Annotated in this window: 46 protein-coding genes (1 of these 46 running past the window's edge); 23 read left to right on the forward strand and 23 right to left on the reverse strand. The window is 43.2% G+C overall.

The window, feature by feature from the left end:
* From B5X76_RS19505 to B5X76_RS19530, 6 genes are all read right to left on the reverse strand, one after another.
* A partial coding sequence (locus tag B5X76_RS19505) for an ATP-binding protein (RefSeq protein ID WP_176141138.1) occupies positions 1-364 on the reverse strand: 364 nt, incomplete at its 3' end.
* A 45-nt stretch (positions 365-409) separates the two neighbouring features.
* Complete coding sequence (istA, locus tag B5X76_RS19510; protein WP_245801088.1) at positions 410-1,984, reverse strand: IS21 family transposase; 1,575 nt, start codon at positions 1,982-1,984, stop codon at positions 410-412.
* A gap of 182 nt (positions 1,985-2,166) precedes the next feature.
* A complete protein-coding gene (locus tag B5X76_RS19515; protein ID WP_139375408.1) occupies positions 2,167-2,559 on the reverse strand; it encodes a hypothetical protein in 393 nt (130 codons plus the stop codon).
* A 439-nt stretch (positions 2,560-2,998) separates the two neighbouring features.
* Positions 2,999-3,781 (reverse strand): hypothetical protein, encoded by a 783-nt coding sequence (locus B5X76_RS19520; protein WP_079645608.1) that lies wholly within the window; start codon positions 3,779-3,781, stop codon positions 2,999-3,001.
* A complete protein-coding gene (locus tag B5X76_RS19525) occupies positions 3,774-4,802 on the reverse strand; it encodes a hypothetical protein (RefSeq protein WP_079645609.1) in 1,029 nt (342 codons plus the stop codon). The genes B5X76_RS19520 and B5X76_RS19525 overlap by 8 nt, the downstream gene beginning before the upstream one ends.
* A 109-nt stretch (positions 4,803-4,911) precedes the next feature.
* A complete protein-coding gene (locus B5X76_RS19530; RefSeq protein ID WP_139375409.1) occupies positions 4,912-5,388 on the reverse strand; it encodes a hypothetical protein in 477 nt (158 codons plus the stop codon).
* A 601-nt stretch (positions 5,389-5,989) separates the two neighbouring features.
* Between B5X76_RS19530 and B5X76_RS19540 the strand changes: the two genes are divergently transcribed.
* The 3 genes from B5X76_RS19540 to B5X76_RS19550 are packed head-to-tail and all read left to right on the forward strand — an operon-like array spanning position 5,990 to position 12,027.
* Positions 5,990-9,409, forward strand: a complete 3,420-nt coding sequence (locus B5X76_RS19540; protein WP_079645612.1) for a SusC/RagA family TonB-linked outer membrane protein — start codon at positions 5,990-5,992, stop codon at positions 9,407-9,409.
* Positions 9,410-9,420: 11 nt separating this feature from the next.
* The gene (locus tag B5X76_RS19545) at positions 9,421-10,779 is read left to right on the forward strand and encodes a RagB/SusD family nutrient uptake outer membrane protein (RefSeq protein ID WP_079645613.1); all 1,359 of its coding nucleotides are present in this window, start codon (positions 9,421-9,423) and stop codon (positions 10,777-10,779) included.
* 3 nt (positions 10,780-10,782) lie between these two features.
* Complete coding sequence (locus tag B5X76_RS19550; RefSeq protein ID WP_079645614.1) at positions 10,783-12,027, forward strand: TlpA family protein disulfide reductase; 1,245 nt, start codon at positions 10,783-10,785, stop codon at positions 12,025-12,027.
* A gap of 112 nt (positions 12,028-12,139) precedes the next feature.
* Here B5X76_RS19550 and B5X76_RS19555 read toward each other — a convergent pair whose 3' ends face one another.
* The 4 genes from B5X76_RS19555 to B5X76_RS19565 all read right to left on the reverse strand — a co-directional run bounded on the left by B5X76_RS19555 (position 12,140) and on the right by B5X76_RS19565 (position 14,414).
* The gene (locus B5X76_RS19555; RefSeq protein ID WP_079645615.1) at positions 12,140-12,364 is read right to left on the reverse strand and encodes a hypothetical protein; all 225 of its coding nucleotides are present in this window, start codon (positions 12,362-12,364) and stop codon (positions 12,140-12,142) included.
* 210 nt (positions 12,365-12,574) lie between these two features.
* On the reverse strand, positions 12,575-12,775 hold the full coding sequence (locus tag B5X76_RS21805) for a hypothetical protein (protein WP_139375410.1): 201 nt from the start codon (positions 12,773-12,775) through the stop codon (positions 12,575-12,577).
* 192 nt (positions 12,776-12,967) lie between these two features.
* The gene (locus B5X76_RS19560) at positions 12,968-13,849 is read right to left on the reverse strand and encodes a helix-turn-helix domain-containing protein (RefSeq protein WP_176141139.1); all 882 of its coding nucleotides are present in this window, start codon (positions 13,847-13,849) and stop codon (positions 12,968-12,970) included.
* 169 nt (positions 13,850-14,018) lie between these two features.
* Positions 14,019-14,414: a hypothetical protein gene (locus B5X76_RS19565; protein ID WP_079645617.1), complete on the reverse strand. Its 396-nt coding sequence runs from the start codon at positions 14,412-14,414 to the stop codon at positions 14,019-14,021.
* A gap of 261 nt (positions 14,415-14,675) precedes the next feature.
* On the opposite strand from B5X76_RS19565, the gene B5X76_RS19570 reads away from it, so the two are divergent.
* Together B5X76_RS19570 and B5X76_RS22170 are read left to right on the forward strand one after the other, a co-directional pair.
* On the forward strand, positions 14,676-15,656 hold the full coding sequence (locus B5X76_RS19570; protein WP_139375411.1) for a hypothetical protein: 981 nt from the start codon (positions 14,676-14,678) through the stop codon (positions 15,654-15,656).
* 106 nt (positions 15,657-15,762) lie between these two features.
* Complete coding sequence (locus tag B5X76_RS22170; RefSeq protein ID WP_079645619.1) at positions 15,763-16,077, forward strand: helix-turn-helix transcriptional regulator; 315 nt, start codon at positions 15,763-15,765, stop codon at positions 16,075-16,077.
* Here B5X76_RS22170 and B5X76_RS19580 read toward each other — a convergent pair.
* From B5X76_RS19580 to B5X76_RS19610, 7 genes are all read right to left on the reverse strand, one after another.
* On the reverse strand, positions 16,074-16,364 hold the full coding sequence (locus tag B5X76_RS19580) for a hypothetical protein (RefSeq protein WP_139375412.1): 291 nt from the start codon (positions 16,362-16,364) through the stop codon (positions 16,074-16,076). The genes B5X76_RS22170 and B5X76_RS19580 overlap by 4 nt on opposite strands.
* A 22-nt stretch (positions 16,365-16,386) precedes the next feature.
* Positions 16,387-17,535, reverse strand: coding sequence for a thioredoxin family protein (locus tag B5X76_RS19585; protein WP_176141140.1), 1,149 nt, complete (start codon positions 17,533-17,535; stop codon positions 16,387-16,389).
* A gap of 10 nt (positions 17,536-17,545) precedes the next feature.
* Entirely contained in the window at positions 17,546-18,313 is a 768-nt protein-coding gene (locus tag B5X76_RS19590; RefSeq protein ID WP_079645622.1) for a DUF4465 domain-containing protein, read from the reverse strand.
* Between the two features lie 2 nt (positions 18,314-18,315).
* Positions 18,316-19,758, reverse strand: a complete 1,443-nt coding sequence (locus B5X76_RS19595) for a RagB/SusD family nutrient uptake outer membrane protein (RefSeq protein ID WP_079645623.1) — start codon at positions 19,756-19,758, stop codon at positions 18,316-18,318.
* An 8-nt stretch (positions 19,759-19,766) separates the two neighbouring features.
* Positions 19,767-23,147: a SusC/RagA family TonB-linked outer membrane protein gene (locus B5X76_RS19600; RefSeq protein ID WP_176141141.1), complete on the reverse strand. Its 3,381-nt coding sequence runs from the start codon at positions 23,145-23,147 to the stop codon at positions 19,767-19,769.
* A 160-nt stretch (positions 23,148-23,307) separates the two neighbouring features.
* The gene (locus B5X76_RS19605; RefSeq protein WP_079645625.1) at positions 23,308-24,420 is read right to left on the reverse strand and encodes a FecR family protein; all 1,113 of its coding nucleotides are present in this window, start codon (positions 24,418-24,420) and stop codon (positions 23,308-23,310) included.
* 54 nt (positions 24,421-24,474) lie between these two features.
* Positions 24,475-25,038, reverse strand: a complete 564-nt coding sequence (locus tag B5X76_RS19610; protein WP_079645626.1) for an RNA polymerase sigma factor — start codon at positions 25,036-25,038, stop codon at positions 24,475-24,477.
* A 368-nt stretch (positions 25,039-25,406) separates the two neighbouring features.
* On the opposite strand from B5X76_RS19610, the gene B5X76_RS19615 reads away from it, so the two are divergent.
* The 4 genes from B5X76_RS19615 to B5X76_RS19630 all read left to right on the forward strand — a co-directional run bounded on the left by B5X76_RS19615 (position 25,407) and on the right by B5X76_RS19630 (position 27,434).
* Positions 25,407-26,048, forward strand: coding sequence for a DUF6266 family protein (locus tag B5X76_RS19615; protein ID WP_079645627.1), 642 nt, complete (start codon positions 25,407-25,409; stop codon positions 26,046-26,048).
* Between the two features lie 389 nt (positions 26,049-26,437).
* Positions 26,438-26,629, forward strand: a complete 192-nt coding sequence (locus B5X76_RS19620) for a hypothetical protein (RefSeq protein ID WP_079645628.1) — start codon at positions 26,438-26,440, stop codon at positions 26,627-26,629.
* The gene (locus tag B5X76_RS19625) at positions 26,626-27,069 is read left to right on the forward strand and encodes a DUF5675 family protein (protein WP_079645629.1); all 444 of its coding nucleotides are present in this window, start codon (positions 26,626-26,628) and stop codon (positions 27,067-27,069) included. Before B5X76_RS19620 ends, B5X76_RS19625 begins: the two co-directional genes overlap by 4 nt.
* Before the next feature lie 158 nt (positions 27,070-27,227).
* Positions 27,228-27,434: a hypothetical protein gene (locus B5X76_RS19630; protein WP_139375413.1), complete on the forward strand. Its 207-nt coding sequence runs from the start codon at positions 27,228-27,230 to the stop codon at positions 27,432-27,434.
* Between the two features lie 126 nt (positions 27,435-27,560).
* Here the strand turns inward: B5X76_RS19630 and B5X76_RS19635 are convergent, their stop codons facing one another.
* Positions 27,561-28,556: a Fic family protein gene (locus tag B5X76_RS19635; protein WP_245801098.1), complete on the reverse strand. Its 996-nt coding sequence runs from the start codon at positions 28,554-28,556 to the stop codon at positions 27,561-27,563.
* A gap of 55 nt (positions 28,557-28,611) precedes the next feature.
* Positions 28,612-28,902 (reverse strand): hypothetical protein, encoded by a 291-nt coding sequence (locus B5X76_RS19640; protein ID WP_079645632.1) that lies wholly within the window; start codon positions 28,900-28,902, stop codon positions 28,612-28,614.
* A gap of 304 nt (positions 28,903-29,206) precedes the next feature.
* Here B5X76_RS19640 and B5X76_RS19645 point away from each other — a divergent pair, with 304 nt between their 5' ends.
* The 14 genes from B5X76_RS19645 to B5X76_RS19710 all read left to right on the forward strand — a co-directional run bounded on the left by B5X76_RS19645 (position 29,207) and on the right by B5X76_RS19710 (position 52,148).
* Positions 29,207-31,153, forward strand: a complete 1,947-nt coding sequence (locus B5X76_RS19645) for a fasciclin domain-containing protein (protein WP_079645633.1) — start codon at positions 29,207-29,209, stop codon at positions 31,151-31,153.
* An 18-nt stretch (positions 31,154-31,171) separates the two neighbouring features.
* Positions 31,172-34,393, forward strand: coding sequence for a SusC/RagA family TonB-linked outer membrane protein (locus B5X76_RS19650; protein ID WP_079645634.1), 3,222 nt, complete (start codon positions 31,172-31,174; stop codon positions 34,391-34,393).
* 19 nt (positions 34,394-34,412) lie between these two features.
* Entirely contained in the window at positions 34,413-35,939 is a 1,527-nt protein-coding gene (locus B5X76_RS19655) for a RagB/SusD family nutrient uptake outer membrane protein (RefSeq protein WP_079645635.1), read from the forward strand.
* 22 nt (positions 35,940-35,961) lie between these two features.
* A complete protein-coding gene (locus tag B5X76_RS19660) occupies positions 35,962-37,410 on the forward strand; it encodes a fasciclin domain-containing protein (protein WP_139375414.1) in 1,449 nt (482 codons plus the stop codon).
* Positions 37,411-37,428: 18 nt separating this feature from the next.
* Positions 37,429-40,179, forward strand: coding sequence for a SusC/RagA family TonB-linked outer membrane protein (locus tag B5X76_RS19665; RefSeq protein WP_079645637.1), 2,751 nt, complete (start codon positions 37,429-37,431; stop codon positions 40,177-40,179).
* Between the two features lie 35 nt (positions 40,180-40,214).
* Positions 40,215-41,732: a RagB/SusD family nutrient uptake outer membrane protein gene (locus tag B5X76_RS19670; RefSeq protein ID WP_079645638.1), complete on the forward strand. Its 1,518-nt coding sequence runs from the start codon at positions 40,215-40,217 to the stop codon at positions 41,730-41,732.
* 37 nt (positions 41,733-41,769) lie between these two features.
* The gene (locus tag B5X76_RS19675) at positions 41,770-43,665 is read left to right on the forward strand and encodes a sialidase family protein (protein ID WP_176141142.1); all 1,896 of its coding nucleotides are present in this window, start codon (positions 41,770-41,772) and stop codon (positions 43,663-43,665) included.
* Between the two features lie 12 nt (positions 43,666-43,677).
* Positions 43,678-44,955 (forward strand): sialidase family protein, encoded by a 1,278-nt coding sequence (locus tag B5X76_RS19680; RefSeq protein WP_079645640.1) that lies wholly within the window; start codon positions 43,678-43,680, stop codon positions 44,953-44,955.
* Between the two features lie 111 nt (positions 44,956-45,066).
* Positions 45,067-45,759, forward strand: a complete 693-nt coding sequence (locus tag B5X76_RS19685) for a FadR/GntR family transcriptional regulator (protein ID WP_079645641.1) — start codon at positions 45,067-45,069, stop codon at positions 45,757-45,759.
* Positions 45,760-45,859: 100 nt separating this feature from the next.
* Entirely contained in the window at positions 45,860-47,500 is a 1,641-nt protein-coding gene (locus B5X76_RS19690) for a sialidase family protein (RefSeq protein ID WP_217699697.1), read from the forward strand.
* Positions 47,501-47,516: 16 nt separating this feature from the next.
* Positions 47,517-48,428 (forward strand): dihydrodipicolinate synthase family protein, encoded by a 912-nt coding sequence (locus B5X76_RS19695; RefSeq protein WP_079645643.1) that lies wholly within the window; start codon positions 47,517-47,519, stop codon positions 48,426-48,428.
* A gap of 34 nt (positions 48,429-48,462) precedes the next feature.
* Positions 48,463-49,509: a galactose oxidase gene (locus tag B5X76_RS19700; protein WP_139375415.1), complete on the forward strand. Its 1,047-nt coding sequence runs from the start codon at positions 48,463-48,465 to the stop codon at positions 49,507-49,509.
* A gap of 2 nt (positions 49,510-49,511) precedes the next feature.
* The gene (locus B5X76_RS19705) at positions 49,512-50,738 is read left to right on the forward strand and encodes an MFS transporter (protein WP_079645661.1); all 1,227 of its coding nucleotides are present in this window, start codon (positions 49,512-49,514) and stop codon (positions 50,736-50,738) included.
* Positions 50,739-50,741: 3 nt separating this feature from the next.
* Positions 50,742-52,148, forward strand: a complete 1,407-nt coding sequence (locus B5X76_RS19710) for a sialate O-acetylesterase (RefSeq protein WP_079645645.1) — start codon at positions 50,742-50,744, stop codon at positions 52,146-52,148.
* A gap of 272 nt (positions 52,149-52,420) precedes the next feature.
* Here B5X76_RS19710 and B5X76_RS19715 read toward each other — a convergent pair whose 3' ends face one another.
* The 4 genes in view from B5X76_RS19715 to B5X76_RS19730 are tightly spaced (at most 13 nt apart) and all read right to left on the reverse strand, a layout consistent with a single transcriptional unit that may run on beyond the window.
* The gene (locus B5X76_RS19715; RefSeq protein WP_079645646.1) at positions 52,421-53,572 is read right to left on the reverse strand and encodes a TlpA family protein disulfide reductase; all 1,152 of its coding nucleotides are present in this window, start codon (positions 53,570-53,572) and stop codon (positions 52,421-52,423) included.
* 12 nt (positions 53,573-53,584) lie between these two features.
* The gene (locus tag B5X76_RS19720; RefSeq protein ID WP_176141143.1) at positions 53,585-55,525 is read right to left on the reverse strand and encodes a protein-disulfide reductase DsbD N-terminal domain-containing protein; all 1,941 of its coding nucleotides are present in this window, start codon (positions 55,523-55,525) and stop codon (positions 53,585-53,587) included.
* 13 nt (positions 55,526-55,538) lie between these two features.
* Positions 55,539-57,002, reverse strand: a complete 1,464-nt coding sequence (locus B5X76_RS19725) for a RagB/SusD family nutrient uptake outer membrane protein (protein WP_079645648.1) — start codon at positions 57,000-57,002, stop codon at positions 55,539-55,541.
* A 12-nt stretch (positions 57,003-57,014) separates the two neighbouring features.
* Positions 57,015-57,671 carry the 3' portion of a SusC/RagA family TonB-linked outer membrane protein gene (locus B5X76_RS19730; RefSeq protein ID WP_176141144.1) on the reverse strand. Its footprint extends 2,859 nt past the window's final position, so the window shows 657 of its 3,516 coding nt (coding positions 2,860-3,516); the start codon falls outside the window, past its right edge; it ends in the stop codon at positions 57,015-57,017.

A 57,671-nucleotide genomic window follows, 5' to 3' on the forward strand; every position in this document is an offset into this window, starting at 1 on the left:
CACAGGCATGATGACCTAAGGCTGAAGAGAGAAAGCTCTTTCCGCAGCCCGTAGCGCCGCTGATCAGTATCGGTTCTCCTTTTTTGATGTATTCACCGGTAGCCAATGTAGTTATCATTCCTTTGTCCAGCCCTCTGGTAGCTACCATGTTTATTTCTTCTATCGAAGCCTGGTAACGGAACCCCGCATTCTGTTTAAGTCGGTCAAACCGTTTTTCATCCCGTTCATCAGCTTCTGCCTGTAGCAGTAAGGCCAATCCTTCGGAAAAAGTGAGTTCTGTACTACGACGTGTTTCATTCAGTGCTTTCCAGTTGCGTTCCATTCCATGTAAACGCAACGATCTCATTTGTGTTTCAATGTTCATTTTTTATTATTGTTTTTGTTATTCTGTTCAGGCCGTACCTGTTTATTATATTCGTGTCCCATCGTTTGGCTGATCAAAGAGTTTGGGTTGACTACTTGCGTAATAGGCTCTACCTCTGATATTGGCATGCTCAGGTAAGGAGCGTTTCACAGCGTCCTCTTCCTGATTGTTAGCTGTACCGTTTTCGAGCACATTTCTAAAGTAGTAGTAGGTATATAGCTTGTTTTTTAGAACGTACTTACATGCTTTGTCAAACTCTTCTGTCGGGAAGTCCCTCTTTAACCTGAACAGCCCGTCACAGGTACGGAATAACTGTTCGGGATAGCGCGCCCGCTCAAAAAGAGCTTCGAGAAGTTCAAGGAACTCCGGAGAGTGTGCTCTTGCCCTTGTTAGATAAGTTTCATGAGATCGGTCTTTATGCGCCCGATGTTCGGATTTTAAGTGTTCCGCAACAGTTGTATAAGTGTTTTCCTGATAACTGCGTATATGTGTAGCAATCTGCTTACCCTGGCAATAGATCGATACCATACTACGCGTGTAAACGATTTTGACTTTTGTTCCGATATAGGTAAACGGCACGCTGTAATAATGCTTGTTGCGCTGGAGGTAGATATGTCCATTATTTCCTACTTTGAGCTCTGCGTAGTACTTTAACTCGAAGCGTTTGCCCGGTAGTTCATTCAACGTCGATTTTTCAGCACTTAAGAACCGTTCCTCACGACAGTATGGCTTTTGCTGCATCCGCGTCTGGTTATGCTTTAGCATACAGGATCTGATGGCATCATTGAGCGAATGGATGTCGAAGAACTGCCTGTTTCTCAGCGGAGCAAAAACACGGGTATAGATCATTTTTACCTGGTTCTCTACCAGTGATTTGTCTTTGGGCCTTCCTGCACGGGCCGGTACTACAACTGTACCGTAATGGTTGGCGAAGTCTTCCATGGACTGGTTTAAGATCGGTTCGTATTTATCGGCTTTGATTACTGCTGCTTTCAGATTATCAGGAACAATGGCCTTAGGCACACCTCCCAGAGCTTCTAGACAGCAGCTTAGGGCATACAAGAAGTCTGGAGTCTGCTGAGAAGGTACAGCTATGGCAAATGCATAGTCTGAAAAAGGCAGGCAGGCGACAAATACTTCACAGGCAATCAGCTCCCCTGTGGATCGGTCGATATAATGGAGCTTTTTGCCTGAGAAATCAATATACAGTTTGTCGCCGGCGATGTGTTCCATCACCATGCTGCCTTTTCGGGAGACAAGCTGTTGTCTTAAATGATAATTAAACTGCGGATAGCTATAGCCGGTCGGGTCACTCTCGATATACTCTTGCCAGAGCAACAGTTTAGTGACGCCCGTACGTTTAAGTTCTCTTTCATAATAATCGAGACGACTTTTTAGGTATTCAAACTTATCTGCTTTATAAGCAGGGTTACCGGCATGAAAAGATTTTTCCAGTAAAGGATCTTCCTGTTTAAGAAGTTCTTCTGTGTTGAATCCGCCATCGGCCATCTTTTTGAGATAAGACCTCACCGTATTCTTACTCATCCCAAGAATGCGGGCAATTGTTTTTATTCCACTGCCGCCCTGGTACAATCTAATTAATTGCTTTATCTGACTCATTTGTTTTGGTTTTCCAGCCATCAGTGATCCAAATTGTTTGGTCACTAAGTAACAAAAACTACTCGCAAAGGGGTCAGCTTGCTCCAGCGCAATGAACTAATAAATGTATTTAGGGGGTCAACATCAGCCAGTATGGCAGTTGAATATGGGCTTTAAACGCAATATGCCTCCCTAAAACTAATTCAATTTTGAGGGGTCACCTTGCTCCAGTATATCCACTTATCTACATTCCGTTTAGCCAGTTTGTAGATAAAGCTCTTACTATCATATTTTTTATTGCTTGAGTATAGCAATCTAAATGATGTATGTTGGTTGATCTTTTCTAAATTACACCATATTTCAAATGTTTTCCAAAGATTAACATTCTTATCACTAAAGGGGTTTGAAGCGCTTATAGAGTGTTTGTCCTGTTCAAATATTTTAGATATAGGATTATTTTCTAAAGCAACAACTACATCATCTTCAGTCTCAAGTGATACAAAATCAATATCCTTTATTGATAACCAAAAAAGAGCTCTTTCGAACTGATATAGATAACCCAAGATTGTGCCTGAGGCTGGTTTACCTAGTGCCATAATCAAAAACATGTTTATTGGTTGAGGAATATTTTACAATATATCTTTTTGTGTTCATTAAATTTAGTCCTGTAATTGATGTAAATATTTATCCAATATGCCTTATTTTTTGCTAAAAACCAATAGTCAATTGTACGTTTTGAGAATCTAATCCAATTTAAAGTTGTATCAGCGACAAAACTACTCGATTAATTGAATTGAAAATATGGGAAACCGTAATGATATGTAGTGTGAGTGTATTAAATAGGAGAGGAGTTGATGCTGTTGCCGTTAATAGAGGGAGGAGTCTACAGTGATTTGTATCCCAGATCTATTATAAGTATATAAATATAGCCTCCGCAGCCCAAGTCCGTAGGGACTATATCGTTTATTTGTATGTTTTTTAGCATTGTATAATTGCACCTTTTCAAAAAGAGTCGCTAGCGATGGCGGTGAGTATCTAAGGATGGATATTGTACTTTGTATGTAGTTTGTTAATTTGATTGTTTAATTCTATTAACTGGTCGAAATGTTTCACTGAATCTTCAATTTTCACTTCTTTTAACTCGTGGTTAGCACCACTGTTGATAATTGTTCGTCTTAAGTATGATTCATATGACACTCTTACATTCATCAATGTGGAAGTTCCTATGTAAACGAAATCGAATTGTCCTTTCAAGGCTATCATATCTTTGTCTACATTGTTTATAAAAGTTGACACCAATAGATCTTTTTCTTCTTTTTTTAAATTCGTTTTACTAAGAAAATTGTCGATTAGTTCCAAGTCTTTGTAATAAATTCGAAACAACCAATGGAATGTGGGAATTTTAGTGAATACGTCTTCAATTTTAGGTGTTGGATTAATTTTTGGGGCATTCGGATGTTTGGTTACATCGTTATATTTTTGATTACTTACTTCAACTTGTCTATACATTAAATCCAATATCCTGCTGAATTCCGTATTGCTATTATTGTCCTCTATTTCTTTCCTCTGTATCTCGATTTGTTCGCGTTGACTTTTGAAAGTTTTAATAAGGTAAATAGCTGTGATTATTGTTATAATAACCATAGTCCAATCCGCGACATTTCCCCATGCATCAGGAGTGAAAGGAACTTTTAAATACTCAGATTCAGGAAATTCTTTATTCAACACTAGCCAATTATTGACGAGAGCTATGCCTCCAAAAAATCCCATTATCCCTGTTACAATTGGAATTATTTTATTGTCAGACTTGTTACCCATTTTCCTCCTCTTTTTTCGTTCCTCTTTTCATTTTAATAATTACCACCTCCTTATTGGCCTTTCTAAATTTCCTGTCTTCCTCACTCTCTGTAAAAGAGCAGTTCGTAAGAAAATCTAAGAAAGGGGAGTTGACGTTGACTTCTACCGTCAATGGTGCCTTTTTATCTAGAGCCATGACATAATCAAGTAATCTAGCTGCCATACGCATTTCTCTAAAGTTGGGATGGACTGCTATGTTCACCAGCTCTCGGTTGTTCAGTTCGATAAAGCCTAACATACCGCGCACTTGATGCTTAATTTTGTATCGGGCAGTAACAGTGGAGCTACTAGCCATTTCAAGTAGTACTTCTGGAAGCTCTGATACTTCATCTAGAGCCGAGATATCATATAGTTCAGAGTAGGAGTACCTTGAGTCATCTATATTCCGTTGAAGCAATGTCTCGATTCCCGCCTGTCGTCTACACAGTTTTCTAATAGAGACACCTAGATCTTCAGCCGTGAATGGTTTATCAAAGTACTTGCGCAGGTGAATAAGAACGAATAGGGAAGTCTTGGGGGTAAAAAAGAACCCCTCACTGATCAAAAACTTTAAATAATGAGTCAGCGGTTTGTTTTCAACTTTCCGTTCGCCAGTGACTACTTTCTTTTTCCATTCCAGGTATTCAGGTTCTACGGCTATCTTGTGTTCAACACCATTTTTATCCTCCGTACGATCTTCATAGTTGACCGTAAAACGGTAAATAGTTGATTTCTTATTATAGTTGGCGGTACTCGTAAGCTTAACTTCTTCCTCGGCTCCTACATGAGCAGAAGGAAGTACATTAACAAAAGGAGTTTGGAATATCGGAACAAAAAGCGTCCACAGGTCTTGTTTAAATTTCTTCTTGTTCGTTGGGTCTAATATTTCGAAAAAATAACCATCAGATTTTCCTAATAGAAATGAGGCGTCCTCATCTGACAGAATTGAATCTTGTAGAAGATGGTACACGTTGCGAAGCACCTCGAAATCACTTCGAAGCATGATAACAAGTGGACTTTTTAATCTGGTATATTTTTTGACGTTCCCCAATTTAGATTAATAAAAACCTAAAATAAGGTTTTTATTCGATTGGAGCCAATAAAGCTCGATATTAGGAAAAGTATTTGCCGTTTTGAAGGTTTAATTTGTTAGCTTTTTCTGCTGCTTTTAATGCTTGTTCTATAATCAAAGAATTAGGTTTTCCATATTCATGGAGGTATTTGCTTGTATCGTCAGCGCTCATGCCGTTAATAAAGCAGTCTGCATTGATCATTTCGTTTATTACTAAAGTACAATCATCAATATTAGACAAACTAATAATCTCCTTGACAAATCTACTGCCGTCATCTTCCAACAAGTCTTCATCAGGAGGGTAATATAGTCTTATATCATCATTTAATTCATTTGCGATAGCTGATAGAACATGATGCGGATATTGAGATTTTATCACCATACTTTCAAATCCTGAAATTAAATTAGGATCACTACTGACAGCTGCTGATAGACCTCTTGCTGAACGACCTTTAACCAGCCTTCGTAGCTTAACCATGTTGATTGTAAATATTGCTGAACGTGATAATTTAACCATAATTGCAATTAAGAATATTCGATGCAAATCATGGCGATTGGAAAAAGTTGGAATTTTGTATTTTATGTATTATGTTTGTATTGTAATTAGCGGATTAACTAGTTGTTTTTCTGTTATTAAGTTGGCGAATGACGCTGCATCTTGTTTAGAAAACGTAGGAAATTTTCAGGAGAAACAAGGTTCAGGAGTCTAAGCCCCATTCTCTTATCTTTGTGAGGAGAGATGGGCGCTTGCTCTTGTTCTTTTCTCCGGGCTTCCTACGGCCTTCTGAAGGAATGAGGTAAGTCCCATCTCTTTTCAGATAGCCTCTTCTTATATAGATACTGTTGTTCATTGATGCCGTAACCAAGATGAACAATGAGAAAAAAACAAACAAAAAGAAAGATTAGAATTCCTCCTTAATCCTAAAGGAGTAGAAGTCATTTTTAATGACTTAGATCGTTGTATTTGCCAATTATTATACCGACAAAACTCAATTGTAAAACGAACAGGCGTTTCTTCGATTTCATTCAGTTAATTTTTTATTCGAACCAGTGACTAGTGATGAGTGACCAGTAACGATACTGGCGTGTCATTTAGGTTGCTAAAATTTACTTGAAAAATGAGACAATTTTTTAGGGGTGGGAGAGAACTGCCCTTTGAGCAGAGTGACAAAGTAACGCAGTTACAGAGTAACAAAGACCTTTCAAGTCGCCCAAAAGAAATAAATAAGTGCATACTAGCATGTGTGAGATTCCTCCGCTACGGTCGGAATGACGGGAGGAAAATAGGGAATATTATATTAAGGATTTTCTGTGTGTTGTTTAGTTGGTCATTGGTTTCTCCTGCTTTCGGGCAGGAGGCCAAAGGCCTAAACCAGACGGTACTGAGAGGTGTGGTTTCATCTATTCAAGACGGGAATCCTATCGAGGGGGCTTCGGTATCTGTGGATAAGAAGCACACGCGCACGGATAAGCAGGGGAGGTTTACGATTAGTGTAGATAAGCCTACAGGAGTATTATTAATAAAACACATCGGATACAAGGAGCAACGGGTTGCCTATGAGAATACGTCTACTACATTAAATATCGCCCTACAGACTGGTGAAAAACAGATTGAAGAAGTGGAAGTGGTATCTACCGGATACCAGAAGATACCAAAAGAAAGAGCTACGGGGAGCTTTGAGTTTATAGACTCGGCCTTATTTAACAGGAAGGTGTCTACGGACTTTCTGAGTAGGCTAGAGGATGTGGTGCCGGGATTGTCATTCGACAAGAGCTATGCCGCAAATCGTGGAAATGTTTTAAATATGAATGTTAGAGGTGTAAGTACTTTAGGATCCAATCTTTGGCCTCTAGTGGTTATAGATGGCGTGCCTTACGAAAATAGAATGGCGGATTACGGATTGGCCGCCTTTAATAATATCAATCCTAATGATGTAGAGAATATTACTGTATTAAAAGACGCGGCGGCGGCTTCGATATGGGGCGCACAGTCTGGCAATGGTGTTATCGTAATTACGACCAAACGAGGTAAATTTAATCAGAAGGCGCAGATTGCTTTTAATAGTAACCTAACCGTCGTTCAGAAACCTGACCTCCATAAATATAAAGTACTGCCAACTGCGGATTACATTGATATCATACGTGTTTTTTATGATAAAGGGAGATACAATTCAAGCCTGAATCAGTGGAATAGGAATGTAGATCCTCTCATATGGCTACTGAAAAACGCTACGGATAAAAAGATAACTGAAGAAGAATTGGAGGCAGAGCTCGACCGCTTGAGCCAGATTGATCAGCGCGATGACTTTATGAAATACATCTATCGCCCACAGATCAAACAGCAACATAGTCTCCGGTTGTCACAGGGTTCGGACAAGCTTAATTTTTCTCTGGGATTAGGTTACGATCATAATCTGGGGCAACTCGTCACCGAAGACTACCAACGTATTAATGTGAAGGGTGCTGTGCAGGCGCGCCCGATTAAAAATCTTTTGCTGGACATCTCGACGACCTATACGGAGTCCAAGAAAAAAGAGAGTTGGGATTACGTTCATTATAATGGATTGGCCAAAGGTGTGTCAAATCCCCCGTATATGCAATTGGCTGACGCAAACGGTAATCATCTACCTGTAGATATTTCCGGGCTTAGCCCAGCTTATCGGGATACTGTAGGTGGAGGAAGATTACAACCCTATACATACATACCCTTGGACGAACTTTTTCTAACGGAGCAGATACAGAAGACCCGAGAGGTCCTTTTACAGTTGGATGCGAGTTACAAGTTTGATTTTGGACTTGTTTTGAGTGGGTTGTACGCTTATCAGCGTAATCATAACCCGATCAGTAATTGGCGTAGTGGACAGACTTTTACCATAAGAGACTATGCCAATGCCTTCGCTCAGTGGGATGCAAATAAAATAGTTTGGAATCATCCACTTGGAGATAATTTGGTTGGTCTGGACTGGAATCATTACGCGCATCAAGCAAGGTTTAACCTCTCATTTGACCGTTCATTTAGTGACTTACACAGTGTGAGTTTGTTGGGAGGAGTTGATGTAAGGGAGGTACAGAAAGAGTTGAAAGTGCACCAGTATTATGGTTACGATCCTAATACGGGGACTTTCAAGCAGGTAGAGTTCGGACGGGAAATTAGACGCTTTAATGGCAAAGGAGGAGTGAGCAGGATAATGGATTACAATCGTATGGAATCTCTCACTAACCGCTTTATGGCTTTCTATATGAATGGTTCCTATACGTTTAAGCAGCGTTATATCTGGTCGGGGAGCTTTCGTAGAGATGCTTCCAATCTTTTTGGTGTCAAAGCCAATGATCGTGGACAGCCTTTCTGGTCCACAGGTTTAGCTTGGGTACTGTCTAAAGAAGATTTTATGACGGATAGCTATTTCAATTACCTGAAGCTACGCACTACCTACGGCTACAATGGTAATGTCAATAATAGCACATCGCCACTACCGATAATGACCCTTGAAAGTCAACAGCACTATATTACCGGACAGCCGTATGGTTTTATCAATAGACCTCCCAATCCGAATCTGCGTTGGGAGCGTGTCGCAAATCTCAATTTTGGTCTAGACTTCGGCACTAGGAATGGCTTGTTTTCGGGATCGATTGAATACTATCACAAGCGTGCAAAAGATCTGATAGCACAGGCCGAGGTAGATCCATCAGTGGGTTTTACGCACCTGACAGTCAATACAGCTGATCTATTGACCAAGGGCTGGGATATCTCTATCAATGCAAAGCCTATAGGTAATAAGACTTGGGAATGGAATTCTAATCTGGTATTTTCTAATGCCCGCACAAAAGTATTAAAGGCTTATACAGCGAATGATATGGCCATGTACAATGTGAGCAGAGCTTCATCGGTATTAATGACACCTTTCGAGGGGAGGGATCTCTACAGCCTGCTCGCATTCGATTGGGCCGGACTCGATCCAGTCGATGGTATGCCACGTGCCTATTTGAATGGTGAGATTACCAAGGATTATAACGAATTGTTGTATGGAAAAACATCCTCTTTAAAAGAGTTTGGCACACAGAAGCCACGCTATTTCGGCTCTTGGCGTAACAGCTTGCGATACAAGAACATTGACCTGTCCTGGAATATTTCTTACCAGCTGGGACATAAATTTATTAGAGAAACGTTCCGAGCGGATTTTTTCTATGAACAAGGAGTGGGCCATCCTGACTATGCTTTACGCTGGCAGCAACCGGGAGACGAGGCTTGGACGGATGTTCCGGTATTTGCCTACCCGATAAAAGCAACCGCCAATCAGGTCTACGGGAGCTCATCTGCGCTGATCGAACGAGGTGATCAGATCAAGCTACGGGATATACAGGCAAGTCTTGTTATCCCCACGTTATCGCGATACGGGATTAAGAATCTTAGGGTATATGCTTACGTGCAGAATATAGGTACCCTATGGCAAGCCAATAAGAAGGGGATAGATAACGAATATGGTGCCAGTATTCCAGATCCGTTATCGACTTCTTTAGGGATTAATTTTAACTTTTAACGTATAAAAGAATGAAACAGTTACAATATGTAGTTGCACTTATTTGTCTACTTGGCCTTTCAGCCTGTAATCAATTTCTTGACAAAAAACAGGACATCAAGATGGTAGTGCCCCAATCCATAGAAGATGCTACGCACTTACTGAATGATTATGGAACCATGAATATGGGCTACCCGATTTGGGGCGAGTTAGGTGTGGATGACTATTACAATTCTAAAGTAGTGTGGGAGTCGGCTACAGAAGATCAGCGTAATACATATCTGTGGAGGGATAGGCCCTATACGGATGTAACACAATGGCAGCGCCCCTATAAGGCAGTGTACTATGCTAATCAGACAATGGATATATTGAGTAAGGTGGATGCCGATCAGGATCGTGCCAATTTTAATAGGAACCTAGGTTCAGCATATTTCTTTAGGGCGTTTGTCTTTCAATTATTGACAGAGGTGCATTGTCCCGCGTATCAGGCGAGTGCGGCATCCAGCGAATTAGGCATTCCACTGCGATTGAGTCCCGGAGTAGATGATGGATCCACTCGGGCTACTTTGGAGCAGACCTATGATCAGATATTAAAGGATTTTAAAGAAGCAGTGCGGTATCTTCCTGTTAATGAATCTGTACGAGGCAGACCATCGAAAGCAGCAGCCTACGGCGGATTAGCCCGTACTTATCTGAATATGGGGGATTTTACCAATGCTTATCGCTATGCAGATTCCTGTTTGCGACTTGCCCCTGAATTGATGGATTATAATACACTGAAAGCAACTGATGAATATCCTGTAAAACGATTCAATGTAGAAGTTCTCCTACCCATATCGAGTGTGTCTGCTGGATTGATGTCGGGCACGAATGCAATGGTCGATCGGGATCTTTATAGCTCATATGCAGCTGATGATATGCGCAAGGTTGTTTTCTTCAGGCCCAGTCTAAATCAAGTTGGAGATTTCTTTTTCAAAGGTGGATACGGAGAGAATGCTTTCGAACTGTTTATGGGGATCACTAATAGCGAAATATATCTCGTGAAGGCTGAGACAGCTACTCGTATCGGTAAGATCCCTGAAGCATTACTAGCCCTGAACACCTTACGAAAGTCTAGATGGAAGAAAGAAGTTGTCTACCCTATAATAACTGAAACAGATCCAGAACGATTATTGAAAACAGTTTTGGAGGAGAGACGTAAAGAGTTAGTTTTTAGGGGGCGGCGATGGGCTGATCTCAAGCGACTCAATCTAGATGATCGGTTTAAGAAGACTTTAAACCGTCAATTGGATGGAGAGCAGTACGTGCTGCCTGCAGGTGATCTACGGTATGCGTTTCGCCTGTCGGAGACATTGGTCAGCATAGGCGGTATACCACAAAATAAAAGATAACAGATGCAATATTTAATATTACTTATAAGCTTGGTTCTAGGAACTGGGATTTTACAGGCTCAGCCCAAGTGGAGGCCTGATTTGACTAAACGGCTGTATGTAGGGGATACATTTACAGCACCATCTACCGTACAGTTAATGCGGGGTGGGCTGAAAAGAGTAGATTGGAGGACACTGGAAAACAAAGTCGTGTTATTGGACTTTTTTGATACGTCCTGTGGTACTTGCATTGAGTCTATGCCCAAGCTTCAGCAATTGCAGAGTCAATATCCTAATATATTTGAGGTCATTATGGTCGGTTGGCAGGATAGGGCTACTTTAGAAAAATTGTTTTCATCGAATGCCTATCTTAAGGAGAACAAAGTAAATCTTCCTGTAATCTATGCAGACAGCTACCTCAAAAGTTTGTTTCCGCACCGCTCGGTACCACATGCTGTTCTCCTTTATCAAGGCAAGGTACAAGCGATAACGACAAGCAACTTTATTACGGCAGAGAGTATTCAAAAGCTTTACTATGAGAAAAGCATTCAGTTACCGTTGAAAGATGATTATGGTAAGCGGGAGCTATCAGATAGCGATAAGAAAATCGGAGTTACGATTACGGGGTATAAGGATGGTGTGCCTTATCAAGGCTGGAAATTCGAAACGGATAGCGCAAATGGTTTGATCAAAAGTTCATTGTATAATGCTTCGATTTTTGCAGCATTGAGAGCGCTTGCGTCAAGAGGGAAATTACAGCAGTCGAATTACATGCCTCGCATGGACCGACTGGTCTGGAATGTAAGGGATTCGACGCGATATTATAATTTTGAAAATGATCCTTATTGGGATATTTCGAATAAGGTCTGCTACGAACGCTATGACAGTATAGCTCGGCCAGACTCGTTGCAAGCGCGGATTGTGTTAAAGGATCTTGAGACATTCTTGGGGGTAAAAGTCTCTAGGGGGATGAAACTCATGAGGGTATTGGAGTTGAACACTACTACACTAAAAGCTTATCAAGCTCCAAAAGATCAGGAGTCTATGACTTATATTGGCACAGCCGTATTTGCAGGCTTTACAGATTTAAAGGAGATGTTTCCACCTGTTGTCGATAATGTCAAATCCGATGTGAAGATGGAGATTCACCCTTACAGAACACTAGAAGAGCTTAATAGACAATTGGCTACCTATGGCATAAAAGCAGAATATGGAAGTCGTGATATAGAAGTACTCGTAATCGAGGAGTTTTCGAAAGAGGATAACTAGCTGTTAAATTATAAGGGCATGGAGATCATCCATGCCCTTTCTAAAGTCTAGCAATGCTTATTTTAGTTGATCAGCCCTAGGAATCAACTTTTTGAACGTAATCCATTAAGGATTAACGCGCCTTTAACTGTACATTAGGTTCGTTCGCCTGAAACTCTAGAGCTCGTACCATTTCGGATAAAAGAGATGCATCCAAAATAGGCTTGTCGCTTCCGTTGTTCGTTGCATTAATAGCACAGATTCTTTGTTCTGTGGTACCACAACTAGGAGGTGTCGTCGCTAATGTATAGTGATTCGGATTTGATGGATCCGAACCTGTATAATTAAACCATGCCATAACTGTATGATTTTAATTAACTAACTATCATAATTTGTTTTAACTGATCCTTATCCACTGCTTATTAACTTAAGATCTTACAGTCATCACCGATCTCATTGCGTCCAATTTTTTTGATCAGTCATAGGCCCTTTCCTTGCCTCTCCCGAGGACTTTTCTAAAGACGACGTCAGGACTCCTTATTGGTCATCTCGTTAATGTCTTACCGCCTCACGGGTATACCGCAAATCTACGCCGTATCCGCTTGAATAACGGGCGGTAGCAGTAGCTCCGATTTCTACCACCCAGATAGCGCATAGGGTAGGTCTGCCCCCATAAGGGATGGCCTATAGCTGCGGAGGCTATCCGCAAGGCGCTGTGTGTACCTGCTTGTGCTGTACCTGATGGATGATATGTCGCTACTGCTGTCATTGTTTTTGTTGTTATCTAGTTATCCCCGACTATGTCGGGACTTCGTTTCACTACGCAAGTGAACGAGTGATCTTGTTTATAGTGTTATTATATAGTTATGTTATTGTCTTTAGCAAAGATAGAGAGGGGGTGCTGCGATCTGGTTGTAATAATTTCCCCCGTCAGTTGTAAAAATCGGACGGCACGTGTTTATTACTGATATTGACTGGGAGCTACGTCGTACTTATCCTTAAAGGCGTTGCTGAAGGCAGGGATATCGTGGTAGTGCAAGATGAAGGTGACTTCTTTTACGCTGGAACCGCTTTTTAGCAGTAGGACAGACTCTTCTAGTCGTCTATCGCTGATGTGCTGCGATAGGTTCTTGTCGTATAGCTTCTTATGGGCTTTATGCAGGCGCTTTTGACTGATCTTAAATTTGGTACTTAGTTCTCGGATGCTGGGTATCACCTTGTTGTTTGCTAAGCAGTGCTCGATATGTTGGTGTATAGTCTCTATTTTTTGTGCTAGGGGATGGATCGGTACGGGTTCGGGATTTTCCTGTTGGGCATGTAGGCTTTGTAAACGCCCCACAGCAGCATAGATGTTGGTATCCTGTTGGATGCCCGTTATGTTGGGGTGCTCTAGTATGTAGTAAAGCTCCGTTAGCATATCGGCCGTGATGGGTGCTGGCGTACTACGGTATAGGCGATCTGGTAGCAGGATCTGGGGCATATCCGTTGCCGGGGGTACCTGAGTATCCCGATGTTTGTCTAGCCAGTCGGTCACGATGTTGTACCCAACGATAAGGTGGCGGCCTGGAGGTACATAGCTCAAGAAGTCGCCGCATGCAGCATAGATCTGGTGCTGGTAGCCTTCGGGCAGGAGGAGTCCATGATCTGTTAGCTCATCAATGCCGTAACCGCCCTGTAGCATATACTGCCAGTGTATATCGGGATGCCTGATCGATACCGGTAGGTAGAGCGACTCCTTGGCCTCGACCTCGATGCAGTAGGGCAGGATGTACTTGCTCTTGTACCATTGTATACTGCACCAGCTGTCATCGATATACCAGCTCTTGGCCTCGCCGTAGGCCATACGGTAGCTGCTACCTCGCGGTAGTTCCCGGCTCTCGCGGGCATGGGGGTAGTAGCGCTGGGGCTGGACAATAAGGCTTCGTATCATTTGTGTGATTGTTCTGCTATTAGTCGGATAGCCGTGCTGGTTTTCGGCTCAGCACGGCTATCTTCCTAATAGGGTACGCTCGTTACCTGTACTGGATACGGATCGATACCTGCTGGCTCTCGCTTATAGCCTGCGATTGAACATTCTGGGAGGTGATTCCCATTTTCTCCAGTACCACATCCTTGGGCGTCTGCTCTTCGCTGCTGCGGCCTTTGTAGGGTTGCACCTGCTTGTCGAATAGGACGAGCTGCCCGGCATCCCAGCTGTCTGCCACGGCATCGGCTATCTGTTGTTTGAATGCGGGGGATAGATCTTGGAGCTGCACTTGTTGGCTGCTGCTCATTTCGAAGGTGTCTAATAGCCATCCGTCTATATCGGTGCGGATGCGATTGGTTACGACCAGCCTGACGGCAGGTGGTAGGTTCAGTACATTGGCCTGCGTGTTGGCAAAGCCTGCGTTGTCAAAATTCTGTTTCATACATAAATAATTTGTTCTCTCAAAATTAAAAACTGTGTCTTTTGGTTACAATGGGTCAGAAGGGGCAAAAGTGCCGAAGTACACGAAAATGTACCTCAGTTTTGGCCTTTTGGAGCGAAATGATGATATGGGGGTTGCAAAAATGTAGTAATGGTCTGCGAAATAGGGGCGTTTATTTTGTTGGTGTTGATATGTGTTCTACTTTTTTTGTATATTTAGGGTTCTGATTTATTGACCGATACAGATTTTTTTTGGAATATTATGGACTTATCTAAACAGGAAAGACGAACCTATTTTGGGATTAATTGGTATAATGTTATTTTTCATATTGGCCGTGGGCTTCTCATCGTTATGGTAGCTGCTATCATCGCTGTCGTCACGAATCTGAGACACCGGATCATCGAGGGCGAGCTAAAGGTGGGCGCGGGAATACTGTTGCTGCTGCTGGGTACTACCGTGTTGAATATTATTTACGCCGTTTGGGTGTCGGCGGTCTATCGCTGGGTATTCGGTAGGCTGGCAGATCAATCAAGAATACTTAAAAATACCATATATATGGTTGGAGCTATGCTGCCTGTTGTGGGGCTGAATATGATCTTGCTCCAGATACTGGTATTCTCGCATCTGGGGATGATATTTAAATCAGCGTACTGGCTCACGGACTTTCCGTTTTTCTTTGTCCCGCTACTGCTATATGTGCTGGCAGTACTATACTGGGCGCCAGCCCGCCTCTTGGGGCAGGTGGGGGTCGAAGATCGCAAGAAGCGGGCTGCGAATTATCTGGATTCATGGTTGAAGAGTCGGAAGATGTTGTTTTTGATGAGTTACCTGGACCTGGTCTACGGATCGGCTGTGATCTATGTGGATAATAAGGTGCGGATAAAGGATATTTTAATGATCTCCCTTGAGGATGGGGTGTATTTCTTCATACTGCGCGACGGTACGAAAATAGCTACTTCACTCAACTCGGTGGATATCGAGAAATGGTTACTCGCCAATTGGTTCCTGACAACGAAGCGGGGTACTTATGTAAATATGCTGTACGTTGAGCAACCTAAGGTAGGGGACAAGGTTTTGAAACTGACTCATTCGGTGAATGAGAGTATTAGAGATAATAGCAGTTATGCGAAGATCAATTCGGGATTGAATGTGAATCGTAGGCAGCAGCCTAAACTGGATGCATTTCTGCTTGACAGGGAATCGCTATCGCACGAAGGCTGGGACGAGATGATCGCGCTATAAAGAGATTATATGTTTATTATTTATTGTTAACCGGCTGTATAGGAAAGGGGCCAGCGATGGCGTCTTTCGGGTTTTTCGGTTTATAGCCCCAATTTACGGAATAACCATGGAACATCTTCCTAAAGATATCGCTATACACCTAGTCGAAATACATAGCTATGCACGCGAAATGCGTGATTACATGCTGCAGATACGGGATTGCTTATTGGCGCAGCATGCGGTGCAGCAACCCTCAATGCGCGAACGGAAGTTGCTGGATATCGAGCAGGTTCTGGATATACTGCGTATCGGCCGTTCGACCTATTACCGCTTTGTAAATGCAGGCAAACTGGTACCCCGCAAAGTCGGGGAGCGTCACTGTTATTACGTCGAAGATCTGGAAGAGATGATACAGGAAAGCAAACGCAGGGGGCGGATCTAATTAAACTTTATAGACTTTTTCTTTGACAGCTCTTCGGCTACTGTTCGGTTACTGTTCGACTCTTGTTCGGCTGTTGTTCGACACTGCTTCGGGATTGCTTCGAGACTGGTTCGGGACTGATTCGGCTGCTGTTCGGTCGGTGTTTTACTGCGCTTCGGCTGGGCTTCGCCCTGCTGTCGAACGGCAGCCATAGCCGAGTCGAAGCATAGCCAACTTAGGCTCCTGTAGGGGGCGATATGATTGGGGAGCAATGCCGATCCGCAGTTGATAATAAGGAAGGCCTGCACTCCTGCAGGCCTGTACTGTTATTTACTGCCAGTCTAGTGTATCTTCTATGGCTGGACCTTTTTTTATCTTTTCTTTTATAGCCTCGATGGTTTTATTGTATTGATCGACTGTTTTTTGGTCGGCTCCGATCTGTAGATCTTTGCACCATTGGATCGCCTGCGGCAGGGCTTTGGGATCGCTGCAGTACATCTGGTATTGGGTGATCATCATGTCCTTGAAGGAAGCTCCTGCTCTGCCCTTTAAGATATTATAACGGTAGATGGCGTTTATTTCATCGCCCATCTTGCTCCATTCTTTAAATTTGTATTGTGCAGGTACAAGATAGCATAACCATTCTGATGCCTTGGGGTGGTCAGATTTGGTGAGATAGGCTAAGATGGTCGTGTATGTGCTGTCTTCCAATGGATTGCTGTGCCCATATAAATACTTGATGCTGCTCATGCCGTATAGTTTGTTAATCTTGCCCTCGATTTTACCTTCGCCGAAAAGTTTAGCAAATTCTGCTCGATGATCCATGATGTATAGCATCTCTCTGCTAGCGGGATCTTCTACGTATTTGAAGAAAATAGGAAATACTTCTGGTTTTTTAAGATTCTCTAGTGGGCCGGCCAAGAAGTCCTTGGAAATATGATTCATTTTTTGCACCTCGCCAGCGTTGTGTAGCACCTCCATATAATCCAGAATGAAATCGGTAGAGCGGTCTCCGCTTTCATAACGGGCATCCATGGCTATACTGTTTTTCTTGGGATCGATCCCGCGACGGAATCTAGCCATCAGTTCGTCGCCCTCCATTTTTCCATACATACGGTGCATCAGCTTGCCTTCTTGGTCTAGGATCAAGAGTACAGGTTCGCCCACGACATGGTATACATTCTGAAGCCGCTTTTTCTCTTCGCCGGTATTGTAATCTACCGAAACAAAACGTGCGTTGATAAAATCTGCAACACTGTCCAGCGTGAGCACTTTCTGTTTGATGTAGAGGCAGGGCTTACAGGTGATAGAACCGAAGTCCAGGAATATCAGCTTGTTTTCGGTCTTGGCCATTTGAAGCACCTCGCTAAAAGGGAGATTCTCCTTGAGATTGACCTTTCGGTTTTGAGCACTGATGCTGCTAGTGAATAGGGTTAGAAAAATGCTAAATGCTATTATTAATTTATTGCGAGTTCTCATGTCTTTGATATTATAACTGTTCTGAAAATCTGAATCCATCTAAACAAAAATAGGGCGGGGTATTCATCTTGCCGGCGGTCTTGTCGGAGGAATCGAGTTGAAATAAAATTTTGTCTACTTTTCCTAGACTGCTTAGCTCCATGGGCATCCAGTCGACGATGGTGAAGTTGCGTAGGAGGGCATCGGAGCGCCGATCGGCCAGTAGAAATTCTACTTTTGCGGTTTCTACATCGTTTTGATAGCCTGTAGCGATAACCTTGACATAGTCCTTGGCGGTGATGTTAAGCGCTCTTGTGCCCGGGGAAAACGTAAAGCCAAGTGTAGCATTGCCCTGACCGTAGTTGATAGTCTGCCATACCTGGGTGGTGTTGGCTACCAATACGCGGTCTACCTGTATAGGGCGGTCAAAACGGACGAAAGCGTTGTCGTCGTTGGTCTTGGCGACTAGGAAGTTGCCTCCGGCGTGCACAATATTGGTGTATACACTGAATCGGGTACTATCTACAGCACCGGCATTGGTGACGTATAGACGATGATTGCGATTGGATACCGCAAATCCGCTCCAATCATTGCCATTTTTCTGGACATTAAAGGTCGCTAACTTGACCTTAAACGGTTCGCTGGGTATCAGATGTTGAAAGCGGCCGACGTTAATGTTCTCAAATAAGATATCGGTCGCAAGCTCTTGATAAGCATCCGGGCTTTTTTCTTCCTTTTTGCAACCTGTCCAAACAAAAAGTATCAAGAGACAGGTATATATAAATTGATTGTTCTTCATAACTAATAGACTAGACTTTCGTAACTTGGATTTTGCTTTATTAGCTTGTTGAATTTTATTTCTGAAGTAGGAATAGGCCAAACGAATCTGTCCTCTTCTAATGCTACTGTCCCGCCTCTGAATTCGTAGATCATGGCCTGCCCATTGGCTCCTTTGAGACGTAGGGAAGCCATCCAGTCGGCATCATTCTCCAGGTTCAATTCTTTAAAATATTCATCAAATAGAAGCTTCTCGAATGCGGTAGGAGTAGCCGGAGCCAAGGGGCCTAGATTGGATCTGAAGCGTATGGTGTTGATAGGGCCTACAGCTGCAGTCAACGGCTCGCCGGTGCGGTATTTTAACTCGGCCTGCATTAAATACAATTCGGTAAGACGTAAGAAATAGGTGGTATACTTGTCATTGTCGCCACCGATAAAGCGTCCTTTGCGGCAGAGTTTTTTTGGACGAAAATTGGTCGTATTGGGCGTGAGCGATGGGTATCTTACCATTCCCCAGCCTTCGCCAAAACGCGAATCGCTTTCAAGAATAGCTTTTGCGAGGGTGACGGTCGGCAAGCCTGTGATGGCGTAATTGTAACCGTAGGTAAAATTATAGGCAGACACTACATCGTCGGTCTGCTCGCGATAGCGGCAGAAAAGGAGTTCTTTTGAATCCCAGCTGTTCTCGTAGAGCTTGGTCAATGATGGTTCAAGTATTATCCCGACTGCTGTCGCCTCTTGGATCACGTCGTTGACCAATACCAGGGCTTCCTTATAATCGTTGTCCCAGCCGCGGTTAAGGAGCAACTTGGCTTTTAGACCTTTTGCGAGCTGTTTGGAAACACGTTTGCCGGTGCTGTAGTTGGGACAATTGGCAATGGCTTCATCCAGATCGGCAATGATCCTATCATACGAGTCTTTTATGTTTAGACGGGGTTGATAGACATTGGTCAGTTCGGCCATCTGATCTCTGAATATAAGTCCGTATTCGGAGCTTGGTTCGTCACGCCAGCGCCCGAAGTACCAAAATGTATAGAGGTGGGCAAATGCGCGTAGGCCTTTGGCTTCGGCTAGTATTTCTTTTTTCCGGGCAGGGTTTTTAAAACTGTCATCAGGCAGTTTGGATACATTTTCCAGTACGGCATTGGCTCTATTAATGGTGGTGTAGAATATTTTCCACAGGGCATCATTATCGCCGGTAGCTTGCATATTCATGTTGTAGGCAGAGCTGTTGTACTGGTACGAACCGAGCATGGAGCTAAAGCCTCCTGAAAATCGTGCCGTATAATCATTGGAGCCAACAGCCGCGTAGGCACCATTGAGCAGATTCTGTGCAGAATTCTCGTCGGTGATAGCTGCTTCTGGTGTGAGCAGGTATTTGGGATCCTGGGTGATGAAATCTTCGCAGCCGATGAAGGTCAGACCGAGGAATATACTGAGTGTGATACGTAAAATTAGAGTCTTCATAATCTTATTTATTTTAACGAGTATCTAATAGAGAAGTTGTACGAACGCATGGATGGATATACCCCCCAATCGGTCCCCATTCCTGTGGCTCCTCCGGTGAGCCTAAAGTTGCCCTCGGGATCTATTCCGTTGTAGTTTGTAATGGTAAATAGATTTGTCCCGGAGACGGAAAGATCGATGTAACCGCCGAATACTCTTTTGGATAATTCATTCGGAACGCGATAGTTAAGCCGTATCAGGGAGACTTTCAGGTAGTCTGCTTTCGAAATCCAGAAATCTGAAAAGGTATTTGACGAGCCTTGACCAAAGGACATCCTTGGCCATTGTGCAGCCCGATTTTCGGTAGTCCAGGAATCGAGTACATAATCTGGGTAGTTTTTAAGAAACAAGCCTGTGGTGTACCAGTTTGCAGAATTGGTATACCAGTATCTCGTCGCTCCATAGCTGTACACAAAATTGACATTGAGGGAAAGGTTTCCTTTGCGGAATGAGGTTCCGAACCCACCAAAAAATTTGGGTTGCGAATTGCCTAGAAAAGTCTTGTCATCGTTATTGACCAGTCCGTCGTTATTGATGTCTTCAAATCGTAGATCTCCTGGCCGAACGGTATTTGTGTTGTTCTGGTAGAATATTTTGGCTCCAGTAGTCGGATTTTGTTTGGAGAGGAGGTTGTATTCTTCCATGGATTGGTAGTATTGGCCGCTCCATTTGAATCCGTACCAGCTTCCCAATGGCATGCCTTCTTCCATCCGGATAGCCAGCGCATTGGCCGCATATAGATCCATGAATTTGTCTACGCCGTTGATTTTCTTGACGATCGCTTTATTGCCCGCGATATTAAAATTAAGGGACCATACCATATCCCGCTTGCGTATCACATCACCCTGTATGCCGAATTCGAGACCGCTGTTCTGGATATTGGCGATGTTTTCCTTTACGGATATAAATGAACTGCTGGAAGGGATGTTCTTGTTGTAGATGACATCGCTCGTCTGCTTATCATAGTAACCAATAGAACCGTTTATCCGGTTGTGGAGCAGGGCGAAGTCAAGACCGATTTCCCAGGTTTTTGTTTTCTCCCAGCGTAGGTTATTATTGCCCAATTGGAAGGGGGCGTACCCGGGCGACTCATCAAACTGTGCGGCCTGGTATAATGAACGCCAATCGTTATTGCCTAGAACCTGGGAGCCTGAAACGCCCAGTGAGCTGCGTATTTTTAGCTGGTTGAATAGTTCGGGATCTAAGAAACGCATGAATTTTTCCTTGTTGAGCATCCAGGCGATACCTCCGGAAGGGAAGTAGGCCCAGCGCTTGTCGGGACCGAAACGGGATGATCCATCGGTACGGAAGGTACCGGTTAGGATGTACTTGTCGTCAAATTTGTAATTTAATCTGGAGAAGCCCGAAACCATGGCCGTAGACGTATGTGAGGAAGTGGGTTTCATCGCGGTGGCCCCACTGGTCAGGTTGGTCATGATGTACTGGTCGGGAAAGTTTTGGGCGCCGGCAGCGAAGTTTTTGGTAGCCCCATTTTCCATGGAGAAACCGATCATGGCAGAAAGGTCGTGCAGTGTGCCGAACTTTTTGTTATAGCTTGCTATGTTCTCAAATATCCAATTGGCCATTTCCATCTGGGATATATTGGCCTGCCCTTTATGGGTCGAGTTTACAGTGCCTTCGGTCTGGAATCGGTCTGAAAAGCTTTGGCTATAGGAGATCGCAATGGAAGATTTGACAAACAGGTTGGGACTGAAGTTATACTGTAAGTAGGTGTTGCCATTTAATCCCTTACGCTCGTTATAATTGCGGTTCGCTAATGTAGTGAGTGGATTTTCTTCGTAGTAGCCCGGGATAAATATTTTTCCGTTTTCATCGTACATCGGGAAATCAGGCCGGAAGTTCCAGATTTTTTCAAGCATCCCGTCTTGGTTATTCTGTTTGTTTAGGGATCCGTTGAAATTGAGCCCTACGGTAAGTTTGTCCATTATCTTGGCGTCAAAGTTGATCCGTCCCGTAAAGCCATTTCGGTCAGAGCCTTTGATAATACCCTGTTGCATAGGCATGCCGAATGCAATAAAATAATTGTTGGTAGGGGTGCTGCCACGGAGTGATACATCGAGCTTCTTCTCATTGGAGGTGCGGGTCATTTCGTCCCACCAATTGGTATTGCCATCGAGGAAAGCATTGGATAAGAAGGGAGCAGATAGGTAATCGACTTCGGTACCGGTTTTTGCTTGGGAGGCATCGAGTATGGTGCTGATGCTGCCTGTCGTCGGAATGGTCCCGGTGGTGTAATAATAGTTACGTGCGGCATCGGTAATGACGCGTTTGAATTCTTCGGTTTTGAGGGTTCGGAAGCTATCTCTTTGTTTTTGAAAACCGTAGTTGAAGCTGGCATCCAGTTGGGGTGTCTGTATTCTATTCCCTTTTTTAGTGGTTACGATGATGACACCATTGGCCGCCCGCGAACCATAGATAGCCGTCGCCGAAGCATCCTTCAGGATGTCTATGGTCTCTACATCGCCCACATTGAGATCGTAGAGGATATCGCCGATATCATTGCCGTTGACATTGTACTGCGGGATACCGTCTATTACCCATAGGGGCTGGCTGTTGCCGGTCAAGGAAGTGGTACCGCGGATATTGACGGATACGCCCGCACCGGGAGCGCCACTGCTGATCTGTACGTTGACCCCCGCGGCTTTTCCCTGTATCATGGAGGCAATATCCTGATGTGGAGCGAAGCCTTCGAGTTCTTTGGCATTAAGCTGTACTACGGATCCGGTGAGGTCTGACTGTTTGGTCTGGCCGTAACCTACATTCAGGATTACCTCTTCCAGCTCGTTTTCTCGATCCTGAAGGATGACATTGGCCAGCTTTTTGGAAATCGGTAGCTCTATGGAAGCGTAGTTGATATGCGTGATGATGACGGTTTTGTAATCGTCACGGATGGGAACGCTGAATTTTCCATTTGCGTCCGAATGGGTATTAAACGGTGTGTTTTTGACGCGGATATTGGCCCCGGATATGGGGTTGCCTTTGCTGTCAAATACATAGCCGCTAATATGGGTCTGGACGAGACTGCCTGTCACGGTAGGAGAAGTGACCTTGATGGCTTCATTCTCTAAGGTAAATTGAAGGTCGGTCTGTTTGGAAATATTTTCTAGGACAAGCTTCAGCGGGGTGTTTTCACACCTTATGCTATACTTTTTACTGTCGTCAATGATCTTGTCCGAGAAGAAGAAGTCGATGTTGGTCTGCTTTCTTATTTCCTTGAATATTTCTCTTAAGGAACTGTTCTGTTTTTCCAACGTTACTTTTTGTGCAAAGGTGGACGCGTTGAGCTGAAAAACAAAAGCCACTAGAAATGTGATGATATTCAATTTCATGATAAGTATTTTATACTTTTTTAGGCTTGGTATTATTATCATATATTTGTGAATAAGGTTAGTAAGATTCGTACTTGATGCTTTCTCAGGGCAGTACGAGTTAAATTAACATTTTATTAAATACATACTGGAGCGCCTGGCGTTCCAGTTTTTTTTGCGCTTATGATTTCTGTATCGTAATTCTCCTTTCTTTCATATCGATTTGGTAATTATATTGGTTGTTGCTGTTTATTGTTTCTAATAACTGAAGCAGGCTCTTTTGGCGGGATAGGATACCGGTGAAGGATTCTTTGGGATCGACCGAAGCGTCCAGTACAATGTCGATACCGTACCAGCGGGCGAGCAATGCAGTGACTTCTTTTATCGATTCACTTTCGAATATAAAGACATCCGTGGTCCAGGCACGGTCACTATCCAATGCGACTTGTCTATGTACGGAGGTCTCCCCACTGGATTTATTGTATTCGTAACTGTCGCCAGGCAGTAAGAAGGTAGACTCCTTGCCCTTGATAAGTTTTACTTTTCCTGTAAATAAGGAGACTCGGAGTTCGGGGACTTCTGGAGAAGCGTTGATATTGAAACTGGTACCCAGGACCTCGACTTGATGTGCTAAGAAGGAAACGCGAAAAGATGACTTTGGATCTGTGCGTTTGGAAATATCGAAAAAGGCTTCTCCTGTTAGACTTACCGATCGATGGGTGTCGGAGAAATCTTTGGGGATGCTTAGTTCTGATCCGCTATTCAGCATGACAGTCGAACCATCGGTAAGCTGTACCGTTAGATTATGCGAAAGGGGAGACTTTATTTTTATTTCGCGGCTGTCAGGGGAATGGAGTGCTAAAGTCACATCTGTACCTTCTAGCCGAATGTTTTGAAGATCGATCTTAATGTGTTTTTGTGTGGTATCTATGGCATAGTTGTGGCCACCAAATTGGATATACCCTTGGCCTACCTTTGGGTATACCTCGGCTAGTGCTGCATGTTCTGTATCTGATGGAGTGGATAGGAGATAGGTATAGAGGAGTCCGCTGATGGTACAGAATAGGAGAAGGCTCGCGGCGATGCGCAGGCCCATAGAAAAGGTGTGCTGCTTACTCGTGCGTGCAAACAAAGGTTTTCTGCTGCTTAACACATGTTCAAACCGGGCAGTGTCGATCTCTTTGCTCGTCGTCTCTTTTAAATAATGGGCATACCAGCTTTCAACTACTTCCTGTTCTTCGGGAGTACAATTGCCGGATAGGTAACGCTCAAATAGATCTTGTTTGTTAGTCATAATTCAGTCTGTATGCTATATATAAGACAAACCAAAATCGACTCGGTATACAAACTAATTCAAAAAAAATAATTTGATGTAGGGGATTTTCTTTTTTAATGTTTTGGTGATGCGAAAGACGGTGGTCTTGATCGTCTGTAAGGATAAGCCTAGATCGGCCGCAATGTCTTTGTAGCTTTCTTCATTGATACGGGCTCTGATAAAGATTTCTCGCGCTTTGGGAGGTAGGTTTTCGATTTCTCGATGTAGGATCTCGAGTATCTCTCCGTATTGTACGCGCTCTGCGAGACCACTGGAATGTTTTTCCTGAAAATCATATAGATGTTCCAGAAATTGGGACTTTCTATTGCTGCTGTTGATGTAGTTAATAGAGGCAAAACGTCCCATCTGGTATAAGTAGGCTTTGAAACTTTTGATTTCTTTGGGAAAGTCTTTCCATAGCCGCTCAAAGATATTATGGACGATATCTAGGGCCTCATCATCCTGCTGTACGATCTTATTGATCTGAAGGAAAAGGAACATCCAATGTCTATTGTACAACGCCGTGAAGGCCATTTGATTGCCTTGTTGGGTTTTTTTGACCAACTGATCATCATCATATGTATCATACACCTTCATTTTGGAAATGATCTTTCGAATAGATTAGTATAGACGTATTATTCGTCCAAGGGTTAGTTAATCAGAAGCAGCTCTGATATCTTTAGTATTAATATATTCAAACCTACATAAAATTGCCGTTAAACGCAATATAATTACGTCTTAATATAAATGAGAATTTTGTTCTGCTCTTCATTCATACGGATTTTTCATTTGGGGAATTGGTTTTATAAACCTGAATAATGGGACGTACTGTCCCGTATCGTATCATCTTGTTCCATCTAGTGCCATTACTTCCTATCGGTGCCATCATCTGCCTAGTTTAGCGCTTGATATCAGGAATAAATGCAGCATGCATGCACAATGGTTAAACTTTAAAAAACAATTAAATGGCTAGATTTTTAAAAGGAATTGTCGGAGCTTATTCCGGCAAAGTAGGTAGTGTGGTCGGCTCTAACTGGCGTAGCGTAGACTATGTCCGATCGGTGGCCCGACGTAGTAATAAAGCGGCTTCGGAGGATCAGCTGGCACAGCGCGCCCGGTTTGCATTGGGGGTGGGTTTTCTCTCGCCGATAAAGGATCTCCTTAACCTGGGGTACTCGGATCCGTTGCAGGGACGCTCTACGGGGTACAACAAGGCGCTGCAGCACCTGCTGTCGTACGGGGTGATCGGTACCTATCCGAGCCTAGAGCTGGACTATGGGTCAATTGTGGTGGCCAAGGGGGCGCTGTCCAATTTATTGGGAGTGGCCTGGACGGAGTCTGCTCCGCAGGAGATCAGCGTGAGCTGGAGTACGGAGGTAAACCGGTTCAACGCTTTTGCGGATGACTCGGTGATCCTCCTGATGTACAATAAGGAGAAGCGGTTTTTCAGTATCCTGGAATCGGCAACCCGCAACGATGGTACCATGAGCTTTAACTTTCCACCGGTCTATGCAGGCGATCATGTGGTAGGCTGGGTATTCACAGGGCACCGCGACGGGGTGAAGACCTCAGGAAGCTATTATCTGGGAGAGATCGTGGTTTCATAGTAGTTAGAGGGTGAGGAAAGTGAGGGAGGTGAGGAAAGCGGAGCCTGTACGTCACTGCGAGAGGTAAGTTTTTTAGCAAACACAAAGGAGGTCTAATGACAGTGCGTAACTTTAATCCGTCTTTGCGAGGATCCAGCCAGTAGGCGGAGACGAAGCAATCTTAAAAACGGCTTTACGATATATCGCTTATAGATCGCTTCGTGGCCTCGCGATGACGAGATGGATTTACGAACCGAGCTTGCGAGCTCACCATAGGTAATCTGTCATTGGTAGCCTGTGTCGCAGTGTCCCGAATTTACTTCGGGAAAGCAGTCTGTTTTTTTTTGGTACGGAAGTAACCATCATAACCATCATCATTTTCCTCACCTTCCTCACATAACAAAAAAAACATGCACAAAATTCTAAAGAAAATAAGCGCAGTGGTACAGTTGGTGCTGCTGGCGCCGGTCAAGCTGCCTGGAAAGGCGCTGAATATTATCAAGTATGTCGCTCTCGGATTGGGGGTGTTGGAGGCAATGACAGATGAAGGAGAGCCTGTCCCGAATTCACTTCGGGATGACAAGGGTGAGGGAGCGCCATGAGGCTAACGGTAAAACGTGTCAGGCAGGGAAAGAATAGTACCCTGTCTGAGATCTATCTAGATGACGAGTTTTTCTGCTATGGTCTGGAGGATCTGGTTCGGGAGGAGAAGATTAAGGGATCTACGGCTATTCCGGCAGGGACCTATACGCTTCGGCTGAATACCTATGGTGGGATGAACGCCCGCTACAAACGCAAATTCCCTACTATGCACCGCGGTATGATCGAGCTGATGGACGTGCCCCACTTCAAGTATATCTACATCCATATCGGCAACAACTTTGGCGATACCGCAGGCTGCCTGTTGGTCGGTGAGAGCTATACGAAAGACGAGGACGGAGATTATGTCCTGCACAGATCGGCTAAGGCGTATAGACGGTTGTATAGCCAGCTGGTTGATGCTGTAGGGAAGGGAGAAGCAGAGATAATTATTAATTATTAATGGTTAATGGTTAATGGGTGGGGAGTTATCAAGTGAAGGAAGTTAAGTCTTTACGTCACCTCGACCTTGTGGAGAGGTCTACAAACTGTATAGGATTAATATATAGCTTGTGGATCTCTCTATTCCGCTACGCTTCAATCGAGATGACGATTAGATAAATGGCATTACTTCATCATTTTTCTTACATGTATAACAAAAAAGATATGAAAATCAACGAAATCCGTGCAGGTACCCTAGGTGGTACGCTGTGCAGTATCTGGGCGTCTATTACGCTCGGAGACCTATTCCAGACCGTGATCATGGCGGCTCTGGGTACACTGGTGAGCTACGCGATGTCGCGCTTGTTGCAGCGAAAGAAGGAGTAGTATTTAGTACTTAGTTAGATTGGAGACTAGAGACTGAGTTAAATGAAGTCCCGAACTTGCTTAGGGATACTAGACTCTAAAAAGCAGGCCTCGAGTGTATCGGGGCTTGTTTTAGTTCGAAAAGCTCTATGAAGAAAGCTTATGATAGATAGTGTTTTTTTTATCACCGACTTTTTCTATTAAGCCCTGGTCTACACCATTTTTCAAGTCTCTACTTGCTGTAGCTGAGGAGAGATCTGTGAATTTTTTGAGATAGTCTTTGCGTGTAAAAGATGTATTAGTATGCGCCAAGAAAAATGCTAATCTGTCTGTACTATCGGGCTTTTTAACAGCGGTCTCGATAAGTTGATCGAGAGATTGGTTTATGATAGAGAGCATAAATTCAATGAATTTTGTTGACTTACCTTCATTGTCGGATGTGGATAGTGCCTCATAGTATTGTTCCTGATTCTTTGCTATGAGTGTTTCGAATGATAGAAATTCAAATATGGGAAAATCTTTCATTAAAATGAGCGTCTGCCAAAGCCTGCCCATGCGGCCATTGCCATCGATAAAGGGGTGGATAAACTCCATCTCATAATGAAAAACACAGCTCTTGATAAGTGTTAGTTCTGTTTTATCCTTAAGATAAAGAAATAGGTCTTTCATAAGGAATGCAACATTCTGAGCTGGGGGGGCTACGTGTTGTACTTGACTACCCTTTATTATGCCAACACCCTGGATCCGATATTTTCCAGGAGACTCAATTAAACCTTGCATAAGATATTTATGAGACTTTAGAAAATCTCTTTCTGAATGAAATTTGAATTCACTCAATTTCTTATAAACTTCAAGTGCATTTAAAACTTCTTTAATATCTTTCTCGGGGCCCAATACACGCTTCTTATCAATGATAGCAGTGATCTGAGCCTCGGTTAGTGTATTCCCTTCAATGCTTAGCGAAGAGTGTATAGTTTTGATTTGATTTTGCTTCCGAAGAGTAGGACTTTGCTTGATGAGATGCTTAGCATTTACCTCACCTATTTTTATAGAAATAGTAGATATTAAGTTTAGTATAAGTGCTGTGACGTCGTAAGGTGGTTTCATTATTACTAAAGTGATACTATCATTTGATACTATCAAAGGTATGTTTTTTTTATTAGAATTAAAGAGGTTAGCTAGTATTGAGTAATGGGTATCAGGATGCCAGCTTGAACTCGTCTAGATCCGCTTGAGTAAGATGTAAGTCAAAATCTTCGATATTGATAAAGCCCTTAGAGGCAATCCGACTTTTCACTTGATGGACTTCTTTTAGCTCTTGGGTTGATCCATTGGCTTCCTTAAGAATTATCTTTTTTCCCTGTACAACTTGTATAGGCAATTCTAATGCTGTAGAAATTCTATATGCAGTAGATGAAGCCTTTTTCGCAGCTTTTGAAATTAGCTTTCTTTCTTCTTCTTTGTTCAATCTCTTTGAAATTGTACTCATGATGCCTCCTTTAAAAAACTTGCTTAAATATACCAATTATGTTGATAGTATGCAGTTTTTAAGTGTCTAGGTGGGGATAGGGAGACGCTGGGATTGAATGGTAAGGTTACTTGATTTTTCCAGAATTTTAAGTCGTCAACTGCTAAAGTTCACAAGAAAATTTTAAAAAAATAATTTACGCTTGCATTTTATCTATTAATAATTATATTTGTAGTACATAACAACATTAAATCGTTTTGCGACGATTGGTTATGAATCAATTATAAGAATATTAAGCAGGAATTGTAAACCTAAAACGGCAGTTATGCAAGCTAATTATTTACGTTACCTTACAGTTATTTTGTTTTTCAGCATGTGCTTTATGCAGTCATGCAACAAACACTTTAATGAATATTACCATCCAAAGAGTACTTTGGGAAATAGCATAATAGGTATTTTGGAAGAAAAAGGAGAGTATGGTGTGTTCCTCTCGCTGATAGACAAAGCAGATTTACGGAAATCTTTGAGCGAATCCGCTATTTATACCTGTCTAGCACCTAAGGATGATTTTGTTAAAGAGTATTTCCTCGATAAACTGAAGTACAATTCGTTGGATCAGGTACCTTTGGCCGAAGTACGTGCATATATAAATTACCATTTTATTAATGGTATGTACTATACCTATGATTTAGAGAAGCGTTATGCATCGACGCAGAGTGCGATTAGTAAGAGTAGGATCACTAACTATAAAACCAGGAGTGAGGGTAAGAACGTCGGTAAAAACCTCCGTATCCTAACGCCATCCTTCTTTGCAGGACAAGCGAGTGACTTTGAATATATGTATGGCGAGGGTGACGGAGCGGCATATTATGTGGAGGGCGTAAAAATATCGGCAACTGAATACGACATTGATGCCCGTAATGGGGTGGTACATGTTTTGGATGCTCCTTTGTTTCCGACGCTGCGTACGGATCTGGCCTTGGCAAATGACCCTGATCTTTCTATTTTTAGCCGATGGGTGGAGCGTCACGCTCAATATGTGCTAGGCGATGTAGACGAAAATGGCAATGTGGATACTACCTTGTATAAAAACTTTTCCTTTGGCCGAAATCTAGCCGATGAGAACACCTTGTCAACCTTATTTGCCCCCACCAATGAAGCTATAGCAGCATACTTTGAACCTTATATGGATATTCTGGATAATACCTTGGATTCGGTACCTCCGCATGTGATGTATTCTATTATCCGATCCAGTGTGCACGCTAATCTCTGGTATCACTCTGATCTGGTAAGAAATGACCCGCAGTGGAATGCATTGACTGGTTTTATACGTTTTGGCAACCCGGTGTTGGAATCGATAGAAGGAATGACGCCGGCCAGCAACTCCTTTATATATAAAACCAATCGGTTAATGGAATCGCCAGAAATGAGTAGCGTCCGATCTGGCATCATGATGAAATACAAGGAATACAGCCAATGGTTTTGGATGATGACAAATAAGGGATTGGGTTCGGGCTTGGTCGACGTATTGTTCTACCAGCACAGTCCGAAGACGCTCTTGGTACAGTCGGATGAAAGTTGGGGATCTCCTTTTGCCCAGGATATGGATGCTGTAGCGCTCGAAGCAAGATTAAAGGAATGTAAAACAGGAATATTTCATTTTGATGCGCATGCAGACGGGGGCTTTAAAAAGCGGTTTTATCCGACGGATGAAGGATACATCCTCTATGACAACAACAAATTTTACGATTATACGGGCCACGCGGTGAATTTGCTAACGTCGTCTCCGGTATGGGCCAAACCTACAGGAGCTATCTATGAGATCGATGGTTTTCTGAAACCGCTGGATCGCTTGGACACGGAAAATACAGTATGGAAAGAAATTCAATCCAATACCAATCTTTCCAGTTTTAAGTCGCTGGTGGATAAAGCGCTGATGGCTGGAGAGTTGCAGCTGACAGGTTTTTTTACCTACTCGGTCTTTGCGCCTTCCAATGCAGCAATCAGCGCAGCAGGGATAAACGTGGCTACAATCAGTGCAGATGCTGCTAAAGCTATTGTGAACAGGCATATCGTCACTAACAGACATTTATTTACGGATGGAGTGTTCAATGGCCAGTTGGCAAATAAAAAGGGGGAGTACCTCACCTTCTCGGGAGCATGGGATACCTTCCGGATACAGTATCAGGCAAATGTAGCTGCCACTTTGCCAACCGCTAGCAATATGCAGGGAAGCAACGGTGTAGTGCATATAGTCAACAAAGTATTATAACCTAAATAGCCTATAAATATGTACAAGCATATTAATTTGAAAAGTATTATCTGCCTATTGGTACAGTTGTTTATTCTCTCGGCTTTTGCACAACAGAAGCAGCTGACAGGAAAAGTGTACGAACAAGCGCTCTCTAATCCATTTGCACAAGTGTCAATTCTTTTCGTAAGTAGTTCTGATCTAATTCTAACGGCTTACAAAAGCGAAAAAGATGGCAGTTTTCAGGTCAATATTCCGGTCAATGCTACCAAAGTAGTGTTTTCTACGGTGGGTTATCTAAAGCAGGAATTTCATCTCGCTACGGTGTCGGGACGGCTAAATGTTGTCATGAAAATAGATGATAAACAGATTGAAGAGGTCGAGATCGTGGCAAACGCAAAACCGGATGCCGATCTGGGGTTTGTCAATATCAATAAAAGAGAGCTTTCGAGTTCGATAGCATCTATCGACATGAAGGGTATCGAAAACCTTCCTGTGGTATCGGTCGATCAGTTTCTACAGGGAATGGCTCCAGGTCTGCAAGTGGTATCTAATAGCGGCGACCCGGGCGCTGCCGCTTCCATCCGGATACGGGGGATATCGAGTATTTCCGGTATCAACGATCCATTATGGATCATTGATGGTGCAGAGGTGATCGGAAATAATTATTCGGTGCAGAGTATTTCGGATTTTGGATTTAGTCCAATAGGTGATCTTGATCCGTCGGATATCGCCTCTATAGATATCTTGAAAGATGCTTCGGCGACGGCATTGTATGGATCCAAAGGTGCCAACGGGGTAATCGTAATACGCACAAAACGCGGCAAACGTGGTAAACCGGTATTTAATTTTAATGGACGATTTACCTTGTCTGAAGTGCCGCGCAGTATCCCAATGTTGAATGGAGACGAGCATAGGATATACTCGATCGAACGTTGGACTGGTGGAAGTGATGACGGTTCGGCATTGCCCGAGCTGCGTGGAGATATGACACGTGCGGATGCCTGGAAATTTAATAATAACACCGATTGGCTGAAAGCGATAAGCCGTACCGGAATCTATCAGCAATACAATACCTCGCTGAGTGGTGGTGGTGATCGTATAAACTATTACTGGGGGCTGGGCTATACCAACCAATATGGTACCACCAAAGGAACTGGATATGATCGTTTCAACACCCGATTTAACATGAATTATCGCGTGTCCGATAAATTGTCGATCACAGCAGATTTAACTTACACAAATTCGCTGACGGACAAACGCGGTACAAGACATCCGTACGATATCAATGCGAATAATGAAATGAATCCGCTGCGGCTAGCCAGACAGATTCCAGCTTATTTTCCGATGTACTCTAAGAATGGACTGGATTATTTCGTGGACCGCAATGCAGGCGTTTCCTTTTATTCCCGATTTAATCCGCTAGCACTGATTGATTATTCCCAATTTCTATCTAAAGCAAACCGGCTGATGGCCTCGACAAGTATCAACTATAAGATTTTATCAAACCTGGAATTTACGACACAGGTATCTACCGATTTTAGGGAGGCCTCAGACGATTATTTCTTGCCTAGTTATGCGACGGATGCGATCCCTGGAGAAAGTACCTACAATGCGGGGATGCAATCGGAAGGGTATCAACTCTTGGTGAATAATGTCAATAAGCTCATGTGGAAGCCTATTGATAAGGAAAAGCACCGGCTTACGGTCACCGGGGTAGCCAATCTGAGCATCGATAAGAGCAACAATATGGAAATACGCTACTTTAACGGAGCATCTCCGCAGTTGCGCTCGGCTGATGCCTCTGCGCGAATAAGTGCCATTAATGGAGGATATACGGACCAACGGTATCTCGGAATGTTTGTACAGGGACACTACGCCTTATTGGATCGCTACTTTCTGACTGTAACTGGAAAGACGGAGGGGGATTCGCGTTATGGCAATGAAAATGCCTATACGATATTTCCGGCAATAGGAGCTGCATGGGATATGACACGCGAGCGGGCAATCCGAAATGCCGAATGGATATCGACCTTAAAACCTCGTTTTGCTTTTGGTATCACGGGTAATCTGCCTAAAATAGCTAACATCTATGACATTGCGTATGCCACGAAAATCGGATACATGGGACAGACCTATATATACCCGGATAAATTTGCCTACGAAAATATTAAAGAGGAAAGGACAACAGAGTATAATCTGGGACTCGACTTTGGATTTCTAAAAGATCGGATCACGGGCCAATTTGATATCTACAAGCGCACGACAAACGACCTCTTATTAAAAGAGTCGCTGTCCAGTACCTTGGGATACGCCAACCAGTACGTCAACTTCGGTACGGTAGAAAATTCGGGAATAGAGCTTGGCGTTACGGTGGATGTACTAAGAGGAGGTAAGGATAGGCCACGATTGAAATCGTTCTTTAATATTGCGCTTAATAGGAATAAACTGATCAAGCTTCCCGAGAATTTTGATGCGGCATCTTTTGCTGCTACTCGTAATGGCTTTGCTTCCAAACTGCAAGAAGGTGATGTGATTGGAGGATTTTATGGCTATCGGGCGCTTGGGGTATATGCTCGTGATGAAGATGCATACCTCAAGGATGCACAGGGAAACCTAATCTATGAAGCAGACGGCAGTACGCCAAAGATAATGCGTTATGGGTCGGTAACTGGTCATCAGTTTAAGGGGGGAGATATGATCTATGCAGATATCAACGGTGATGGGGTGATTAATCAGTTGGACCGAGTGCAGATCGGAAATGCAAACCCGACCTTCTTCGGTGGGTGGAACAATACATTGAGCTACAATAAGTATACACTGGCTGTCAATCTACAGTATCAATTTGGTAATGACATCATCAATGGTACCCGGATGATCATGGAGGAAATGTCGGATTCGAAAAATCAGGCGCAATCGATTCTGTCGCGTTGGAGAAGACAAGGGGATGTGACCGATATGCCTAAAGCACAGCCTAGCAGCGTGTGGAATAGTGTAGCGTCGACCAGATGGGTGGAAGATGGATCCTATGTACGTCTCAAGTCGGTATCTTTTACCTATGAGGCTGGCGACCTGTTGAAACGATGGGGATTGAAACAGTTGAGTTTTTTTGTAACAGGTTATAATCTGTTAACGTGGACCAACTATCTGGGTGTAGATCCAGAGGTGCCCATCAAAGGGTCGGTGTATCTATTCGGAATAGACGATAGCTACACTGCGCCACCGAAGCAGTACACTTTTGGATTTAGATTTAATTTATAGCGTTTTAGAGGATAAGAAAATGAATCGTATTACAGGATATTTAATGGTATTGTCAACCCTCTTTTTGGGGGGCTGTGACAAGTTTCTAAATGTAGAGGTGCCAGACAATTTGGTACACGATGAGTATTGGCAGAATAGAGAGCAGGTATTGGCTTCTAGAAATGGTATGTACGCTGCGTTGCATAATAATATCAATATTTTTCAAGTCTGGGGCGATATCCGATCGAGTCTGTACACGCCTGGCCCTGGCGAATCTTTTACATCCGACTATAGGCAGTTTATGGTTCATGATATCTATCCGACTAATGGATTGGTGAGATGGGGGACTGTCTATACAGGGATCACCTGGATCAATTCGTTTATAAAGAATGCGCCAGCAGCATTACAACGAGACCAGACTTTTAAGGAAAGTGAACTGCAGATGATGATGGGAGAGGCCTATGCACTGCGTGCACTTAGTTATTTCTATTTGGTACGCGCATTCAAAGAGGTGCCTATTATTGAAGAACCTTATGAATCGGATGCGCAAAAGTTCAATACGGCGGCAAGTAGCGAAGAAGAGGTGCTGAATTTTATCGAACAGGATCTGGAACGTGCACTCGCTACGACTGCTACTGATTTTGAGAATGTAAACGATCGATACGGCCGCATAACCAAGAACGCAGTGCGCGCCATATGGGCTGATGTGAAATTGTGGCGAAACCAATATCAGGCTTGTCTGGATCTGTGTGCTCAACTAGAAGGGTATCGTAATCGGATGGTCGAACCGAAAGACTGGTTTACGCTATTCAACCCTGGAAACTCTAGCGAAAGTATTTTCGAGTACCAATATATGCAGACGGGTTTTTCTTCTCCGGTATACGGCTGGTTTGGACACTTTCAGGCAGCGAGCACGGGAGCCAAATACATGGCTAATCCAACGAATATCGGGATCAATGGCTTAGAGTTGTATCCGCCTACAGATCTCCTGAATTGGAGTGCAGATACGGTACGGCTCAAGGATTTTTCCACATTTCGTCAGTCTCCGGTGAGCTATTCTGGCGGCTCTGGATTTGAAGTTTATAAAATGGTAGGACAGACACCATACGTAACGAGTTATAGACCTATTACCGGACGCAATATGAATTATATATTCTATCGTTATCGTGAGGTGTTATTTATGGAGGCGGAGGCGCTAGCGATGCTCAATAGGTATCAGGAAGCTGAAGAACGAATCAACCTGATCAGGACAAAGTGTGATATTCCAGAGCTAAGCCCTGGCGCAATGGGGGGCGGCGAAGAGTTTATGCGCTATCTCTTGATGGAGCGCGAGTTTGAATTGGGATTTGAGGGTAAAGAATGGTTTGTGGCCACGCGTGTGGCTAGGAGGCAGGGAATGGAGGGGGTACTGCTTGAAAAATCGTCGGAGAATAATCCGCTGGGTATCCAATATCAAGTCGTACGCGCACGGTTGCTGAATCCAGAAAGCTGGTTCTTGCCTTACCATGAAACGGAACTGGAAAATAACAAGTCCTTGGTACAGAAGGATTATTACAAAAACAAATAGACTGGGACTAAAACGAAAGGATATGGTTAAGTATAGTACACTTTTTATTGGAGGATTTATAGCATGCTGTATGCTTCTATGCATTCAGGCATGTAAAGATAAATTTTCGGATGCGCGTTATGATTCTACAGATGAAATACAGATCATGGACTATCTGGATACCAGAGAGGATCTAAGCATATTTAGAGAGATGATCGATCATGTAGGGCAGCGTAACTTATTGAAAACCGCCGGCTCGTATACCGTGTTCGCTCCGACAAATGCTGCTTTTGAAAAGCTCTTTGAAACATTAACACTGGAAGGTAAGCCTATTAAGAAGGTGACCGATGCTCCTGCGGACTATTGGTTGCGATTTTTTAGGTATCATATATTAGACAAAAAAGTCAATACGAATGTATTTATCCATGGTCCGCTGCCTTCACCAACAGCGTATCAAGGTAAGTACCTTATAGCGGATATAAGTGGTTCTTACGAATCGATACGATTGAATAATGTCGCTACTATTAAAGAAAGCAACATTAACTTTAATAATGGGTTTGTCAATGTATTAGACGCTGTACTACCACCTCCCACAGCATCGGTATATGAGATGATGGTCCAATCGGGTAAATATAATACGATGCTTTCCATCTTTGAGGAGACGGACTTGATTGACTATCTGAAAGATAGTATTGTGACCGTCCTGGTGGAGAGTGATGACGCATTGAATAGAAGCAAATTCAATAAAGATGATATCAAAAACCTGAAGGATTGGGCATCTTATCATATCATCCCGGATTCTGGATATTACCTCAATCTGCTCACCGCACAACGTTTCTATCCATTGTACAAAAAGGAGGCTTTGTCGTTCTCGGTGGATACTTATGGGCAGTATAAGGTGAATGGTAAATACAAATTTAACCAAACTGCCCAGTATGGTATAGACAAAATAGGTAAGAATGGGATATACCATAGTCTGGATACCGTGTTGGAGATCGTAGCGGCGGTACCGTCTAGGATAAGACTCAACTTATACCCGCCAGGAAGCAGCTATGGTGCACAAAATGTCTTTACCCAGGCCCCGGCATCTATAAGGCTTAATAATGGTACACAAAGTTATCATCAGGACAAAAAGCCGATGATCGTGCAGTTTGATGCGACACAGGCTGGAGACTATTTCTGGATGACCGTACCGGATGTACCCGCCGGAAAGTATAGAATAAGACTGACACAGCGCCTCAATGCGCAGAGAGGTAAATTCATGACTATTTATAATGATAAGATCGTGAAGGACATTATCGATTTTTCTAAAAAAGACGGCGATTTTGAAGAGTATAATTATTTCGCGTTTAATTATTGTGGCGATATCGAAGTGGAAGAGCGGTCGGATGTCAAATTAAATTTTGTATTTATGGATTTTGGGTCAAACAAATCACCAAGCTATTGTTGCGACCTGTTGTTAGATATTCTTGAACTGATCCCTATTAACTAAAAGTCTGAGTTCTGATTTATGAATAAGAGAAAAAAAATAGTATCGTCTTGTGTTGTAGCTTTGCTGGTCAGTAATATGCTGTGCGCCCAACAAACAGACAACCTCGATAGCGTAAGGATATCGAATCTCCATCTTTCGACCGTATCTATAGTTGGCAAACTCTACAGTCTGCCCAAGGTAGCTGTGATGGATAATGGTAATGTAGGAGCGAGTCCGGTACTGATGTTGCGTGGCGTAAATAGTATAAACCTGTCGAGTAGTCCATTGGTGTATATTGATGGAATTCCGCTGCGCTATACAGGGTCTAATCCCACTTTTTTGTCCACCTATGAACCGGATAGGCTTAGTTTCTTAAACCCTTATGAGGTAGCCGGAATCGGTATATTGCCTTCGGGAGTCTATCTGCCTAAAATCGGAGGTCGTGGTGCCAACGGTGCATTGGATATCCGAACGGAGAGGGGAGAATTCGGTGGTACCAAAGTAGATTTTAGTGCTAATTATGGAATTAATAGGGCCGATTATAATGTGCCTCGATTGGATGCCAGTAGTATGAAGTCTTATCTGTGGTCGAGAATGGGTGAGGAAGGAATGACAAACCAGCAGCTAGACCAACATCCTATATTCTCGCCGACAAATCTTTTGTACAACAACCAGACGGACTGGTTGGATCTGATACGGAAGCAGGGTGTATTTCAAGACTATCACCTCAAGCTCAAGGGCGGGGATGGCGATGCCAACTACTTGTTTGCAGTGGGATATACCAATAAAGAGGGCACCATTAAGAATACGGATTTTGAACGTATAGGTATCCGCTTTAACCTGGATTATCAATTATCTACCAAGGTAAGTATCTACAATAATCTATCGTACACGAATACCAGTGGGCATTATAAAGAATTTGGGTCGGACTATACTACGCATCCAATATATGTGGCCAGCGCCAAAGCTCCGTTTATGGGGACCCATTACCGCAATGAGAATGGCGAACAAAGTAGGATACTCGCAGCAGTAGATACGCTGGGATTTAGTAATCCGCTGGCATTGGTAGATAATCTGACCAATAAGAATCAATTTAACCGGATTGATGGGGTGATGGGCGTAAATTGGAATCTCGCAGAATCCTGGAACTTGAATTCTGATCTTTCGGTTTCTTACTTTAACTTGTCCGAAAAGCAATATAGACCTGCCCTAGGCATTGTTCCTGATTTGTACCGTGTGCGTCAAAATTCGCAAAGAAGCTCTAGCGAATTTTACTTAAACTGGAACTCCAGACTGTCCAAAAAGGGGAAGGTAGCGGAGGCTATCGCATACGAAGCAGCGATACAAGCTGCAGTGGAAACCTATGAAGAGAAAGCAATCTATGGTAGGAAAGTAAATGCTGGTACAGACGATTTTGAAACCTTGGCACAAGGGATAGTCGATAGTGCCTCCAATACACGTTATCGCTCAAATCTGATGACATACATGGCGCAGGGAGCTATCTTGTGGAATGACCGCATTGGCGTAAATGCATCTGTCAATGTGCAAGGGTCGTCCAATTTTGGAGCTAATGCGCGATGGAATATCTATCCGACAGTACAGGCTACGGCTTACATCTGGGGAAAGAAAACGCAAAATAAATTGGATCTTGGGTTGGGATATGATCGTACGGGCAATCATGAAGTAAGGGGTTTTTATCACTACAATCAATATTATCCGGTCAATTACTTCGGCTTTGGTGGAGTTTACCTTGGAAATATTGGAAACCCGGATTTACGCCCTGAAATAACAGATACTTATGAGATCAAAGCAAATATTCATCCTTTTGGGAACCGTGTACATCTAGGTTTCGGTTATTATTACAAACTGACAAAAGATCTAATCACCCATAGGGCTACACGGAAGGAACTCGGAATAGAAGGTCTATTCGAAAATGCGGGCAAGGTGGAAAATAAAGGATTGGAGATAGCAATGTCAGCCCAACTTGTACAGAATAGTGACGTGAAATGGAATATGTCGGCCGCACTGTCTACCTTAACGAACAGAGTCACGGCACTGCCTAACGGTGATATCGAACAGTATCTAGGCAACAACATAGGTTTGGCCCGTGAAGGAGAAGCTTTGGGATCTTTTTATGGTTACAAGGTAACAGGTGTGTTTCAACGTGAAGAGCAGGTAGATCTCAATAAATCCGATGGTACACCTTATCATGCAGGAGACTACATCATAGAGGACATCAATAATGATGGTAAAATCAATACGCTGGATAGGCAGGTGCTGGGCTCGCCGTTACCGCGCTTCTTTGGACATGTGTCTACTGATTTTAGTTATAAGCAATGGGGTATCTCTGCATTGGTCAATTTTGTGCAGGGATCCGATATCTATAATAGTTTTAAGCAACAGATGCATCTTATGAGCGACTATGCAAATCAGGATCCTGCAGTGATGAACAGATGGCGGTCTGAAAATGAAACCGGAGACGGTTTAAGCAGAGCGGTAGTGGGTGATCCTTCTTCTAATGGGGCAACTTCGTCGTTGTGGGTAGAAGATGGAAGTTATCTTAAGTTAAAGAATGTGACGTTGCATTATGAGATCGTAGCAGGTACCAAGCAGTTATTTTTTAAAAGGATAAGAGTCTATTTGAGCGGAGACAATTTATGGACATTAACCAATTACACAGGTTTTGACCCAGAGGTCAATGGCCTTAATAGTCCAATGCTACGTAATATTGATTTTGGTGCCCCACCATTAGGGCGTACGTACAAGCTTGGAATAAAGGCCTCATTTTAATATAGATTTATAAGGATAATGATAATTATATACATATGGAATATAGAAAAATAGTCGGATGTATAGTGCTCTTTTTGTTACTATCGGGCTTTCTTAGCTCTTGCTCTGACTTCTTTGAGGTCGAACCTTATGAAGCCGTCGTCGAAGAGGATTTTTATAAGAGTCAAAAGGATTTAAATGCTTCGGCATTGGGGATGTATGCGCCTTTGAGTAAAGATGTGCACAAGTTTCTCCTCTGGGGGGATGCCAGGGCTGATATGGTCACGACGGGACAGAGTGAACCTGCCCCTTATGTGAATGAGTTTGTGATAAATAATGTGAGTGTACAAAACCCTTATGCCGATTACGGTAGTATTTATGAGACGATAGCGCGATGCAATCGACAATTGGAACGTGTGTATGACGTGGTAGGTAAGGACGATAAGTTATTGCCTAAAAGTGCGAACGCTTATTATGCCGAAGCACTGCTGTTGCGTGCAATCTGTTATTATTACCTTTTACGGACTTTTGAAAGTTTTCCCATAATCCGTTCGGATTACGCAGAGGAAATTTCTTACGTGGACCAACAGGGAAAAACCGTGAATCGTAAGACATCCGAGCTATCTGCTGGTGAAATTGAGGACCTGCTTCAATTTCCGGAAGATAAACAGGAGGTGTGGCGAATGATTTACAACGATGCAATTGCAGTATTGGGAATGCTGCCGCTGAACTTTCAATGGAATAATGAAACGTTGCCTGCCGAGGAACGATATGGGCGTGTGTCACAGCCTACAGCAGCTACATTTGCCGCAGAGTTGGCAATTTGGCTTGGTGAATTTCAGACGGCTTCGGCCTTTTGTAATTCGCCTATAGTCAATAACCAGCATTCATTAGGTACTGCTGGCGCTTGGCCCAATCAGTTTACCGGAAGTTATGCCGCGCAGCACAGTATGTTTTTACTGGGATATCGATTTGATAATAGTTTTGAAACGAATAGGTTGCAAGAGTTTACCTCAAATATCGCCGCAGAAGGCGGGAAGTATTATCTAAAGCCTGCGTCGCAGACGATAAACACTATTTTCTCTTACGAAAGCAGCGATGTAAGAACCAATTTTAGCTTTAAGGTGTTTGGACAGGATACGGTAATATGGAAGTATATCGGACTGGATAATGTTTCTTCTAGACGTCCGGCTTATCGAAGTATCGCGAGTTGGCAGATTTACAGGTCGGCAGATGCCTGGCTTCTAAAGGCATTGGCCGATTTACATCTGAACGATTTCGCCTCAGCTTTTAATTTTGTCAATATGGTCAGAGAAGCCCGTGGATTGGTAAAGTACCTCCCAACCGATATTGATTACACCGATAAGAATCTTATGCTACAGGTGATATTTACCGAACGTGCCAGGGAATTTGCTTTTGAAGGTAAACGATGGTATGACCTCATGTTATGGTCTAAATTGTCGGGACGTAATATGCTCGCGGAAAAGGTGGCCGCAAAATATGAAGGAACGCTGAAAAATGAAGTTTTCCAAAAATTACAGGATGAAAAGAATTGGTATTTACCTGTCAATTGATACTATTATGATCAGAACAACGCTAAAGCGATTAAATATGAAGACAATATTACAGCATTTGATGTATTGTTGCGTAGGTGTGCTATTACTTAGTGCTTGCTATAAAGAACAGCATTGGGATTTTCCCGGGCCATTTGAAGAGGAAGTCATAGTGCCGGATAGTCTACCTTTTCCGTTTGATGCTAACAGAGAAGCGGGCATTTGGTTGATGAAAGAAGGGCAGCCTTTTCACGAAAAGGTGCTCTTTAAAGGGTTTACAGATTACTACGCAGGCGGCGATACCCTATCTTGGCTGTCGCAACCGGATGGTATGCGCCTAATCCAACATCGCAATCCCTATCCAGTGACTAATGCCGATCATGTAGGGGGACGCGAAAATAGCTATCGCAATAATTATGTAGTTTCTAAATACTTTGTGCCTGTGGGCAAAGGGAAAAGTTTCTATATGTATTTTAAGGCTACCATAGGAACATTCAACGGTACGGCTGCGGGAATCGTATTGGGGAGCAGTTGGGAAAATGGTAAAGAGTTCATCTTTGGATTTGATGGTTTTTCAAATGTCGCACCCCAGTTCTTTCTGGATCTTTATGAAAAAACCTTTAGTGTAAATCCAGCGGCGGGTTGGCCTACGGTAAATGAGGTAATAACACCCGGGATGCCCGCAGAGTTTGAAACTGTTATTGTCGATAACCTATTTTATATCAAAGTGAACGGGGTACTTTGTTTTAAGATGCAACTTCCTGAACAACAGCTTTTCTATTACACGCCGAGTATACGTCCGTGGCGAAATTTTATGACGGTACACGATTTCTATATGGAAGCCCCTGAATCTTATACGGTAGACTACGCTTTTCATCATAAGGAGTTTGACTACAATTTTATCCAACGTCCAGCGCTTTCCACTACAGCTAATGGAGATATTCTTTTATTTGCCGAAGGAAGGGGCGACTATATCGACGCCTATCAACGTATTGCACAAAATACGAGAGCGATAGGTAATACCGATATCATCTTAAGGAAGTCTGTAGATGGAGGCAATACATGGAGTAAAGATATTGCGGTATTGGCAGGCGAAAATTCTACGGACACCTATGCAAATCCTCAGGTGGTAAAAACAAGTAATGGCACGTTAATCTTGCAATACAGTAAATTATTCTATACAAGATCTGCTAATAATTATATCATAGATCCAAATCGACAGATCATTTATCAACGTAGTTCGACAGACAATGGCGTAACTTGGTCGCCAGAAATTAATATAACGGAACAGTTAAGAAGTACTGTTGTAGATCTGCAGCATGTGGCAGGACATGGTATAGCGCTCCGACAAGCTGCACGTAAGGATCGACTGGTTATGCCCCTTAACGCGGGGACTAATCAAGTACGTGTGGTATATTCTGATGATATGGGGGCTACCTGGAAGGTAGCAGGTGCAATCTCTGGAACAAATCTGCGTAATCCCTCTGTTGTGGAGCTGAATGATGGTCGATTAATGATGCTATTGTCCCACACAAGTGTGACTCCTAGGAATAAAATGGTAAGTTACAGCACTGATGGCGGTGCGACATGGACTGCTGCAACGTCTTATGCAAATGGATTGGCTACGGGAGATTTTGGGCATACATTTCCTGCAGTTTTACTTGGAGATGATAGTGGTAAGTTGTACTGTGCAACGCCTTTAAGCAGAGGGACGGACCCTCGGTCTTATGGCATGAGCCCTGTGTATGCCAACTCGCCTACACTTTATGCCAGTGATAATCAGGGGCAGTCGTTTAACAGTTTAGGAGCTCTATTTAACAAGATGACGTACAACACTTATCTCGTGCCTGTGGGTAATATGGATGCGGTGGTTTTACCATCTGGTAAAGTGCTTATCGCAACAGAAGGAGGAATAAATACACCATTTGAAGGAATAGTAACCTATAAAAAGTAAGATTTACAAGTTATGAAGGATACGTGTTATTTGATGAGCAGAATTGCTCCAATCATCATAGGACTGCTTGTCGCGGTGACGTTGTCTTGTACAGATAAGGATACAGGAATGGCTGCTGTGATGAATTTTGAAAAGCCAGAATATCAACCCGGTGAAAATGTCGATAATACAATTGTCAAAGAAACGGTTCGGGTATTCGAACAAGGAAAAGAAGGGTATCATTCGTATCGGATACCGAGCATAACAACAGCGCCAAACGGATCATTGATTGCAATGGCCGAGGGACGAAAGCTCACGAGTCTGGATTATGGTGATATCGATATTGTGGCGAAGACATCTACCGATAAGGGGAAGACGTGGAGCGCATTAAGGGTGCTGGTTCATGAAGGCGAAGGTACTTGGGGAAACCCAACGGTGGTGACAGATTACATTAAGGGCCGGATTTGGGTTTTTATGTCCTGGAATTCGGAATTGCATAGTCAAAGTGGGGGAAGCTTCAACGGTAAGAATTACGCTGCGGTTACGAAATGGGGAGATCGTAGGGTGTTTAGTATTTTCAGTGATGATAGTGGCGCGACTTGGTCAACTGCGGCCGATCGTACAGAAGAATTGGTTCCAAAGGATTTTGTATGGGATGCTGTGGGACCGGGAAGTGGTATCCAAATTGAAAATGGCCCCAATCAGGGACGCCTGATCATACCCGCGGGTGAACGAAATATCTACAGTGATGATCATGGCACGACATGGAAATATCAACGTATTCCGAAAAATACATTTGAAGGATCTATCGTAGAATTAAGTAGTGGATTATTATTGCGCAACGATAGAGCGGTAGCAGGCACCTGGAGCAAAGGAAGGTTTAGATATGTTTCTAAAGGTTCGATAGAAGGTGGGTTTGCTAACTTTAGTGCTGACGCTAACCTGATTGATCCCAGGTGTCAGGGGTCGATATTGCGGCTGTCGTACACGCCAAACCTTATTGCTTTTATAAATCCAGCTCGTAATGAAGGGGAGACTATGCCGTATCGATGTAATATGACTTTACGATTGAGCGCCGATGATGGAAAGTCCTGGTTTGTCTCCAAAGCGCTGACCTATCCAGGAATAGCACAGGGGCAGCTGTGCGCATTAGGATACGGTGGATATACGAGTATGTCGCGTATCAGTAACGATGAAATAGCACTGTTGGTGGAACAGGTCACTGATCCATCTGCAGGAGCAGCCATAAACAGAAAGCACGCTATCGATTTCCATCATATTAATCTGAATTGGATTCAGTCCGTAGATTAACAACGGCTGTTAACTGTTTTAATTCGTTAACGATTTGTTTATATTAGCTATTCGAATATCAATACTTTTATGTTATTTTGTAGAACATAAAGGAAATATAAAGCAAGGACCATGTCAACAAAGGATTTGATGAACGACCTAAAGCCTATCGCTGTGAATACAAGGGCAGATTTGGTAGAGGTACAATTGAGAGAATATCTCGATAAAAAGGGGTTAAAAGCGGGAGATGTATTGCCGACAGAGATGGATTTGTCGGAGGCCTTAGGAGTAAGTCGAAATGTGCTGCGCGAAGGACTGAGCAGATTGCGTATGCTGGGGCTTATAGAATCCAAGAAGAAGAGGGGAATGGTGTTGACAAGTCCTGACATACTCGGTTCTTTTGAACGGGTGTTGAATCCGCAGTTAATGGATACATCGACGTTAAAGAATCTTTTTGAATTACGGCTGGTGCTGGAGTCGGGATTAGCTGATCTATTGTTTCTTCGGAAGACGGACGCTGATATTAAAGAATTGGAAGCGATTATAAAGAAGGAGAAATCAGGAGATAATGATGTCTTCAGAGTGAATAGCGAGATTGCTTTTCATGGCAAATTGTACGAGATAACCGGAAATGATACCTTGAAAAGGTTTCAGATTATGTTAATGCCGGTATTTGACTATGTACTCAAGAACGAGAACAGAAGCATTAAATCGAATGTATCGCATACGGACCTTGTAAGAATACTTAAAGAGGGTACGAAAGAAGATTTTGTACTGGCCATGCGGGAGCATTTGAGACCGCACTATGAAAATTTAAGTAAATAGGTAAAAAAATATAAGATATTCCTTGGTATCTTATATTTTTTTATTAATTTTATTTGTAGTACATAAGTACTATATAGTATAACACCTAAATGCTTTTTTTATGATGAATCGCTTGATTATTTGGAGTTTGTTGTTGTTTTTTAATGTTCATGTCGTTGCCGCAAAGCCCATTGATATTACTTCTAGATTATACGTACTCCCGGTTTTAGCAGATCAATCTATTAATGTGGTAAAGCGTTATAAGATGAATAGTGAGATGGAAAGAGTGGGACAAATGATCGTACTAGAACTGGGATTGAACGAACGGTCTTCGGATATTGTAGAAGCAATCGAAGTGTGGTACTCGGCTGGAGATACGTCATTACTGAAGGAAAGTAATAAAACGAAATATAAGCTATTACAGCACCTGAAGGCAAAAAAAGGATCAAATAGGCTGTCATTTAACGCAGACCTGAAGCAAGGCGACAATTATTTCTGGATCAGTGTGACGGTAAGACCTGTGAAAGATATGCAGACACCGTTTACATTGTCATATAAAAAACTATCAGTGAACAAAAAAAAGCATTTGATAGAAGATACTTCTGAAAGCAGGCATAGACTGGCCGTAGCTGTAAGAAGACACAAACAAGAGGGGGTGCATACGAGTAGGATACCCGGAATCGTAACGGCTAAGGACGGTACCCTCGTAGCGGTATATGATGCCCGGTACGAATCCGGAAGGGATCTGCAGGGACATATGGATATCGGCGTGTCAAGAAGCTTGGATGGAGGTGTCTCCTGGCTGCCTATGGAAGTAGCTATAGATATGGGCGAGTATGGTGGACTCGGACAAAAATGGAATGGGGTATCTGATCCTAACATCTTATTGGACGACAACACAGGGGATATTTATGTAGCTGGTCTTTGGATGTATGGTGTTATAGACGAGACAGGGACATGGTATCCTGGATTAAAAGATGGCAAGGAAATATGGAATCATCAATGGAAGACTAAGGGATCCCAACCTGGATTTGGTATAAAAGAAACCTCTCAATTTTTGATGGTGAAGAGCACGGACAATGGAAAATCGTGGTCAAGCCCAGTAAATCTTACACAGATGTGTAAAAAGGAAGATTGGTGGTTATGGGCACCTGCTCCTGGACATGGGTTGACCTTAAAGGATGGAACGTTACTGATGCCTACGCAAGGTAGGGACAAGACGGGTAAGGCTTTTTCTAATATTACCTATAGTAAGGATGGGGGTAAGAACTGGACGACCTCAAATCCAGCACTACCTAGATCGACAACGGAATGCATGGCGGTTGAATTGGAAGATGGTAGTATCATGCTGAACATGCGTTCAAATCTGAATGCTTCCCGAAAAGGGGATGATAATGGACGAGCTATTGCTACAACTACAGATCTGGGAAAGACTTGGATAGAGCACCCTACCTCACATAAGGCTTTAATAGAGCCAACTTGCATGGCAAGTATACATAAGCATCGTTATAAGGAAAATGGAGAAGATAAGACTATTCTTATTTTTTGTAATCCAGATTCAAAGTATGAACGTGTGAATATAACCCTCAAAGTCAGTAAGGATAATGGGGAAACCTGGGAAACGAGAACGTTATTGGATGAAGGTAAGGGAAGGGGATATTCCTGTATTACCTCTATTGATGACGACACGGTAGGTGTTCTGTATGAGAGTAGCCAAGCTGATTTGGTATTTCAACAGGTAGCACTTATAGATTTAATGTAGATAAACTAATTGTAAAATGAGTAAAATTAATGGATTGGTTGCGGCAACGTTTGCTGCTTTTAAAGCAGATGGACAAGTAAATTTGGACGTTATACCGCAGTATGTGGAATTATTACTGGAACAAAATGTAGCGGGGATCTTTGTGTGTGGGACAAATGGGGAGGGGCCTAGTTTGAGCACCGAGGAGCGTATGGCTGTTACGGAACGATACTTAGAGTGCGTGGCGGGTCGGATGTTGGTATTTGTACATGTTGGGCATAGTGCTATTGAGGAAGCCCGGAGATTGGCGGCACATGCAGAAATGCATGGCGCGGATTATATTTCTGCGGTATCTGCGTTTTATTTTAAGCCTGTTTCAGTGCATAATTTGATCGATTGTATGGCTCATATTGCTTCTGCAGCTCCAAAGACCCCATTTTTCTATTATCATATACCGGCAGTGACAGGAATACAGATTGACCTGGTGGAGTTTTTGACATTGGCTGAAGATAGGATACCTAATCTTGCGGGTATAAAGTATACCGCGGCAACGATACATGAATATCAAGCCTGTCTACACTATAAAAATGGTAAGTATGACATCTTATTCGGTTACGATGAACTCTTACTGCCCGCACTCGCTGTAGGGGCTAAAGGTGCTATAGGAAGTACTTATAATTATGGAGCAAAGCTATACAATAAGGTGGTCGAACTTTTTGAAGAAGGAAAACTTGAAGAGGCTGAAAAACTTCATTTTAAGGCGGTAGAGATGATCAGATTATTGGTCAAATATGGTCCTATTCCTACCCAACGGGCTATCATGGCACAAATAGGTTTGGATCTCGGCAGTTCGAGACTTCCTCTGACAGGTCTGTCACAGGAAAGCCGGAATAATTTGTATCAGGATCTGTCAGACGCTGGCTTTTTGGAGGTCGTAGCATCCTGTTGACATGATCATTAATCTACTTAAACTTTTTATTTATATGTTTATTCCTAGCGTTGTGACAGCACAACATTTGACAGCTAAGTGGGAGTGGGAATTTCTCGCTTCTATTCCGGATACTATGGGGTATGCGGGGGCATATGTGGGGACTGTTAATAATTACCTTTTGGTAGCCGGTGGTGCCAATTTTCCGGATGGGACTGCTCCATGGGATGGAGGCAAGAAGGTATGGACCGACCGAACATTTGTGCTGAAAGAAAAAGAAGGGAAATGGATAGAATGTAGTCAACTCCCTCAACGTATGGGGTATGGAGCAACAGTCTCTTATGAGGATAAGATGTATGTCGCTGGAGGAAGTGATGAGCAACAGCATTTGGATGTGTTGTACGAAATATGTTGGGATGACAATGCTCAGGACTTGAAATACAGATTACTGGGTAAGCTTCCTACTCCTCTGGCCAATTGTGCTTCGATACGAGTAGGTCATTATTGGTATATTTTGGGAGGTATCCGAACAGCAGATGCGAAGATGGCTGAAAGTAGTTGTTGGAAACTGGATTTGAGGATGCCCGAGGGGAATTGGATACCTGTTGCTGATGTACCAGGTAAAGGAAGGATGTTGGCAGTGACCGCTGATATGGATCATCAGCTACTCGTATTTTCGGGTGTAGCACTGGAAAATGGACAACGGGAATATTTACAGGACGCGTACATTTTGGGATCGGATGGAAGATGGACTTCGTTACCTCAGGTTCCCATAGCAGTGGCTGCTGCAACTGGACCGGCATACTATGATCCTAGATTAAAATCGGTATTTGTTTTCGGTGGTGATGATGGTAGACTGGCCCAGTCGAACCTGAAACATGAGCATCCGGGATTTTCCAGTCGTATCTTGCAGTTTGACTGCATAGAAAGGGAATGGTCTTTCTATTCGGATATTGCTATGTCCAAGAACGATAAAATATGGGTGCCTGTGACAACTGGGAGTGTGTATTGGAAAGGTGGGGTCGTGTTGCCTACCGGAGAAGTACGCCCAGGAATTCGAAGTCCACAGGTATTGATGGGAAATCTAATACTTGATAAATGATTATGAGGGCTGAATCTAAAGGATATGCTTGGCTACTGGTAGGTTTACTTTGGGTAGTAGCATTTTTGAATTATTTTGATCGCATACTTATTACCTCAATGCGTGACCCGATAGTTGCCGACTTTAACCTTAATGATGCACAATTCGGGTTATTGACATCGGTATTTTTATGGTCTTATGGATTTGTCAGTCCCTTTGGAGGTTTTTTGGCAGATCGATACTCACGTAAACTAGTTATTGTCGTATCTGTATTTATCTGGTCTGCTGTCACGCTTTGGACGGGATACGTAAAGTCATTTGAGGAAATGCTTGTGACACGAGTGCTAATGGGAATCAGTGAGGCCTGTTATATACCCGCGGCATTGGCGCTAATAACAGATTATCATACTGGCAAAACGCGATCTCTTGCCACTGGACTACATATGTGCGGTTTGTACACGGGATTGGCACTTGGTGGATTGGGCGGATTTATTGCAGAATACTGGGGATGGCGATATGGATTTCATGTTTTTGGACTTTTTGGGGTGTTGTATGCCTTGATACTTGTATACTTTATAAAAGATAAAAAGGTACCGGAAGGAGATAAGGAAGAAGAGAAAGTCTTGAAACAGGAGCGTTTTTCTGTACAGGAAATATTAAAGTCTCTATTTAGATTGCCTTCGTTCTATATTATTTTGGTGTATTTCGCGGTATTGGGTATGGCAAACTGGTTTGTAAACGGTTGGTTGCCGACTTTTCTTAAAGAGCAGTTTCGCTTGGATCTGGGAACTGCCGGAATATCGGCTACAGGGTATATGCAGGTGGGATCTTTTCTAGGTGTTATCCTTGGAGGGATTATTGCGGACCGATGGGTACAACATAACCCCAAAGGGCGCGTAAATGTTATGATTATCGGGTTTTGTGTTGGAGCCCCTTTTTTATTCATAATGGCTTCGACCGAAGTGTTTGGCTTGGCAATTGTAGCCATGTTGGTCTTTGGCTTGGCCCGAGGTTTTAATGATGCTAACTTGATGCCCTTACTGAGACAGGTAGTCGACCAACGCTACATCGCAACGGCCTATGGTTTTTTGAATTTTCTAAGCACTATTGTTGGAGGCTTGATGGTATATATGGGGGGAGCTTTAAAAGATGCCGAGGTTAGTCTTTCAATTATCTATCAGATTATAGCTGTCGTACTGCTGGTTGCGTCACTTTCTTTAATTGGAATCCGTCTTAAACAAAAAAGTTAATTTATGAAAAGCTTATTTTTTCTTCTGATAATAGTTATCTGTAGTGCAAGCGTTGTAAATGCCCAAAAGCTGAGGGTGCCTTCTTTCTTCTCCGATAACATGGTGCTCCAACAGAACGCCAAGGTAAAAATCTGGGGATGGGCAAAAGCTGGCCAAAAAGTGTGGATCATTCCTTCTTGGAGTAAAGATACTATTACTGCTATAACCACAGGGGATGCCGAATGGAAAACATCCATCGTTACGCCTGGTGCGGGTGGGCCCTATAAAATAGCGATTGAATCACAAGATCAGCAATTGCTATTGGAAAATGTATTGTTAGGAGAGGTATGGCTTTGTTCGGGACAGTCCAATATGCAATGGTCTGCATTGAATAATGTTAAGGAGATGCAGGCAGCTTTGCCGACGATTGCTAATGCCCATATTCGTTTTCTACAGATAAGTAATATTGCGGCACAAAACCCTCAAAATGATGTGTATGATCAATGGACAGAGTGTAATCCAAAGACGGCAGCGAGTTTTTCGGCAATAGGTTATTTTTTTGCAGAAAAACTGCATAAAGAATTGGGTGTTCCGATCGGTATCATAAATACGAGCTGGGGAGGAACGTCGGCTGAATATTGGACTCCAAAGGAAACTATTGAAGCGGATAAAGAACTTCTCGACAATGCAGGGTTGCAGAAGGTCGCGCCGCGTAAGCCTTATCAGCCTGGAGTACTCTGGAATAGTATGATATATCCTTTTGTAGGGTATGAGATAGCTGGTGCACTATGGTATCAAGGAGAAGATAACACCGTGTCTTATTGGGGATATGACAAATTAATGAAAGCTTTGGTGAATTCTTGGCGAAAAGCTTGGGAAAAAGAGTTTCCTTTTTATTTTGTACAGATAGCTCCCTTTTCGTACAAATACGAGACTCCAAATGCTGCCCTGTTGAGAGAGCAGCAATCGATTACGGCATTAACACTCCCTAAATCGGGAATGGTGGTTACGACTGATCTTGTAGATAACATCAAGGATATACATCCCCAACAGAAAAAAGCAGTGGCTTCTAGGTTGGCTGATATTGCACTGGTCAGGGATTATGGCAAGATAAAGTCTGATTTTTTATCTCCGATCTATAAGGAGCATAGTGTAGAGGGAAATAAAATAAGGGTCAAATTTGCTCATTTGGAAGGAGGCCTTCGTATTGATGGAAAATCTATAATTGATTTACTGATTGCTGGAGAAGATAAGGTTTTTGTACCTGCCGTGGGTAAAGTAGAGGGAAGTGAACTGTTGGTATTTGCCCCAGGTATAAGTAAGCCAGTTGCAGTTAGATTTGGCTTTTCCAATACGGCTATGCCTAATCTATTTACCGAAAGTGGATTGCCGGTGTCGCCATTTCGGACTGATCGTTGGGATACTTTTTAGTGCTATCGGGAGGTCTTGCCGGATGAGAAAAATCATTTTAGGTTGTAAACAGCTCCCTATCATCCCGGAGGTTGTATCAGGAACTTGTAAGCCCGTGCTGGCACAATATTGATCGCGTATTAAAACTATTATACAGAGAGAGATTTGATTTGGATGTTATGGAGACGCAAAGACTCCTGGATATCTACTCGGGACTTTTATTGAAAGGAAAGTACTAAGTGTAACAAATAAAACGCCTGAGATTGAATGTCTCAGGCGGTATTAAATTGGATTTACTTCCAGTTTTTTATGATTTCGCTCATTTTCTGAAAGGAGGTCTCGCCGCCACCTGTACTTCTATAAGCTATCTTTCCATTTGGATCGACGAGTATTTTTGTAGGAAAGCCAGTGACATTCAGCCTGGAGATAAAATTGCCATTGCCTTTGTCGTTCAATATCTGTACCCAGTTGAGCTCGTGCTGCTCGATGGCTTTGCGCCAGCTCTCGTCTTTGTCTGAAGCAATGCCGAGCACACGGAGCTGATCGGGATGCGTGTCTCTTAATTTCTTTAGATCGGGTACATCGGCCATACATGGGCCACACCAAGATCCCCAGAAGTCGATGAGGTAAAATTTGCCTTTCCAGCTGTTTGAATCGAATGCCTTACCGTCATACGTATTGCTACTATTGATCTGGAACATGGCCTTGCCTACATCGTATTTACTACCCTCTACGCGATTCTGTAGCGATTTGTAAAAAGGAGACGTCCTATAGGCTTTATCGATAGTGGGCAAGATCGCTTCTACGGTCTCCATAGTTACGATGTCCCTGACCAACATGTCTTCTAGGTAATATAGACCTGCTATGGATGAGGCATTCTTCTTGAGAAAGTCGTTCATGTATTTGGCGGCTTCGGCATCAATCTTTTCTTGATCGGCCTCAAGACGTTGGTTTAGTGCCGCATCTGAAGTGTCTTTTGAAAGCTGTAGAGATATATTGGCCGATTTGTTTATCAGCGGGTGGTAACCTTTATTTAATGCACTGATCGTATTATTCTCTTTGTCTCCGCTAGGATATACTTCGGCAAAGTCGGACAGCTTTCCTTCGAGTAGGATTTTGCCTCCAGGCATAGCCACAAACCATATAGATTGGCTTTTTACGGGGATGTAGCCCCGATCTACTCGCTTGAATAACGCATCTGTAGGCAGGGTAAGCCTGATGACCAATGGAAGGGACGTGGTATCCTGATAGTAGATCTGACCGTTCTTTACAGTGCCTTTTTTGTAGTAGGTATCGGTCACACCATTCCAGATGGTCATGTTGTAGGTGCTGTCCTTAAAGTCAGTGATCTTGGAGGTTACTGTAAACGTTTTGCTCTGCCCGAAGCTGTATAAGCTAGAAGCGATGAGTACGCTGGTGAGTGCTAGTGTCTTTGTAAAGTTCATGTTTTTTTCTGTTTATGTTGTTAGGTCAAGTTCAATCACTTCGGTAGCTGGTGGAAAGCAGATCTGCGAATCACAACACTGGTAACCGAATTCTACTTTGATCTTTCCAGAGCTGCTGCCATTAATAGCTTGTTTGAATACGATTTCGTCTTTGTAGATGGTGGTACCTTTGTCATTGAAATAGTGAAAGGAAGGGGATACCAAATCCCCCTTTTTATTGATACCGGTAGGTAAGGTCATCGATAGCTCGGTCTTGATGTACGGGTCTTTGCCAGACACTGCGGCATATATATGATAGCCTGGATGAATTTTTACCTTGACGACTACTTCTTTCTGCTGATCTGCCATATCGATTACAGCGGCTGCTATCCGTACGGGCTGATCGTGACTGGTAGCGTCGACATGGATCTTATCGTAAGATACAGCTTGTTTCGGCGTTTCTGGCAGACGACGTTTGTACTGGTTTGTTGGCTCGCTTTTGTCTTTAGTGTCAAGCATAAAATAGAAACCTCCCGATTGGGTGAAGAACAGCTTTTCTTTATTCTTTTCAAACCAATTGCGCCACTCTTTGGTATTATCCAATTGCAATAGCGTATATCGACTCAGTATACGTTTTGCCTTGTCGATATCTTGGTTCTTTTCCAACATTTGGATACATTTGTCCAATAAGCGGATGTCGGTATTGGGGATACCCAGACTCTTAACGTCTTCATCGACCTTAATCACATATGATGCATCTTCTGAATAGAAGTAATCCCAATTCTGATCGTAATAATCGCCATAAGCTTTGGAATCGGTTCCAAATTTATCGAACAAATCGCCTTGGTATTTCTTTAGAAACTCTTCGAAGCTCGGCGTAGCTGCAGGTGTAAAATTCAGGTACATCTTGTCGTCTTCGCTTAATGCCTCATTTTTACTTTTTTTTGCTTCTGCTTTCGCTTTTTGCTCCAGCATCTGCTTTTCAAATTCGGCATTCATCTTTACCGACTCGTCGTAGGCCTCACGGGTAGAATAATACTTTTTTTCTTTGAGATACAACTTGGTAGCCCGCCTATCCGTATATTTTCGGGCTATAACAGGACTGGATTTAAACGTAGAGATGTAGACAACGGCATTGGCCAGTACGGTATTGGCTTCATCGGTCATATATTCGGGGGAGGCGGCAAAACCCCAGTGAAAGAAGTTACCATGTCTCGCTATTGCTACAGCATCTAGTGTCTTTTGGCATACGCCGCTGGAAATAGATTCGGCGTCCGGGGAGTCTTCAAAGCCCCAGGGACGGGCTACCATACCGACACGGAATCCCTGATCTGTCACGTAGCCTTTGGTCTGTACCCTCCACATATTGATTTCTTTGGGGAGCGCTGTATCCGAGAAGTACGCATAGTGAAGTGCATCAGTCGGTGTAGGCATCATCTGTTCCGTGAGCCTTACCTTAAAGGGACCCTTAAAAATAGGGTGCTCTTTTTTGTAATGATGGGCATGGGCATCCAGACATAAACAGTACCAATCCATTTTAAGGCCGATAGAGCGTCCCATCCGCTCGCCAAGCTCTCCTATAAAGAGCATGGGGCGAGCGAAATCTTCGGTAAGATAGCTGGCAGGTAAATAGTTGGTTACCTTGCCCTCGGCATCACGTATGATCTGCCGATCGGATAGGGCGGGAGGGGTGCCATCCATCACGGTGACATCGTAACTATCGGACAGGGACTGTTTGTAATCCTTGGCATCTATAACAGTGACGTCGCTGAAATGTTTTTTCAGCATAACCTCGAAGCTGGCTTTTCTTCGGGCGATATCCTTTGCTTTGTCTTCTTCGGACTTAAATACTTCTTTTTCCCAGTTGGCCGAACCGCCAACATACAACACTTTGAGCTGTCTCGGTTTTTGGGCGACAGCGGACACAGTGAGTAGTAAGAAGCAGAACAGGTAAATATAAGTTGTCGCTTTCATTATTGTACTTTCTTTAGTAAGGATTTTGTTGGATCTGTCCCTTGCTGGCGTCCATCTCGACACCATTGATAGGAACTAGATATTGCTTGCTATCTAGTGTGTATACCTTTGGGGTATTCAGATCTACACCAGTGCTGTTGACCTGATAAAAATCGCGTTGTATAGTGATGTCGTCTGCGGCATAGTCATTGACAGAGAAGCGACGCATATCATACCAGCGCATGACGAATGGTAGCTCGCGGCGACGCTCGGCGAGTACTTGCTTGATGGCCTCATCTTTGTTATTGGCAGTCAGCGCTATATAGGTAGACATGCGTTTTTGCCGTAATGTATTTACAGTTAATAATGCATTCTGGATATCGCCTTGACGCGCCAATACCTCGGCCTTGTTAAGGAGTATCTCGGCAATAGACGGACCGGATAGTAAATAGCGACCATCACTAAATATGGTATAACGATAGGCGGCAGGTGTTACTACCGAAAAGCGCCTGCCGGCATTGGGGATCATGAAATGCTTGTAACGCAGGTCGTTGGTCTGATCGTATAGGTTGAGAAGCGCATTGCTAGGCATAAACCATTGGCTAGGCGAACTTTGAAATCTACAGTAGTACAGTTCCTTCCAGTAAAGGAATTTTGCCGCATTCCAATCGTTCAACTCGCTGTATTTTACTACGGCCTGCGGATTGCTGTAGCTAGCGGATTTGCCAGGGAGTATGGTGTTATAGTCTATCAAACCGACGACAGAAGAGTCTAATGCTGCATTTGACTCGGATAAACTCCTAGGATAGTCGCCGGTGAATAGGTAGTATCTGCTCATAAAAGCTGAAATGGCTTTTTGGCTTACTCTCCATGTTTTCCTTGGATCTACGTCAGCTTCTACAACTTTTTTTGCTTCCTCGATATCGGCTAGAATAAAATCGTATGTTTCTTTCAGCGTAGCCCGATTTAAAGACTCTTCGTAATCTACGGTGCGCTTAAGCGGTAGACCTAGCGTATTCAGGTTGGCTGGGCTGTATGGAGCGCAGTAGTTGTTGACCAAGATCCAATAAGACATAGCTCGGATAAAGTGAGCATCGGCCTTTACGCGCTTACGGCTGGCCTCATCGCCAGTTACCAGATCTATATTTTTCAGAATGACATTGGCCGTGAATATCTTTTTGTATTCGGCTGTCCACAAGGCATCGGTAGCTAGATTTTCTATCCCCTGTGTAGACGATACATAATGCTGCATGTTGGTAATGGCAAATGCGGTGACATTGTTTTTGTATAGCTCTTTGCTGATCTCTGTATCGTCGGTTGAATAGGTCGCTGTCAAGTTGGTCTCATAGGCAAAAGCTGGGGCATTGTCCACCAGGGCTTCCAATTGATCTACAGTCTTGATACTCGCTTGCTTTTTGGGTTCTTCTGCTAGATATTTCTTGCAACTCGCTCCCAGTAAGATGGAAGTGGCAAACCCTATATATATTAACACTCTCATGTTCGTCGATTTTTAAAATTGAAAATTGATACCCAGGGTATAACTCTGTGCAGGACGGTTGGTGCCAGGTAACCAATCTGGATTGTAGTTTTTAGAATTGGCACGCCAGATCAAACCTAAGTCGCGTGCCTGTACGAATACATTGATATTATTCATACGGATGGCCTCTGTCCATCGGTTGGCCAGCCTGTATCCCAGACTAAGCTCTTTGAACTCAATATAGGATGATTTCTCTACCTGGCTGCTCAAAGCCTCGCTGTAACGATCCCAAAGGTATAGATTCTGCTCGTCGGGAAGTGCAAAACCTGGTATGTCTGGATTGCCAGCCAATACATCGTTTACGTATTTATTGACAAAGGTCTTACCTGAGCCGACAAGTGAGGCGTAATTGAACGTAGGATTGCGGTATACGCCGCCCATCTTGCCAAGAATAATAAACATGATATTAAAATTGCCTACTTGTACATTGTTGGTCCATCCTAAGGTATGTGGAGGTACGTCGGTGCCCATGTAGTGCAGAAAAGGCAGCCCTAGACCTCTATTGTAAATAGAGATGTCATTGAATGTCTGTTGGGTATTGTTAGGACCAGCAACATGGGGTACCCCATCGATCATACCGATGTAATCGAAGGCGTATAAGGAACCAACGGGACGATTTTCGACAAAGGC

The sequence above is a fragment of the Sphingobacterium nematocida genome (assembly GCF_900168125.1).
In the GTDB taxonomy this organism is placed as follows: Bacteria; Bacteroidota; Bacteroidia; order Sphingobacteriales; family Sphingobacteriaceae; genus Sphingobacterium; species Sphingobacterium nematocida.

Excerpts from the sequence above, each read along its gene's own strand:
- B5X76_RS19545 (WP_079645613.1), top strand. The coding sequence starts at position 9,421 with ATGAAACAGTTACAATATGTAGTTGCACTTATTTGTCTACTTGGCCTT.
- B5X76_RS19715 (WP_079645646.1), bottom strand. The coding sequence starts at position 53,572 with ATGAACTTTACAAAGACACTAGCACTCACCAGCGTACTCATCGCTTCT.
- B5X76_RS19620 (WP_079645628.1), top strand. The coding sequence starts at position 26,438 with ATGCACAAAATTCTAAAGAAAATAAGCGCAGTGGTACAGTTGGTGCTG.
- B5X76_RS19685 (WP_079645641.1), top strand. The coding sequence starts at position 45,067 with ATGTCAACAAAGGATTTGATGAACGACCTAAAGCCTATCGCTGTGAAT.
- B5X76_RS19610 (WP_079645626.1), bottom strand. The coding sequence starts at position 25,038 with ATGAAGGTGTATGATACATATGATGATGATCAGTTGGTCAAAAAAACC.
- B5X76_RS19690 (WP_217699697.1), top strand. The coding sequence starts at position 45,860 with ATGATGAATCGCTTGATTATTTGGAGTTTGTTGTTGTTTTTTAATGTT.
- B5X76_RS19555 (WP_079645615.1), bottom strand. The coding sequence starts at position 12,364 with ATGGCATGGTTTAATTATACAGGTTCGGATCCATCAAATCCGAATCAC.
- B5X76_RS19560 (WP_176141139.1), bottom strand. The coding sequence starts at position 13,849 with ATGGCCTACGGCGAGGCCAAGAGCTGGTATATCGATGACAGCTGGTGC.
- B5X76_RS19680 (WP_079645640.1), top strand. The coding sequence starts at position 43,678 with ATGAAGGATACGTGTTATTTGATGAGCAGAATTGCTCCAATCATCATA.
- B5X76_RS19705 (WP_079645661.1), top strand. The coding sequence starts at position 49,512 with ATGAGGGCTGAATCTAAAGGATATGCTTGGCTACTGGTAGGTTTACTT.
- B5X76_RS21805 (WP_139375410.1), bottom strand. The coding sequence starts at position 12,775 with ATGACAGCAGTAGCGACATATCATCCATCAGGTACAGCACAAGCAGGT.
- B5X76_RS19525 (WP_079645609.1), bottom strand. The coding sequence starts at position 4,802 with ATGCTTCGAAGTGATTTCGAGGTGCTTCGCAACGTGTACCATCTTCTA.
- B5X76_RS19645 (WP_079645633.1), top strand. The coding sequence starts at position 29,207 with ATGCAAGCTAATTATTTACGTTACCTTACAGTTATTTTGTTTTTCAGC.
- B5X76_RS19625 (WP_079645629.1), top strand. The coding sequence starts at position 26,626 with ATGAGGCTAACGGTAAAACGTGTCAGGCAGGGAAAGAATAGTACCCTG.
- B5X76_RS19530 (WP_139375409.1), bottom strand. The coding sequence starts at position 5,388 with ATGGTTAAATTATCACGTTCAGCAATATTTACAATCAACATGGTTAAG.
- B5X76_RS19595 (WP_079645623.1), bottom strand. The coding sequence starts at position 19,758 with ATGAAGACTCTAATTTTACGTATCACACTCAGTATATTCCTCGGTCTG.
- B5X76_RS19585 (WP_176141140.1), bottom strand. The coding sequence starts at position 17,535 with ATGAGAACTCGCAATAAATTAATAATAGCATTTAGCATTTTTCTAACC.
- B5X76_RS19605 (WP_079645625.1), bottom strand. The coding sequence starts at position 24,420 with ATGACTAACAAACAAGATCTATTTGAGCGTTACCTATCCGGCAATTGT.
- B5X76_RS19670 (WP_079645638.1), top strand. The coding sequence starts at position 40,215 with ATGGAATATAGAAAAATAGTCGGATGTATAGTGCTCTTTTTGTTACTA.
- B5X76_RS19640 (WP_079645632.1), bottom strand. The coding sequence starts at position 28,902 with ATGAGTACAATTTCAAAGAGATTGAACAAAGAAGAAGAAAGAAAGCTA.
- istA (WP_245801088.1), bottom strand. The coding sequence starts at position 1,984 with ATGAGTCAGATAAAGCAATTAATTAGATTGTACCAGGGCGGCAGTGGA.
- B5X76_RS22170 (WP_079645619.1), top strand. The coding sequence starts at position 15,763 with ATGGAACATCTTCCTAAAGATATCGCTATACACCTAGTCGAAATACAT.
- B5X76_RS19630 (WP_139375413.1), top strand. The coding sequence starts at position 27,228 with ATGGCATTACTTCATCATTTTTCTTACATGTATAACAAAAAAGATATG.
- B5X76_RS19550 (WP_079645614.1), top strand. The coding sequence starts at position 10,783 with ATGCAATATTTAATATTACTTATAAGCTTGGTTCTAGGAACTGGGATT.
- B5X76_RS19590 (WP_079645622.1), bottom strand. The coding sequence starts at position 18,313 with ATGAAGAACAATCAATTTATATATACCTGTCTCTTGATACTTTTTGTT.
- B5X76_RS19615 (WP_079645627.1), top strand. The coding sequence starts at position 25,407 with ATGGCTAGATTTTTAAAAGGAATTGTCGGAGCTTATTCCGGCAAAGTA.
- B5X76_RS19720 (WP_176141143.1), bottom strand. The coding sequence starts at position 55,525 with ATGAAAGCGACAACTTATATTTACCTGTTCTGCTTCTTACTACTCACT.
- B5X76_RS19675 (WP_176141142.1), top strand. The coding sequence starts at position 41,770 with ATGAAGACAATATTACAGCATTTGATGTATTGTTGCGTAGGTGTGCTA.
- B5X76_RS19540 (WP_079645612.1), top strand. The coding sequence starts at position 5,990 with ATGAGACAATTTTTTAGGGGTGGGAGAGAACTGCCCTTTGAGCAGAGT.
- B5X76_RS19655 (WP_079645635.1), top strand. The coding sequence starts at position 34,413 with ATGAATCGTATTACAGGATATTTAATGGTATTGTCAACCCTCTTTTTG.
- B5X76_RS19660 (WP_139375414.1), top strand. The coding sequence starts at position 35,962 with ATGGTTAAGTATAGTACACTTTTTATTGGAGGATTTATAGCATGCTGT.
- B5X76_RS19520 (WP_079645608.1), bottom strand. The coding sequence starts at position 3,781 with ATGGGTAACAAGTCTGACAATAAAATAATTCCAATTGTAACAGGGATA.
- B5X76_RS19565 (WP_079645617.1), bottom strand. The coding sequence starts at position 14,414 with ATGAAACAGAATTTTGACAACGCAGGCTTTGCCAACACGCAGGCCAAT.
- B5X76_RS19650 (WP_079645634.1), top strand. The coding sequence starts at position 31,172 with ATGTACAAGCATATTAATTTGAAAAGTATTATCTGCCTATTGGTACAG.
- B5X76_RS19515 (WP_139375408.1), bottom strand. The coding sequence starts at position 2,559 with ATGGCACTAGGTAAACCAGCCTCAGGCACAATCTTGGGTTATCTATAT.
- B5X76_RS19600 (WP_176141141.1), bottom strand. The coding sequence starts at position 23,147 with ATGAAATTGAATATCATCACATTTCTAGTGGCTTTTGTTTTTCAGCTC.
- B5X76_RS19695 (WP_079645643.1), top strand. The coding sequence starts at position 47,517 with ATGAGTAAAATTAATGGATTGGTTGCGGCAACGTTTGCTGCTTTTAAA.
- B5X76_RS19725 (WP_079645648.1), bottom strand. The coding sequence starts at position 57,002 with ATGAGAGTGTTAATATATATAGGGTTTGCCACTTCCATCTTACTGGGA.
- B5X76_RS19665 (WP_079645637.1), top strand. The coding sequence starts at position 37,429 with ATGAATAAGAGAAAAAAAATAGTATCGTCTTGTGTTGTAGCTTTGCTG.
- B5X76_RS19710 (WP_079645645.1), top strand. The coding sequence starts at position 50,742 with ATGAAAAGCTTATTTTTTCTTCTGATAATAGTTATCTGTAGTGCAAGC.
- B5X76_RS19700 (WP_139375415.1), top strand. The coding sequence starts at position 48,463 with ATGTTTATTCCTAGCGTTGTGACAGCACAACATTTGACAGCTAAGTGG.
- B5X76_RS19570 (WP_139375411.1), top strand. The coding sequence starts at position 14,676 with ATGGACTTATCTAAACAGGAAAGACGAACCTATTTTGGGATTAATTGG.